55 protein-coding genes and 1 other annotated feature (1 of these 56 running past the window's edge) are annotated in these 57,671 nt (G+C 37.1%); of the genes, 6 read left to right on the top strand and 49 right to left on the bottom strand.

Going from position 1 to position 57,671, the window contains the following annotated elements; genetic code table 11:
• A protein-coding gene (locus BHU72_RS11770; RefSeq protein ID WP_083248439.1) for a M23 family metallopeptidase crosses the window boundary here: on the bottom strand, nucleotides 1–652 show its 5' portion. The gene continues 329 nt to the left of window position 1, outside the view; only the first 652 of its 981 coding nucleotides appear in the window; its start codon is at nucleotides 650–652; its stop codon lies off the left edge, out of view.
• Nucleotides 653–894: 242 nt separating this feature from the next.
• Here BHU72_RS11770 and BHU72_RS11765 point away from each other — a divergent pair, with 242 nt between their 5' ends.
• Nucleotides 895–2,424, top strand: coding sequence for an ABC1 kinase family protein (locus tag BHU72_RS11765; RefSeq protein ID WP_083248438.1), 1,530 nt, complete (start codon nucleotides 895–897; stop codon nucleotides 2,422–2,424).
• Between the two features lie 61 nt (nucleotides 2,425–2,485).
• Here the strand turns inward: BHU72_RS11765 and ileS are convergent, their stop codons facing one another.
• The 34 genes from ileS to BHU72_RS11595 all read right to left on the bottom strand — a co-directional run bounded on the left by ileS (nucleotide 2,486) and on the right by BHU72_RS11595 (nucleotide 39,858).
• Nucleotides 2,486–5,245, bottom strand: coding sequence for an isoleucine--tRNA ligase (gene ileS, locus BHU72_RS11760; RefSeq protein WP_069702825.1), 2,760 nt, complete (start codon nucleotides 5,243–5,245; stop codon nucleotides 2,486–2,488).
• Between the two features lie 76 nt (nucleotides 5,246–5,321).
• Nucleotides 5,322–5,582 (bottom strand) — a binding site (T-box leader).
• A 39-nt stretch (nucleotides 5,583–5,621) separates the two neighbouring features.
• Nucleotides 5,622–6,110: a DivIVA domain-containing protein gene (locus BHU72_RS11755; protein WP_069702824.1), complete on the bottom strand. Its 489-nt coding sequence runs from the start codon at nucleotides 6,108–6,110 to the stop codon at nucleotides 5,622–5,624.
• A 60-nt stretch (nucleotides 6,111–6,170) separates the two neighbouring features.
• Nucleotides 6,171–6,950 (bottom strand): YlmH family RNA-binding protein, encoded by a 780-nt coding sequence (locus tag BHU72_RS11750; RefSeq protein ID WP_069702823.1) that lies wholly within the window; start codon nucleotides 6,948–6,950, stop codon nucleotides 6,171–6,173.
• Nucleotides 6,951–6,962: 12 nt separating this feature from the next.
• Nucleotides 6,963–7,262 (bottom strand): YggT family protein, encoded by a 300-nt coding sequence (locus tag BHU72_RS11745; protein WP_301553532.1) that lies wholly within the window; start codon nucleotides 7,260–7,262, stop codon nucleotides 6,963–6,965.
• A 5-nt stretch (nucleotides 7,263–7,267) separates the two neighbouring features.
• The gene (locus tag BHU72_RS11740) at nucleotides 7,268–7,702 is read right to left on the bottom strand and encodes a cell division protein SepF (protein WP_069702821.1); all 435 of its coding nucleotides are present in this window, start codon (nucleotides 7,700–7,702) and stop codon (nucleotides 7,268–7,270) included.
• A complete protein-coding gene (locus tag BHU72_RS11735; RefSeq protein ID WP_069702820.1) occupies nucleotides 7,695–8,408 on the bottom strand; it encodes a YggS family pyridoxal phosphate-dependent enzyme in 714 nt (237 codons plus the stop codon). Before BHU72_RS11735 ends, BHU72_RS11740 begins: the two co-directional genes overlap by 8 nt.
• 4 nt (nucleotides 8,409–8,412) lie before the next feature.
• A complete protein-coding gene (gene pgeF, locus BHU72_RS11730; RefSeq protein ID WP_069702819.1) occupies nucleotides 8,413–9,243 on the bottom strand; it encodes a peptidoglycan editing factor PgeF in 831 nt (276 codons plus the stop codon).
• A gap of 132 nt (nucleotides 9,244–9,375) precedes the next feature.
• Entirely contained in the window at nucleotides 9,376–9,684 is a 309-nt protein-coding gene (locus BHU72_RS11725; RefSeq protein ID WP_069702818.1) for a YlmC/YmxH family sporulation protein, read from the bottom strand.
• A gap of 59 nt (nucleotides 9,685–9,743) precedes the next feature.
• Nucleotides 9,744–10,523: an RNA polymerase sporulation sigma factor SigG gene (gene sigG / locus BHU72_RS11720; protein WP_069702817.1), complete on the bottom strand. Its 780-nt coding sequence runs from the start codon at nucleotides 10,521–10,523 to the stop codon at nucleotides 9,744–9,746.
• 194 nt (nucleotides 10,524–10,717) lie between these two features.
• A complete protein-coding gene (sigE, locus tag BHU72_RS11715) occupies nucleotides 10,718–11,449 on the bottom strand; it encodes an RNA polymerase sporulation sigma factor SigE (RefSeq protein ID WP_176720474.1) in 732 nt (243 codons plus the stop codon).
• Entirely contained in the window at nucleotides 11,406–12,392 is a 987-nt protein-coding gene (gene spoIIGA, locus BHU72_RS11710; RefSeq protein ID WP_069702816.1) for a sigma-E processing peptidase SpoIIGA, read from the bottom strand. The genes sigE and spoIIGA overlap by 44 nt, the downstream gene beginning before the upstream one ends.
• 249 nt (nucleotides 12,393–12,641) lie before the next feature.
• Nucleotides 12,642–13,742, bottom strand: a complete 1,101-nt coding sequence (gene ftsZ / locus BHU72_RS11705) for a cell division protein FtsZ (RefSeq protein WP_069702815.1) — start codon at nucleotides 13,740–13,742, stop codon at nucleotides 12,642–12,644.
• A gap of 22 nt (nucleotides 13,743–13,764) precedes the next feature.
• Nucleotides 13,765–14,997, bottom strand: coding sequence for a cell division protein FtsA (gene ftsA / locus BHU72_RS11700; RefSeq protein ID WP_069702814.1), 1,233 nt, complete (start codon nucleotides 14,995–14,997; stop codon nucleotides 13,765–13,767).
• 84 nt (nucleotides 14,998–15,081) lie between these two features.
• Complete coding sequence (locus tag BHU72_RS11695) at nucleotides 15,082–15,864, bottom strand: cell division protein FtsQ/DivIB (RefSeq protein WP_069702813.1); 783 nt, start codon at nucleotides 15,862–15,864, stop codon at nucleotides 15,082–15,084.
• A gap of 98 nt (nucleotides 15,865–15,962) precedes the next feature.
• Complete coding sequence (murA, locus tag BHU72_RS11690; RefSeq protein WP_069702812.1) at nucleotides 15,963–17,225, bottom strand: UDP-N-acetylglucosamine 1-carboxyvinyltransferase; 1,263 nt, start codon at nucleotides 17,223–17,225, stop codon at nucleotides 15,963–15,965.
• A gap of 172 nt (nucleotides 17,226–17,397) precedes the next feature.
• The gene (gene murG / locus BHU72_RS11685; protein ID WP_069702811.1) at nucleotides 17,398–18,498 is read right to left on the bottom strand and encodes an undecaprenyldiphospho-muramoylpentapeptide beta-N-acetylglucosaminyltransferase; all 1,101 of its coding nucleotides are present in this window, start codon (nucleotides 18,496–18,498) and stop codon (nucleotides 17,398–17,400) included.
• Between the two features lie 9 nt (nucleotides 18,499–18,507).
• Nucleotides 18,508–19,605, bottom strand: a complete 1,098-nt coding sequence (gene spoVE, locus BHU72_RS11680; RefSeq protein WP_069702810.1) for a stage V sporulation protein E — start codon at nucleotides 19,603–19,605, stop codon at nucleotides 18,508–18,510.
• Between the two features lie 70 nt (nucleotides 19,606–19,675).
• Nucleotides 19,676–21,043: a UDP-N-acetylmuramoyl-L-alanine--D-glutamate ligase gene (gene murD, locus BHU72_RS11675; RefSeq protein WP_069702809.1), complete on the bottom strand. Its 1,368-nt coding sequence runs from the start codon at nucleotides 21,041–21,043 to the stop codon at nucleotides 19,676–19,678.
• A gap of 13 nt (nucleotides 21,044–21,056) precedes the next feature.
• Nucleotides 21,057–22,019 (bottom strand): phospho-N-acetylmuramoyl-pentapeptide-transferase, encoded by a 963-nt coding sequence (gene mraY / locus BHU72_RS11670; RefSeq protein ID WP_218076137.1) that lies wholly within the window; start codon nucleotides 22,017–22,019, stop codon nucleotides 21,057–21,059.
• Nucleotides 22,020–22,021: 2 nt separating this feature from the next.
• Nucleotides 22,022–23,473, bottom strand: a complete 1,452-nt coding sequence (locus BHU72_RS11665) for a UDP-N-acetylmuramoyl-tripeptide--D-alanyl-D-alanine ligase (protein ID WP_069702807.1) — start codon at nucleotides 23,471–23,473, stop codon at nucleotides 22,022–22,024.
• Nucleotides 23,474–23,488: 15 nt separating this feature from the next.
• A complete protein-coding gene (locus BHU72_RS11660) occupies nucleotides 23,489–24,985 on the bottom strand; it encodes a UDP-N-acetylmuramoyl-L-alanyl-D-glutamate--2,6-diaminopimelate ligase (RefSeq protein WP_069702806.1) in 1,497 nt (498 codons plus the stop codon).
• Nucleotides 24,986–25,050: 65 nt separating this feature from the next.
• Nucleotides 25,051–26,964 carry a stage V sporulation protein D gene (locus BHU72_RS11655; protein WP_069702805.1) on the bottom strand — a complete coding sequence of 638 codons (1,914 nt, stop codon included), beginning with the start codon at nucleotides 26,962–26,964 and terminating at the stop codon, nucleotides 25,051–25,053.
• Nucleotides 26,965–27,011: 47 nt separating this feature from the next.
• Entirely contained in the window at nucleotides 27,012–29,177 is a 2,166-nt protein-coding gene (locus BHU72_RS11650) for a PASTA domain-containing penicillin-binding protein (RefSeq protein ID WP_069702804.1), read from the bottom strand.
• The gene (ftsL, locus tag BHU72_RS11645; protein ID WP_069702803.1) at nucleotides 29,158–29,568 is read right to left on the bottom strand and encodes a cell division protein FtsL; all 411 of its coding nucleotides are present in this window, start codon (nucleotides 29,566–29,568) and stop codon (nucleotides 29,158–29,160) included. The genes BHU72_RS11650 and ftsL overlap by 20 nt, the downstream gene beginning before the upstream one ends.
• A 24-nt stretch (nucleotides 29,569–29,592) precedes the next feature.
• Entirely contained in the window at nucleotides 29,593–30,528 is a 936-nt protein-coding gene (gene rsmH, locus BHU72_RS11640) for a 16S rRNA (cytosine(1402)-N(4))-methyltransferase RsmH (RefSeq protein WP_069702802.1), read from the bottom strand.
• Nucleotides 30,529–30,571: 43 nt separating this feature from the next.
• On the bottom strand, nucleotides 30,572–31,003 hold the full coding sequence (gene mraZ / locus BHU72_RS11635; RefSeq protein WP_069702935.1) for a division/cell wall cluster transcriptional repressor MraZ: 432 nt from the start codon (nucleotides 31,001–31,003) through the stop codon (nucleotides 30,572–30,574).
• A 147-nt stretch (nucleotides 31,004–31,150) separates the two neighbouring features.
• Complete coding sequence (locus BHU72_RS11630) at nucleotides 31,151–32,392, bottom strand: adenosylhomocysteinase (protein ID WP_069702801.1); 1,242 nt, start codon at nucleotides 32,390–32,392, stop codon at nucleotides 31,151–31,153.
• A gap of 207 nt (nucleotides 32,393–32,599) precedes the next feature.
• Nucleotides 32,600–34,255, bottom strand: a complete 1,656-nt coding sequence (gene bshC, locus BHU72_RS11625; RefSeq protein ID WP_069702800.1) for a bacillithiol biosynthesis cysteine-adding enzyme BshC — start codon at nucleotides 34,253–34,255, stop codon at nucleotides 32,600–32,602.
• Between the two features lie 55 nt (nucleotides 34,256–34,310).
• A complete protein-coding gene (gene ahbD, locus BHU72_RS11620; protein WP_069702934.1) occupies nucleotides 34,311–35,378 on the bottom strand; it encodes a heme b synthase in 1,068 nt (355 codons plus the stop codon).
• A 97-nt stretch (nucleotides 35,379–35,475) separates the two neighbouring features.
• Complete coding sequence (gene nirJ1, locus BHU72_RS11615) at nucleotides 35,476–36,660, bottom strand: putative heme d1 biosynthesis radical SAM protein NirJ1 (RefSeq protein ID WP_069702799.1); 1,185 nt, start codon at nucleotides 36,658–36,660, stop codon at nucleotides 35,476–35,478.
• A gap of 224 nt (nucleotides 36,661–36,884) precedes the next feature.
• Nucleotides 36,885–37,262, bottom strand: a complete 378-nt coding sequence (locus BHU72_RS11610) for a DUF3397 family protein (RefSeq protein ID WP_069702798.1) — start codon at nucleotides 37,260–37,262, stop codon at nucleotides 36,885–36,887.
• A 123-nt stretch (nucleotides 37,263–37,385) separates the two neighbouring features.
• On the bottom strand, nucleotides 37,386–37,697 hold the full coding sequence (locus BHU72_RS11605; protein WP_069702797.1) for a hypothetical protein: 312 nt from the start codon (nucleotides 37,695–37,697) through the stop codon (nucleotides 37,386–37,388).
• A gap of 154 nt (nucleotides 37,698–37,851) precedes the next feature.
• Complete coding sequence (locus BHU72_RS11600) at nucleotides 37,852–38,487, bottom strand: RsfA family transcriptional regulator (RefSeq protein WP_069702796.1); 636 nt, start codon at nucleotides 38,485–38,487, stop codon at nucleotides 37,852–37,854.
• Between the two features lie 141 nt (nucleotides 38,488–38,628).
• Nucleotides 38,629–39,858: a molybdopterin molybdotransferase MoeA gene (locus BHU72_RS11595; RefSeq protein WP_069702795.1), complete on the bottom strand. Its 1,230-nt coding sequence runs from the start codon at nucleotides 39,856–39,858 to the stop codon at nucleotides 38,629–38,631.
• Between the two features lie 169 nt (nucleotides 39,859–40,027).
• Between BHU72_RS11595 and BHU72_RS11590 the strand changes: the two genes are divergently transcribed.
• Entirely contained in the window at nucleotides 40,028–40,738 is a 711-nt protein-coding gene (locus BHU72_RS11590) for a lytic transglycosylase domain-containing protein (protein WP_069702794.1), read from the top strand.
• Here BHU72_RS11590 and BHU72_RS11585 read toward each other — a convergent pair.
• On the bottom strand, nucleotides 40,732–41,169 hold the full coding sequence (locus BHU72_RS11585) for a hypothetical protein (RefSeq protein ID WP_069702793.1): 438 nt from the start codon (nucleotides 41,167–41,169) through the stop codon (nucleotides 40,732–40,734). The two genes, BHU72_RS11590 and BHU72_RS11585, sit on opposite strands and share 7 nt — an antisense overlap.
• Nucleotides 41,170–41,267: 98 nt before the next feature.
• Between BHU72_RS11585 and BHU72_RS11580 the strand changes: the two genes are divergently transcribed.
• Entirely contained in the window at nucleotides 41,268–42,632 is a 1,365-nt protein-coding gene (locus BHU72_RS11580) for an MATE family efflux transporter (protein ID WP_069702792.1), read from the top strand.
• On the opposite strand, the gene BHU72_RS11575 is transcribed toward BHU72_RS11580, so the two are convergent.
• Complete coding sequence (locus BHU72_RS11575) at nucleotides 42,621–42,980, bottom strand: arsenate reductase family protein (protein ID WP_083248436.1); 360 nt, start codon at nucleotides 42,978–42,980, stop codon at nucleotides 42,621–42,623. The two genes, BHU72_RS11580 and BHU72_RS11575, sit on opposite strands and share 12 nt — an antisense overlap.
• A gap of 54 nt (nucleotides 42,981–43,034) precedes the next feature.
• Nucleotides 43,035–43,754: a class I SAM-dependent methyltransferase gene (locus BHU72_RS11570; RefSeq protein ID WP_069702791.1), complete on the bottom strand. Its 720-nt coding sequence runs from the start codon at nucleotides 43,752–43,754 to the stop codon at nucleotides 43,035–43,037.
• Between the two features lie 155 nt (nucleotides 43,755–43,909).
• Between BHU72_RS11570 and tpx the strand changes: the two genes are divergently transcribed.
• Entirely contained in the window at nucleotides 43,910–44,410 is a 501-nt protein-coding gene (gene tpx, locus BHU72_RS11565; protein WP_069702790.1) for a thiol peroxidase, read from the top strand.
• An 84-nt stretch (nucleotides 44,411–44,494) separates the two neighbouring features.
• On the opposite strand, the gene BHU72_RS11560 is transcribed toward tpx, so the two are convergent.
• The 5 genes from BHU72_RS11560 to BHU72_RS11540 all read right to left on the bottom strand — a co-directional run bounded on the left by BHU72_RS11560 (nucleotide 44,495) and on the right by BHU72_RS11540 (nucleotide 47,918).
• The gene (locus BHU72_RS11560; RefSeq protein ID WP_069702789.1) at nucleotides 44,495–44,923 is read right to left on the bottom strand and encodes a hypothetical protein; all 429 of its coding nucleotides are present in this window, start codon (nucleotides 44,921–44,923) and stop codon (nucleotides 44,495–44,497) included.
• 8 nt (nucleotides 44,924–44,931) lie between these two features.
• Complete coding sequence (locus BHU72_RS11555; protein ID WP_083248435.1) at nucleotides 44,932–46,242, bottom strand: metallophosphoesterase; 1,311 nt, start codon at nucleotides 46,240–46,242, stop codon at nucleotides 44,932–44,934.
• Nucleotides 46,199–47,125: a ketopantoate reductase family protein gene (locus BHU72_RS11550; protein ID WP_069702787.1), complete on the bottom strand. Its 927-nt coding sequence runs from the start codon at nucleotides 47,123–47,125 to the stop codon at nucleotides 46,199–46,201. The genes BHU72_RS11555 and BHU72_RS11550 overlap by 44 nt, the downstream gene beginning before the upstream one ends.
• Nucleotides 47,126–47,401: 276 nt before the next feature.
• A complete protein-coding gene (locus tag BHU72_RS11545) occupies nucleotides 47,402–47,653 on the bottom strand; it encodes a type II toxin-antitoxin system RelE family toxin (RefSeq protein ID WP_069702786.1) in 252 nt (83 codons plus the stop codon).
• Complete coding sequence (locus tag BHU72_RS11540; protein WP_218076136.1) at nucleotides 47,637–47,918, bottom strand: hypothetical protein; 282 nt, start codon at nucleotides 47,916–47,918, stop codon at nucleotides 47,637–47,639. The genes BHU72_RS11545 and BHU72_RS11540 overlap by 17 nt, the downstream gene beginning before the upstream one ends.
• Nucleotides 47,919–48,331: 413 nt before the next feature.
• On the opposite strand from BHU72_RS11540, the gene BHU72_RS11535 reads away from it, so the two are divergent.
• Complete coding sequence (locus BHU72_RS11535; protein WP_069702784.1) at nucleotides 48,332–48,820, top strand: hypothetical protein; 489 nt, start codon at nucleotides 48,332–48,334, stop codon at nucleotides 48,818–48,820.
• On the opposite strand, the gene BHU72_RS16565 is transcribed toward BHU72_RS11535, so the two are convergent.
• Both BHU72_RS16565 and BHU72_RS11530 read right to left on the bottom strand, forming a co-directional pair.
• Nucleotides 48,810–48,938: a hypothetical protein gene (locus BHU72_RS16565; protein WP_367114482.1), complete on the bottom strand. Its 129-nt coding sequence runs from the start codon at nucleotides 48,936–48,938 to the stop codon at nucleotides 48,810–48,812. The two genes, BHU72_RS11535 and BHU72_RS16565, sit on opposite strands and share 11 nt — an antisense overlap.
• Before the next feature lie 38 nt (nucleotides 48,939–48,976).
• Nucleotides 48,977–49,477 carry a hypothetical protein gene (locus BHU72_RS11530; protein ID WP_069702783.1) on the bottom strand — a complete coding sequence of 167 codons (501 nt, stop codon included), beginning with the start codon at nucleotides 49,475–49,477 and terminating at the stop codon, nucleotides 48,977–48,979.
• A 220-nt stretch (nucleotides 49,478–49,697) separates the two neighbouring features.
• Here BHU72_RS11530 and BHU72_RS15910 point away from each other — a divergent pair, with 220 nt between their 5' ends.
• Nucleotides 49,698–49,994: a hypothetical protein gene (locus BHU72_RS15910; protein ID WP_069702782.1), complete on the top strand. Its 297-nt coding sequence runs from the start codon at nucleotides 49,698–49,700 to the stop codon at nucleotides 49,992–49,994.
• Nucleotide 49,995: 1 nt separating this feature from the next.
• On the opposite strand, the gene BHU72_RS11520 is transcribed toward BHU72_RS15910, so the two are convergent.
• The 4 genes from BHU72_RS11520 to BHU72_RS11505 all read right to left on the bottom strand — a co-directional run.
• Complete coding sequence (locus tag BHU72_RS11520) at nucleotides 49,996–50,991, bottom strand: hypothetical protein (RefSeq protein WP_069702781.1); 996 nt, start codon at nucleotides 50,989–50,991, stop codon at nucleotides 49,996–49,998.
• Nucleotides 50,992–51,139: 148 nt separating this feature from the next.
• Entirely contained in the window at nucleotides 51,140–54,322 is a 3,183-nt protein-coding gene (locus tag BHU72_RS11515) for a UvrD-helicase domain-containing protein (RefSeq protein ID WP_069702780.1), read from the bottom strand.
• Complete coding sequence (locus BHU72_RS11510; RefSeq protein ID WP_069702779.1) at nucleotides 54,315–57,308, bottom strand: PD-(D/E)XK nuclease family protein; 2,994 nt, start codon at nucleotides 57,306–57,308, stop codon at nucleotides 54,315–54,317. Before BHU72_RS11510 ends, BHU72_RS11515 begins: the two co-directional genes overlap by 8 nt.
• A gap of 163 nt (nucleotides 57,309–57,471) precedes the next feature.
• The coding region (locus tag BHU72_RS11505) for a transposase domain-containing protein (RefSeq protein WP_141709280.1) at nucleotides 57,472–57,671 on the bottom strand (200 nt) is incomplete at its 5' end.

Genomic DNA, 57,671 nt, shown 5'->3' with positions numbered 1-57,671 from the left:
TTTTTACAGGTGTCCACGATCTAGCAAAGATATCCGTCCCTTCATGGCTCCTTCTACCTCCAAAAGACCTTCCTGCTCCCCAAGTGCTTCTATAACTATAGGAATAGTTAAGAGGGATAGGAAAACTGTTCCCTGCAACACTAATCGTGTCATTGTGTTTATATATTGCAGAAAATTGTTGGATACGAACAAGCGATTTTTCTAACGGATATAATGCTTGTAAAGCCTTAATATAGTGTTCATCAGTATCACCATGTTCAGAAATCCATACAGCTAATGAATAAATCGTATCAGCTAATTGGGTCATTTCTGCTTTCCCATCTCCATCTCCATCCTTGCCAATTCCACCAAAAAAAGAATTGATAAAAGGCAAATGACTATAATCATTAATAGCCCCAATCCCAACCCATATATTTTGATGAACCTGTATTGGTATTTCACCTTTTTGGACTTTACGAATATTTTTCTCATATTGATAAATAGCCGCTAGAATATGCCACGGCACTCCTGTAACAGTTTCTACAGTGCGTAGATATTCTTCAATTTCTTGATTATTAGTTAAATCCATTCCTGAGGCTTTCAATGGAACTAACGGCACAATCATTAGTATGACCATAAAGATGATACAACATTTTTGCATAGAGTATTTCATTATATACCCACCTTTTTTGTCATTTACAAAAACAATACGTTAGAAAGTACTTCTATGTTATTTTTTCTCCATTTCGTTAAATAATAAGTAAGAATCAAAACTAATTATAGGAAATTCTAAATTTTTGCGAAACGGAGGTAATAATTATATTTAGAAAACATTATCGTCATATCCTTCGTTATCGAGAGATTGTCAATACGCTAATTAAGCATGGCTTCGGATACTTCTTAGATCAAAGTAAAATGGATAACGTAAATATAATCACGAAATCTCGTGGCGAAAGAATACGTCTCGTATGCGAGGAATTGGGACCGACATTTATTAAACTAGGTCAAATAGCAAGCACACGGCAAGATATTATACCTTTAGATATCATTAATGAATTAGAAAATTTACAAGACCATGTTTCTCCAATCTGCTATCAACAAGTAGAGCATGTGATAAATACAGAATTCTCCATGGACCTATCGAAAATATTCCATTCTTTCGAAGAATTCCCTATGGCTAGTGCCTCTATTGGACAAGTCCATCGGGCTCGACTACATTCTGGACAATGGGTTGCTGTAAAGATTCAACGCCCTAATATTACGGAAATTATTGATGTAGATTTAGAGATATTGAGTGACTTAGCTTTACTCTCTGAAAGGAGAACAGACTGGGGGAAATTTTATCATTTTACCGATTTAGTCAACGAATTCTCCAATTCCTTACGAAATGAATTAAATTATTTACAAGAAGCAAGAAATACAGAAAAAGCAAAGGAAAACCTTCAAAATAAAGGTTTTTCAATTATGATACCTAGTATTCATTGGGAATATACGTCAAAACGAGTTCTGGTTATGGACTTACTTAACGGGAGTAAGATATCGGAGACAACTAATGGCGAAGATATTGCTAAAGAAATTATTGAAGTGATTTTTCACATGATTTTATTTGATGGATTTTTTCATGCTGATCCACATCCTGGTAATTTAATCTTAATAGATAATCAAACAATCGGTTTGATTGATTTTGGTATGGTTGGGAGGATTTCTGAGAAACTTCAACAGGAGTTAATTAATGTAATGATTGGATTAATGCGTAGAAATACAAAAACAATTGTAAAAGCAATCCAAAACATCGGAGTTTTACCAGATTCTATTGATTTGAAACGTTTTTATCAAGATGTAGATGCTTTGCGAGATAAATATTATGAAATCCCTTTTAGTGAGATTTCACTTTCTGAATCAATCCGTGATTTGTTTACCATTTCCAAAAGACATGGAGTCGTTATGCCATCGGAATTTCTTTTATTAGCGAAAGCTCTTATAACCTTAGAGGGGTTGGTTGAAACAATTGCACCTAACATAAATATAGTCCAGATCGCGGAACCAATCGGTAAGAAATACTTCATGAAGAAATATTGTCCTGACAAAATCATAACCAAAGTAGTGGATCAATCATTAGAGTATGGTCAAGTCATCTTAGAAATACCTCTATTAACGAGAGATATTTTACAAAAAGCGAAAGATGGTAAGATAAACCTTCAGATTACAATTCCTAAACTAGATGTCTTTCTTCGCAAATTAGATCGAATTAGTAATCGTCTTAGCTTCTCAATCATTATGTTGTCTTTTAGTATCATCATGGTTGGGCTCATCATCGGCTCTTCAATCGGCGGAAGACGACAAACTTTATTGTGGGAATTACCAGCTATTGAAATTGGATTTGTTGTTGCAGCTATCTTGTTCCTATGGTTAATCACTGCAATATTTCGATCTGGTCGATTTTGAAATTAGAAAAAGTTCCTGTATGGGGTAGATACCTCCGCACAGGAACTTTTTAATTATTGTATTAGTAATGCCTTATTGTATCTGCACATGTTGGACAAAGAGTCGGATGTTCTTCCTTAGTTCCGATCTCTGGTGTTACAATCCAGCATCTTTCACATTCTTGTCCTTCAGCAGAAGATATCAATGCATGTAATCCCTTTAAAGCAATTGCCTTATCAGGTGCCTCTGTGCCAGTTTCATGTACAATAACTTTAGAAACGATAAGCACCTTATCTAAATCTTTAATCGACTTCAGAAGCTGATATACATCTGTTTCTGGATATAAGTCCACTTTGGCCCCGAGTGATTTACCGATAATTTTCTCTTGTCTTGCAATTTCTAATGACTTTAAGATTTCTTCCCTTACTTTTACTACTTGGTCCCACTTCTGCTCAATTGTTTCATCGATTTTTTGAGCATCATATTGCGGCCATTCTGCCATTTGTGGACTTAACTCTTTCATGTTCGGGATATACTTCCAAACCTCTTCTGCAGTATGCGATAGTATTGGAGTTACTAGACGTACAAGGGTCAGTAACACATCATAAATAACAGTTTGTGCAGCTCTTCTTGAGTGGGATTGAGGTGCATTGGTATACAGTCTATCTTTCAGAATATCTAGATAGAATGCACTCAAATCAATAGTACAGAAATTATGAATCGCATGGAACACAATATGAAAATCATAGCGATTATAAGCATTCGTAGTTTTCTCAATTAATCGTTGTAAACGAATACTTGCATATTGATCTATTTCCTCTAATTGATCGTATGGAACCCTATGGTTCTCAACGTTAAAGTCCGATAGATTTCCTAATAAGAATCGGAAAGTATTACGTACTTTGCGATACACTTCACCCATTTGCTGAAGGATGTTCTCTGATATCCTAACATCCGCTTTATATTCTGAAGATGATACCCATAATCTTAAAATGTCGGAGCCCATTTTATCTACAACATCTAATGGATCAATACCATTTCCTAAAGATTTAGACATCTTACGTCCTTCACCATCTACAACCCAACCATGACTAAGTACTGCCTTATAAGGCGCCTGTCCTTTCGTCGCAACAGCAGTAGATAATGATGAGTTAAACCATCCTCTATATTGATCCGAACCTTCTAGGTACAAATCTGTCGGCCAAGCTAGATTCTCCCTTTGACCTGCAACTGCATAGTGACTAGAACCTGAGTCAAACCATACGTCCATAATATCCTGTTCTTTACGGAAAGTAGAATGTCCACAACTGCACTGGTAACCTTCAGGCATAAAGTCTTTTGCTTCTCGTGTCCACCACGATTGTGAACCTTCTTTAGCAAATATCCCCGAAATAATAGATATTGTTTCTTCAGATATCACTTCTTTATTACAAGCTTCACAATACAAGATTGGGATTGGAACGCCCCATACACGTTGTCTAGAAATGCACCAATCACCGCGGTCAGCAATCATATTATGCATACGCTGCTCTCCCCAGCTTGGAACCCATTGAACCTTTTTGATTTCCTCTAGCATTTGTTGTCTAAATCCATCTATAGAGGCAAACCATTGTTCAGTCGCTCGATAAATAACTGGTCCATTACATCTCCAGCAATGCGGATATTGATGTTCGATATCACCTTGTGATAATAATGCACCTACAGATTCAAGCGCTTCAATGACTAACTTATTCCCTTTTGCGTAGTAAGCCCCGGCAAATTGGCCTGCCTCCGCAGTGAAATGACCTTTATTATCAATAGGAGCTAAAATTTCAATATTATATTTTAGTCCCACTTGGTAGTCTTCTACCCCGTGTCCAGGTGCCGTGTGTACGCAACCTGTTCCTTGTTCAATCGTAACATGTTCCCCAAGAATTAACGGTGAGTTTCTATCAAATAGAGGATGCTTTGCGATTATACCTTCCAGCTCAGCACCTTTCCAGATTCCATCCGTTGTGTATTCTTGAATATGATTCGTTTCAACCACAGACTTTACAAGTTCATTCGCAACAATATACTTTTTACCATTCGCGACAATTTGCGTGTATTCTAAATCTGGATGAAGAGCAATCGCCATGTTCGCTGGGATTGTCCATGGAGTTGTTGTCCAAATGACTATAAAGGTATCTGATTCACTGACAATCCCCTTTCCATCCACAATTGGAAACGTCACATAAATGGACTTACTTGTTTTATCTTTATATTCTATTTCTGCTTCTGCTAATGCTGTTTCACAATCAGAACACCAATATACAGGTTTTTTACCCTTATATATATATCCTTTGTTCGCCATATCTCCGAATACTTGAATTTGTGCAGCTTCATATTCTGGCTTTAAAGTAATGTAAGGATTATCCCAATCACCACGTACTCCTAAACGGCGAAACTGGCCTTTTTGTTTTTCTACAAAGGATAGCGCATAATCTTCGCATTTTTTTCTAAAATCTGGAATACCGATAGAATGACGATCGATTTTTTCCTTCTTAATAATCGCATGCTCAATTGGCAAACCATGAGTATCCCACCCTGGAACATATGGTGCATCATATCCTTGCATTGTTTTACATTTTACAATAATATCTTTAAGCACTTTGTTAAGGGCATGACCTAAATGAATATCCCCATTGGCATATGGTGGACCGTCATGTAAGATAAACTTCGGTTTTCCTGCTTGATGTTCTTGCACCTTTTGATACAGGTTTACCTCATCCCACCAGCTTTGTATTTCTGGTTCTTTTTTAGGCAAATTCCCACGCATTGGGAAGTCTGTTAACGGCAAATTCAATAGCTTTCCATATTCCATTTAATTACCCTCCAACTTTTTTTGTAATTCCTTTTTAGTGTGTTATCCATATTATAACGTAAAAAAACCTCATCCCAAAAGGGACGAGGTTGACTCGCGGTACCACCCTAGTACAACTTATCTCAAAACTTCAAACTCGTGCGGTGCACTTATTCTGTCTAGTAGATAAATTACGCTTATGACCTTTAACGCAGGAAACGTCTCTTTCTAATCCTGAATGTTTCAAAAGAGAAGATCTAATGGGTGATTTCAATATATATAATTTGTACTGGCTTCCACTATCCCAGCTCGCTGTGACATTATTACTATATCTACTTGTCCCATGCATTTCATTATTTTTTTTTGATATATTACACAATCTGTATGTTTTTGTCAACTAATCGTTATCTTCTTGATTTGCCCCTATTCGGTCTAAATCATCCCAATCTCCACTATCAATTAATTCTAATTGAGCTTCAATTAAAGACTTTAAACGTATACGATACACTTTCGCTTGATTCTTAAGGTCTTGGACTTCCATCATTGATTTATGAGATTTCATCACAGCTTCATTAATAATGCGATCCGCATTCTTCTCAGCTTCTCTTATAATTAGCTTTGCTTCTTTCTTTGCATTGCCTCTAACTTCTTCTGAAGTCTCATGAGCAACAACGATTGTTTTTTTAAGATTATCCTCAAGTTTCTCGAAATGACTTTGTTTCTCTTCTAAAGTTGCCAATTTGTCATTTAATTGTCTATTTTCTTTTATAAGTGCTTCAAAATCTTTAATTACATGATCGAGAAACTCATTCACTTCATCAATGTCGTAACCGCGTAAAGCGCGCGAAAAATCTTTATTGCTAATATCCAATGGTGTTAATGCCATTGCTCTACACCTCCCATTATCTATCTTAATGAAATTCGACAAATTTCTATAATATCCTGCTTACATAAATCGACCGATTTTTACAGGGATACGTCCTTTTTTGTTTGGTTCACCTATTGCTATAATTTTTATTTTATCTTTGCCCTTTACAGAAATAACGTCATCATTAGCGATTACATGATCTACTTTCTCGCAGACATTCCAATTATATTTCACATAACCTCTTTGAATAACTTCTACCGCTTTATTCCTTGACATTTGATACGCCATTTTAATAATATTGTCCAAGCGCAATGAAGCAACTGTGTTCTCTATATAATGAAATTCTTGCTCTCGTATTGGTAATTCTGAGAAACTAACTTCATGTATTAATGCAGGATATCGATTGACTTGACTTAGATTTAGTTCAATATAATCGGCTATCACAAAGTCTGTAACAACGTATGCACCTGTATTATGTACGACTAAATCACCTATCTTCTCACGTTTAATCCCTAATCCTAAGATAGCTCCTAGGTAATCACCATGCTTAACAAATGAGCTATTTGTAGATAAATCTATAAAAAAGGTACGTATCTGGAAGTCTTCAGCTTCATAGCTCCAGTATTCCGGAAGAAGTAAAGCCCGCTTTCTTTCAGCATTTGGAAAAGCCCCTTGATAGATACATTGTAAATTAGGATAACGATTACAAAGATCTGTGATAATTTTCTGTTTTGATGGATCAACAAAATCCGTTAGTTTACTTTGAACTTGATTGTATACAGTTTCTATACAATGAATCGTGCGCTTAACAAATTCATGATCGTCAGGTTTATAATGGTTAATGAATGAACCTTGCATATGCAGTAATAATTACATGAATCCAATGGTAATCAAGATCCATCGGATAATGGATAATGCACCTACTTGAATAAAATGATACGCTAAAAATGCAATAATTGGTGATACATCCAAGTATCCTCCACCTAAAGATATCGGCGGTATAAAGCCCCGAAACATAGATAAATATGGTTCTGTTAAGTTATATACGGTTTCTCCGAATTTCGTGTGATACAAACTAGGTACCCAAGACATAATGATCCTCGCGATTAAAATATACCAATAAAGCCGGAATAATAATGCTACGATATCTAAGATCGCCAATCGATTCACCCTTTCTAGTTATTAAGCTGCTGTTGCGCCTCTTCTAAAACTTGTGAAATTCTTCCTTCTACTTCGATATTTTCTGGGTAGCATAAGAATATCTGTGGCCCAAGTTTTTGTAAGTTACCTCCTAAAGCATACACAGTTCCACTTAAAAAATCAATAATCCTCCTCTGGTCAGCAATCGTCGATTTGTGTAAATTCACAACAACTGGGTAGGAAAATTTAATTTTATCCGCTATTTCTATAGATTCATCGTAATTTGTTGGTTCAGCTACGATTACTCTCATTTCCTGCTTTACTGGTAGTTTCGTTTGATTCACTTGTTGTTTTCTTGTACGGCTAATTTCCTGTCCTTCATAAGGCTCAGAGTCATAGGAAGTCTTTTTCGATGTATCTTCGTCTGCTAGTCCTAAGAATAAGAATAGCTTATTTAATAGTTCACTCACTAATATTCTCCTCTTCTAATAATATACTCCCTAATCGAATATATGTAGCTCCTTCTTCAATAGCAATATGGAAGTCATTAGACATCCCCATAGACAAATGATCTATTTGGAAATTCGATAAATTCATTAATGATAACTCATCTCGTAATAGTCGTAACGCTTTGAAATGGGGCCTTGTAAGTTCTGGATCGTCATAAAAGGGAGCCATTGTCATCAATCCAATGATCTTTATATTTTCATATGCAGTTAGTGAATTTGCAAAATCAATTACATCTTCACGTGCCACGCCATATTTCGTCTCCTCACCAGAAATATTCACTTGCAAAAAGCAAGGTATTACTTGAGCTAATTTCTTCGCCTGAACATTTACTTCTTCTGCTAGAGATATTCGATCTAGAGAGTGAATACATGCGATATGAGGCAATATATACTTCACCTTATTGCTTTGGAGATGGCCGATGAAATGCCATAAAATCTTATCCTTGATGTAAGTAAGCTTTTCAATTTTAGGCAAAGCTTGTTGTACTTTATTCTCACCAATATTCACTAAGCCGGCTTCTACACAATGCAATACGCCAGTATCATCGGTATACTTAGTAACAGCCACAATCGTAATATCTCCTGGGTCCCTTCCTACCTTACTCGCTGCTACCTTTACTCGCTCTTCAATACGAGAAAGATTGCGAATCACTGGATTGTCGTTCATAGTTTCACCTTTTTCTATTGGTTTTAAAAATTAACGATGCCATTCTACCTGTCTTTCCCTGATCCCTACGATAAGAATAAAATAGATGAGGATTACAATACGTGCAATAGCGGCTCACGATAATGTGACCAGGGAGTATTCCACACCTTTGTAATAGAATTTCATTGGCTTTCCATAAATCTAAATGAAAACGTCCATTAACATTATCTGTACATATTTGATGCAATTCATTCTCTTGAAAAGTTTTTCGAAACTCTTGTATGACCGTATCATCAACTTCATAGCATGATTTACATATTGAAGGCCCAATCGCCGCCTTGATATCTTTGATATTGGAATGAAAGCGGTTAAGAAAATTCTCTACCATTTTGCCCGCAATGTCAAGACAAGTCCCTTTCCAACCTGCATGAGCAAGTCCGACGACCCCTGTCTTACAATCCCATAAGTAGAGCGGTACACAGTCTGCATAGAAGGACATAAGAACAATATCTTGATTCGTAGTAATTAAACCATCACTATTGGGAATTGGAGGGATTTTCTTCATCCCCCGCCCTTTATCTTTCACGTTCACAACTGTTATATAATCACCGTGGATTTGTTGCGATGATATAGCATCCTCAATATGATAGCCGTACATTTCTAATATTTTTCTACGATTTTCCATTACATGTACTTCTTTATCACCTACATGATTCCCCATATTCAATGAATTAAATGGCGATACACTAATACCACCAGATTTACAAGTAAATATCAGATTTATAGTACCTGTGTCAATCGCATCGGAAAGCTCTAAAATATCAATACCTTCTTTTTTCGTTAAAGAAAAATCCATTTTTCTAGCTCCTTTTATTCGTATTTTAAATTCTACCTGTTTTATCCTCTAGAGTAAATAACACTTTCTCTATATCTTGAAAAAACGAAAAAATGCACGCTTTAACAAGCATGCATTCGTCATTTCAATTGTCTATTTCCGGTAATAGGGCCTCGACTTATCTTGGTCAATTTTTATAGTTGTTTTTTCATCAAGAGTAGACGAAAGATCGCTAATTTCTACCAATATTACATCTGTCCCAATTTTTCTTATCCTTTTCCAAGGAATCACGATATCTTGACGGTCATTAAAGAATCCAAACATTCGATTACCAGCAGGAACTATGATTGCTTTTATATAACCTTCATGAAGGTCGAGTTCAAAATCACTGATAATTCCTATTCTTCTACCGTCAACAATGTTAATGACATCTTTTGATTGAAAATCTGATAACTTAACCATTGTATCAGCTCCCCATATCCAATATTACATTATATATGGGAATACCGATTTTTATGCTTTTACACTTTTACGTGCTTTTGCACTTGCTTAATGGCAGCCTTTTCTAGTCTTGAGACTTGAGCTTGAGAGATACCTATTTCTTCAGCTACTTCCATTTGTGTTTTTCCTTCATAGAATCTCATCGATAGAATTTTCTTTTCACGACCTTCTAATCGATGTAATGCTTCATTAAGAGCGATTTCTTCCGTCCAAAAATTATCTTGCTCTCGATCATCCTTGATTTGATCAAGAACAAAGATTGGATCTCCACCATCGTGATAGATTGGTTCGAATATTGATACTGGATCTTGTATTGCATCTAAAGCAAATACAACATCTTCTTTAGGGATATTGAGTACTTCAGATATTTCATACACAGAAGGCTCTCGGGAATTCTTATACGTTAAACTATCTCTCACCTGTAATGCTTGATATGCAATATCCCTTAAAGATCGACTGACTCGTATCGGATTGTTATCCCGCAAATATCGACGAATTTCTCCAATAATCATTGGAACAGCATAGGTTGAAAACTTCACATTCTGGCTTAAATCAAAATTATCGATAGCTTTAATCAAGCCTATACACCCTACTTGAAACAAATCATCAACAAATTCACCACGGTTATTGAACCTTTGTATTACCGACAATACAAGTCTAAGGTTACCACTTATCAACGTTTCCCTCGCAGACGTTTCTCCGCTTTGCAAGCGTATAAACAATCGCTTCATTTCATCATTTTTCAATACAGGAAGTTTTGAAGTATCTACTCCACAGATTTCTACTTTGTTGCGTTTCAAGAAACTCCCTCCCTTGGTTTCCTAATAAAAGGAATTAATTTAATTATGTCCCCAAGGAAAGAAAATATGCAGTTTGAAACCTTTGTGAAGAGAGTACAACTAATCCCGTCAGATTAAGCATTTAAGCATTATTTGCGTATTTTTCGAAAGAAATAATAAGTAATTTAAAGCAATAGAGACTAAATGAAAGATAATTAAATCATTTTGTTAAATTCTTTCTTTAAACGCCCAATTATCCGTTTTTCTAGCCTAGAAATGTATGATTGTGAAATTTCCAGAAGGTCCGCCACATCTTTTTGTGTTTTCTCCTCATGCCCCGATAACCCAAAGCGCATCTCCATTATGACGCGTTCCCTATCTGAAAGTTTGTCTAACGCATTATATAGTAATTTCTTATCAACACGATCTTCTATATTCTTAAATACCGTATCATTTTCAGTTCCTAAAACATCAGATAATAACAATTCATTACCATCCCAATCAACATTCAAAGGTTCATCGAAAGATACTTCTGTACGAATTTTATTATTTTTACGCAAGTACATAAGTATTTCATTTTCTATGCAACGAGATGCATAAGTTGCTAGCTTAATTTTTTTATCTGGATCAAAAGTATTGACTGCTTTAATCAGACCTATTGCACCAATTGATACTAAATCCTCAATGTTAATTCCAGTATTCTCAAATTTTCTAGCTATATAAACTACTAGTCTTAAATTTCTCTCGATGAGCATTGCCTTAACCGATTTATCACCAGTAGATAATTTCTTTAATAAATAGGACTCTTCATCCCTTGAAAGTGGAGGCGGCAAAGTTTCACTACCACCTATGTAATAAATTTCATCTTGTTTCCATCCCAGTAAATTAAGAAGCTGGTAGTATTTAAGTCTGACGAAGTACTTGATTTTCGAGATTAGCATTTTCATATGTTGTTTCCTCCCTTTTTCGTATCTCTCCTTCTAAAAAATCAGGATGAATAATTGCAGAATAATCACCTATAACAGATAAAACCTGCGTAGTAATTCCTATATAACCTTCCTGAAAATCCACTACACCCTCCTTCGTTGTCACTTGAAAGCAATCTGGTTTGAAGGCTAATAAGTATTTATTTTCACTACCCATTCCTCGATAAGGAATAAGTGTAAAATTATCAAAACTTGAGATTTTTTGAAATATACGAGGTAAATCAGCAATATTTAAACTTCCATCAGCATACAATGTATTGACAAATGATGGAATCATGTTTTCTACCTTTTGGTACTCAACAATGGATACCGGTCTTGAACTTATTGGATCTGCTAATTGATTACCAGTATCCAATAAACCGTTAAAGGTATTAACTTTTCCCTTATAATAAATAGTACATGTGTAAATCCATGACTTGCTCTTCAATTGCTTTTTAACATTCTTCCAAAAGCTTCGAAAGCCTAAATATGCAAGTGGTAGTCCAAATACAATTGCTGACACGGTCGTTTCCAAAACCCATACGTTTTGATTTCCAATGCGAATCCACTGGCTTAAAATCTTCTGCTGTGAAAGAAGCATATATTGAACAGCAAAGATTGCACCAGCTGCAATGAAGTTTATGAGATAAAAAGAAACAATTAGCTGTAAAAATGTTTGCCAATTTCTCCAAGAGAATGCGATTCGTATCAGTAAGAAAGAAAATATAATCTTAGCAGCAAAACTAAATAAGTATGGTGATTGATACAAAACCCACGCTGAACCATAGCAAGCTCCTATAACCGCAGCAGAAACCATCCTTAACCATTGGTTCTTGATGTTACGATAATAGGCGGTCATGCACAACAAACTAAGATCAATAATGAAATTAACTAAGAACAGAATATCTAGATATACTGATTCCATAGAACCTCACAGACTTTTCTCAAATTATAATCAATCCTGTAAGTAAAAGTCTGTCATAAATTGTTTAAGAAATCGTTATATTTTTCGACTACTTCTGCTAGTTCACTTGAATATACAAAGATAATATTTCGCTATTAGGCAAGCTTCGCCGAGCCACATAAAAAGTAGAAGCTATTAAAAAAAGAGTCTCTATGAAAGAGACTCTTTTACTAGCTATAGAAATCTTATGACAGGCTATGTCGAAATATGTTAGATATTTTGCCTTTTTCTCATAAATGCAGGAATATCGATGTCAGAATTACTAGAGTCTGTGCTAAAAGGCGTAATACCTTGTAACTTCGATCCAGTAGCAGCACTCGTTCCAGCTTGAGCTTTTCTGCGTGGATAATCTTCATCCATCTGTTCAAATCCAGTAGCAATAGCTGTGACGATAATTTCATCCGTTAAATTCTCATTAATTACAGCACCGAATATAAGATTTACTTCTGGGTCTGAAGCAGATTGTACAATGTCAGCAGCTTCGTTGACTTCAAATAAGCTCAAATTCGTACCACCAGTGATGTTTAGAAGTACTCCTTTAGCTCCTTGGATAGAGGTTTCTAACAACGGACTACAGATTGCCTTTTTCGCAGCTTCCGCAGCACGATTCTCTCCAGTAGCAACTCCTACGCCCATAAGTGCTGAACCACGTTCTGCCATAATAGTCTTTACATCGGCAAAGTCTAAGTTTATCAGACCTGGAATTGCAATTAAATCGGAAATTCCTTGAACCCCTTGTCTTAGAACATTGTCAGCTTCACGGAATGCTTCAAGCATTGGCGTGTTACGATCCACTATCTCTAATAAACGATCATTAGGAATTACAATTAATGTATCTACTTTTTCTTTTAAATTAGCAATTCCAATATTCGCATGGGTTGTTCTGCGTTTACCTTCGAAAGAAAATGGCTTTGTCACAACACCCACTGTTAACGCTCCAATTTCCTTGGCAATTTCCGCAATCACTGGTGCTGCACCAGTTCCAGTTCCTCCGCCCATACCAGCAGTAACGAATACCATATCCGCACCTTTTAATAGATGCTTAATCTCTTCCTTACTCTCTTCTGCGGCCTTCTTACCAACTTCAGGGTTAGCACCTGCTCCAAGACCTCTAGTTAGTTTTTCTCCAATTTGCATTTTATTATTAGCTAGTGAAGATTGAAGAGCTTGTCCATCGGTATTGACTGCTAAGAATTCAACTCCTTGAATCCCTGCTTCAATCATACGATTAACAGCATTACTTCCTCCTCCACCAACACCAATTACTTTAATCTGAGCTAATTGATGAGTATCTACATCAAACTCCAACATAAGTGCGCCCCCTTATTTACCTTTATAAGAAATCCTTAAACCAATCCTTGATCTTTTGAACTAGATTATCCGCTTGCACTCCACTTGGAAGCTTACTGCTTGGCTTATATTTATGATTACGAATAAGTCCTTGTTCCGTAGCATACTTAATAATTCCTACTCCAGTAGTAAAGGTAGAATCTTTTACCCCAAGATAGTTTGGCATTGAAATCTGGACTGGCGCATCAAGTTCAATCTCTGCTAACTCAGCGATTCCCTTCATGTTTGCGACTCCACCAGTGAAGAAGAATCCTGCAGTAATATCATTACTATAGCCAAGCTTATTAATTTCCTTAAGAATAAGCTGCATAATTTCTTGCAATCTTGGCTCAATAATCATAGCCAGTTCTTCTTGATTCAAGTCATATTCCTTTTTCGTGCCTAAACGATTAACTTTGAAAACTTCTTCCTCATCTGCTAGACTCACCAATGCGCAGCCATGCTTCACTTTAATTAACTCTGCATTTTCCATCTCTGTTTTTAACCCATAAGCAATATCATGAGTTAAGTAATTCCCACCCACTGGAATCACAGCAGTACGCACTAAAGCTCCTTTTTCAAAGATAGCAATATTCGCACCACCTGCACCTAAATCTATTAAAATAGCACCGAGTTCTCTTTCATCTTTCTTCAAAGCAATCGTACCGGCAGCCATAGATGCAAGTACGAAATGCGCAACTTGTAAACCAGCCTTTTCCACACAACGTCGAATATTATGTAATATTGTTTTAGAGCCGGTAACAATTGTTGCATTTACTTCTAAACGAACACCTAACATTCCACGTGGATCTTGTATTCCATCTAAACCATCAACAACATACTGCTGAGGAATCACATCAATGATTGCACGCTCCGGTGGTATACTAATCACTTTAGCAGCATTAATGACTCGTTCTACATCTTCTTCTGTGATTTCCTTATCAGGGTTTCCTACAGCTACCACTCCATGAGAAGCAGTAAGTTGAATATGGTTTCCGTTAATTCCTACAAATACAGATTCGATTTGTATGCCTACCATTTGTTCTGCCTTATTGACAGCTTCTTCAATAGATAAAACGGTCTGCTCTATATCAACAATAGCACCATTTTTAATTCCTCGAGATGGCGCAGAACCCACCCCGACGATATGAATTGTGCCATTTTTCGCTTCTCCTATAACAACACGAATTGCTGATGTTCCAATATCTAAACTCACAACGGGGTTCTGTATAGTCAAACAAAGACACCTCCTAACAATAACTACTTGTTTATTTCGCTACAATTTGTCGATTTTCCTTTTTTTTATTAAAAACTATCAAAATTAATTACTATTTTCTTTATTTTTCTCTTCTACATCCTTTTTAAAGTCCTCATACGAAATATACCATATTGCATCTGACATATAAATAACTCCTTCGTCATTCTCAATATGTTCTAAGTCTTCCATAATATCCTTGTATAATAAAAGCTTGTCCTTTAGTTGATTAAGCGGAATATGTAACTCATAACCATCTTTCGTGTAAACGATTACTTCACTAGAATCTTTAACGGATATTTCTGATAGAGAAATCATAACAGGGATAGGAATATCTTTCAACTGATTTGCAATTTTGTAAATATTCGACTCATTGGTGTTCCCAATCAACGGTCTCGACCTTACAAAACTTTGCTGTGCGGTTAAAATCGTACCATCTTCTAATAATGGCAGTAGTGTATGATTCTCTTGATAGATATACCCGACGACTTCTTTCTCTACAACTTTGATTTCTAGTACTCCAGGAAATATAAATGTAGCTTCTACATCTTTCACGGGTCTTAGCTTTACAATCGTTTCCTCAATTTTTCCCGTGTTTACTTTTAGAAAGCTATCTCCTGGAATTACGCGCGTTGCTTGCAAAATCAACTCCTCTGAAACTAGTTCAGTTTCTGATATATTGATCTTGTTAATTTTTGAGAACGGAGAATACAGGAAAACTACGATTGCCAGAATAAGAAAAAATGTTAGTAAAATTAAAGATAACAGCCATTTTTTCTTAGGCTTACTGTTTATTAATAGTTCTCTAGGCGGGTTCCCATCATATTCCTCATAAGGTCTATAAGACATCTTGGTCTCCTTATATGATAGTTTCATTACTGTGTTACATTATACTAGATTTAGAATAAAAAAAACAGCGACATTTAGGCTATGTCGCTGTTTGGGTATTATTTCCTGGTTATATCTGCTCCTAATTTCCTAAACATTCCTTCAATGTTCTCATATCCTCTATCTATATGATACACTGACTCTATTTCCGTCTCTCCTTCAGCAACTAAACCTGCTAATACTAGAGATGCTCCAGCACGTAAATCAGTCGCTTTAACCGTTGAGCCTTGTAATCGTTCAACCCCACGAATAAATGCTAGATTTAAATCAACATTAATCTTAGCGCCCATTCGTAATAATTGTTCCACATGCTTAAAACGCTCTTCAAAGACTGACTCTTTAATAATGCTCGTTCCCTTGGCAATCGTTAGCATCGACATCAACTGTGGCTGCATATCCGTTGGGAAACCTGGATATGGTGCCGTGACAATTCTATCTATTTTATCTAGTTCCTTAGGCCCAATCACACGAATAGAGTGGTCCTTAATAATAACCTCTGCACCTACTTGCTTTAATTTGCTAATTACTGAACTTAGATATACAGGGTTAGCGTTTTCAATTATAACATCCCCGTTTGTCATCGCAGCACCCACCATAATAGTACCTGCAACAATCCGATCAGAGATTACTTCATAATGAATATGTCCTTGATTGCTATTCAACTTGCTCTTACCATAAATTGTTATGCGGTCTGTTCCGGCTCCTTCGATTCTTCCGCCGATGGAGTTTATAAAGTTCGCCAAGTCAATTATTTCTGGTTCTCTAGCAGGGTTGATAATTTCTGTAACACCCTCTGCCATTGATGCTGCCATCATAATATTCTCTGTGGCTCCAACGCTTGGGAAATCTAAATATATATCAGCACCTCGGAGCCTTTTCGCTTCACAATGAATAAATCCATTCACTTCGATGATACTCGCACCTAAAGCTTTCAATCCATTCAAATGTAAGTCAATTCGGCGACTCCCTATGGCACATCCACCAGGCCGCGATACAGTAACACTGCCGTACTTTGCCAAAAGTGGACCCATAAGAAAAATTGAGGAACGCATTTTTCTCATCAATTCGTCAGGTACATTTGTAGTACTGACTTTTGCATTCAAAATATTGACTCTATCATTTTCTTGAACCACTTCCATACCCAGTGATTTCAAGATATTGATCATCGCTTGTATATCCAGTAGATTTGGTACTCCTGATATTGTACAAGGTTCATCAACTAAAACTGAAGCTGCTAGTATCGGTAGCGCCGCATTTTTAGAACCATGTACGCGCAAACTACCTTGTAGCGAGTTCCCACCACGGATGACCAATCTTTCCAAAAAACTCACCTCCACATTACCGCACTCCCATGACCCCTACTAAAACTTTTCTATATTTACGAGTAGAATTTAACTGTATCCCTCAGAAATCGCACCCTGATTCCCTCGTGTATATCATATATTATGTCTAGGCTAATAAAAGGTGTATAAAAAAATAAACATAGAGTAAACTCTATGCTTTTCGAACAAGTTTTAGTATTTCATATGTCATACGGTCTGCAGCTTCTGGCAATCCGAGTTTCTTTGCTGATACTTTTAATTGGGCGATTCTCTGATCATTGCCAACCAGTTCATACACTTTTTGCTTTAAACGCTGGGCCGTTAACCCTTTCTCTTCAATGACAATAGCTGCGCCAGCATTTTCTAAAGCTTTCGCATTGTGATACTGATGGTTATTCGTAACATGTGGTGATGGGATTAAGATAGAAGGAACACCTAAAGATGTGATTTCTGCTAGGAATGTTGCCCCTGCCCGCGCAATTACTAAATCTGCACTGGCTAACACTTCTGGCATATTATAGACGAAAGGAAGTCTTATTACATTCTTTGAGATATCTACAGCTTTTTGCGTTTTATTTATTTTGTCGAAATGCACACTACCCGTAACAAATAGCACTTGAAAAGGCAAATCTATATCTGTGGTAAGCCAACCCTCAACAGCTTCATTGATTGCCCTCGCCCCACGACTTCCACCTACTACAATGACAAGCGGCAGTATACTACTTAGCCCTAATGACTCTACGCCTTTTTGGGGATCTGCATGAATCACTTCCGTTGCTCTTGGATTCCCTGTAAGTACTACCTTCTTAGCTTTTGGAAATTGCTCTAAACTTTCTGGGAAGCTTACTGCAACTACATCTATAAAACGTGATAGAAATTTATTTGTTAACCCTGGTATTGCGTTTTGTTCGTGAATCATCGTTGGTAAACCCATGCGACTAGCTGTATAGACGATAGGGCCAGACACATAACCACCAGTTCCAACTACTACGTCAGGTTTAAATGTCTGAATGATTTGTTTTGCTTTCCTACATGCAGCTAAGAATTGATACACAGTCTTAAAATTAGTAAGTGATAAAGAGCGTTTAAAACCCGATACCTCTACATGCATCATTGGCATCCCTGCTTTTGGAACGATATCTGCCTCTAATCCTTTAGAAGTACCTACATATAAAAACTCTGTTTGAGGAACTTGTTTTTTAATATGATTTGCTAAAGATAATGCAGGGTAGATATGACCACCTGTTCCCCCACCAGTTAATAACACGCGCATTCGCTTCACCTACCTAGAATATTTCGATATATTCAGCAGCACCCCAATACTACATAGCATTAGCACTAATGAAGAGCCTCCATAGCTAATAAAAGGCAAAGTAATCCCTGTAACGGGAAATGATCCTGTAACAACACCGATATTGATAATGACTTGAACTGCCACCATTCCAGTAATACCTGTCGCTAAAAAGGTCCCAAATAAGTCTGGTGCAGTGATTGCTACTCTCATTCCACGCCATATCAATAATATGAATAAGCATATCACTAATGACCCACCAATAAAACCCAATTCTTCTGCTAATATAGAAAAAATAAAGTCCGTTTGAGGTTCTGGCAAATAAAAGAATTTCTGCCTAGAACGTCCTAATCCTAACCCCATTAGCCCCCCAGGTCCAATAGCATATAGGGATTGTATAATGTGATAGCCAGTATTCAATGGATCGCCCCAAGGATCCAAAAACGACGTTAAACGCTTAATTCGATAAGGAGCAATAAACACTAACGCAACAAATGCAGGAACGGCTAAAGATGCGATACCAAATAAGTGCTTTAATTTAGCTCCAGCTGTAAAGATTATAATCATTCCAGTTAGAAACAATACACTCCCTGTTCCTAAATCTGGCTGAAGCATAATAATTCCAAACGTCATTACACAGATACCAAGTGGTGGAAGAAACCCACGTTTAAAGTCAGTAATCTTATCTTGATTTCTAGATAGCCAATAGGACAAAAATATAATTGTTCCTAATTTAGCAAATTCCGCAGGCTGTAAAGACATAAATCCAAGATCAATCCAACTTCTTGCACCATTGCGCACAGATCCAATGCCCGGTATTAACACAATCAGAAGGAAGAAATAGCATCCTATTAGAATTTTTGGAGCTAGGCTTTGCCACTTCCAATAATCATATTTCATGATACCTAACATCGCTATGACTCCAATAATTGCCCATAACAATTGTCGCTTCGCAAAATAAAAACTATCTCCAGAATTCGCCAAAGACAAGACAGCGCTAGAACTATAGACAACAATTACTCCTATACCTAATAATGCCACGGTTACCATGACAATAAGATAATCAGGAGTGGGTTTTTCATTTCCCATAGATAATGCCTCCCAGTAATAATATCCTTGTCTATATTTCATTCGGAGATAGCTGAAAATATGCTAATTTTTAATTTTCGTAAATATATTTTTTAAACATAGCCCCCCGAACTTCAAAGGAAGTGAACATATCCCAGCTTGCACAAGCTGGCGACAAAAGTACGATGTCATTCGGATTTGCTATGGCTTTTGCCTGTTCAACAGCCTCCTTTAAATCATTGACATGAAATACGTGATTGATACCTGCTTGAGTAGCAGTTTTGGATAACTTTTGCGCTGTTTGTCCAAATACAATTAATGATTGCACACAGTTCCTAAAAGTTGATTCAATTTCATCGAAGTCGTTCCCACGATCCAAACCGCCGGCAATCAGTATCACCTTTTGCTCGAACGCTTCTAGAGCACGAGTCGTCGCTTGTTGATTGGTAGCTTTGGAGTCATTATAGAACTTGACTCCTTCAAAATTCCCTACAAATTCTAATCGATGCTCTACACCTCTAAATGTCATTAAGGTATTACGTATAATCGCTGGTGATACACCCTTTACGATAGCAATCGCACTGGCAAATAACGCATTTTCCACATTATGCTGTCCAGGAATATTGATTTCTTGTATATCACAAATAGGAACCTTGCGCTCGTCTGAACGATACACAAGTTCATGATTGTCAATTGTAATCCCGTATTGCTTTGACTGCTTACGGCTACACCACAATACTTCCGCTTTTGTGTGTTTTGCAATTTCAGTAAAAATTGCTTGATCCGCGTTAAGAATGGCAAAATCATTTTTTGTTTGGTTTCGTAAAATATTACTTTTTGCCTTTATGTATTCTTCCATAGTCTTGTGATAATCTAAGTGTGTTTCATAAATGTTGATAATTGCAGCAATCTGCGGATGGAAATGTTCAATTCCTTGTAGTTGAAAACTACTCAGCTCAAGTACAATAGGAGCCGTGATTACAGGACTCTCCGCCTTAAGAACCATATCTGATAACGGAATACCAATGTTCCCGCCCACTAATGGATGTAATTCTGCATTTTTCAGGATTTCTCCCGTTAATGATGTAGTAGTGGTTTTACCGTTACTGCCTGTAATTCCAATAAACTCTCCTGATACCATTTGATATGCCAATTCAATTTCCGTAATAATCGGTACATGATGCCGAATCGCCTTTTGAATAGGCTCAATATGATACGGTATACCTGGGTTTTTTACAATCATATCTATGTTCGATTGAAATAATGCATCCGGATGATGACCGACTATTATCTCAATTCCAAGATCTTTTAATTCTTGTACTTCTTTTTCTACTTGTTCGAAAGGTTTGCTGTCATTCACCACTACTTTTGCACCAACTCTATGTAGTAGTTTTGCCGCAGCCATACCACTTTTCCCGAGTCCTAATACAACCACTTGTTTCCCTTTATATGTATTCATAGCACTACACCTCTTACAACTTAGTTTGTATCATTAGCCCTAGTAACGCAGTTACTAACGTGAAGCCCCAAAAAGTAATAACCACTCTCCACTCAGACCAGCCACCTAACTCATAATGATGATGGATCGGACTCATACGAAATAGACGAATTCTCTTCCATTTGAAAAATATAACTTGCAATATAACAGACATTGCTTCAATTACAAATATTAAGCCTATAATGCCTAATAAGATTTCTGTTTTTGTTAAGATTGCAATTCCTGCTAGGGCACCGCCGAGCGCTAGTGAGCCAGTATCCCCCATAAAAACTTTTGCAGGATGTGCATTAAATAATAAAAATCCTAAGCAAGCACCAACAACAGAAGCGGAGAATATTGCCACTTCAAATTGACTTAAATAGATTGCCATCAATGCAAAGGTAGTAAATACAATACTACCTATACCAGATAATAATCCGTCTAAACCATCCGTAATATTCACAGCATTCGTCGTGCCAATCATGATAAAAATAACAAACGGAAAATACATCCAGCCTAACTCAAAGCCAAATGAAGTTCCAGGAATATAAATTGCCGTGTCATGATTCATCTGAATTAAAAACCAATAAAAAATAGTAGCTAGTATGATTTGAGCTACTAACTTTTGTTTTGCTGTTAAACCAAGATTTCTCTTCATAACAACTTTAATATAATCATCGATAAATCCTATAAGTCCGTATCCAATAGTAACTAACGCTAATAAGAAAAGAGTAATTGATTTATTTGCAAATTGCAAAGACGTAAGGGATAGAGCAATAACAATCATTACTCCTCCCATCGTCGGTGTGCCTGCTTTTAGTAAGTGCTTTTGAGGTCCTTCCTCTCTTATACTCTGACCAAATTTTAAACGTTTTAAGATAGGGATTACAATAGGGCCTAATATAGCTGTAATTATTGTTGAAACCAAGACTGCGACCACTACAATATGATAATCCAAAATCAGCCCTCCCCATTCTCCGATAATACTTCTTTCGTAAATGCTATAAACCTCTCCAATTTCATTCCTCTAGATCCTTTTAATAAAAGTATGCATCCATTCGATAATTCAGTTTTAACTCTTTCAATTAGTGAATCTTCTGTCCCGTTTGGATAATATTCTGCACCATTAATAACTGAACTAAAGTACTTTGCATCATTCCCATAACACAATACAACATCGATAGGTAATGAGTTTGTGTATTCCCCAATATCTTTATGGAATTGCTTTGCATACTCTCCAAGCTCCAGCATATCACCTAACAATACTACTTTTTTCAACGGTTCAGATAATTGAGCAATATAAGTTAAAGCTGCTTTTGTTGAAGTTGGGCTTGAATTATATGCATCATTGATAATATAGGAATTCTGATAACGAGAAATATCCATACGCATCGGCGTACGATTTGCTTCCATCAGGCCTTTTTGAATCTTGTCAATTGAGACACCCATCAACAACCCAGTTACAAATGCCACTAAAGAATTATATATATTATGTTGTCCTGGCTCTCGAGTCGTAATGGTAGCAAATTTTTCATTATTATTCTGAATTACATCAAATATAGTTTCAGCACCAATAAGATGGCTTTGAGAATTTACAATCTTTGCGCAGTATTGAGCATTCTCATTATTCACTGCATAACGTATAAATTGAATCGGATGTTCAGCAGGGAACTCAGCGATTAATTCTTCAATAATTGCATCATCACCATTGACGAGAGCAATCCCAGCTTGCATATTTTCTAGTAGCTCAAATTTAGCTTTACCGATATTTTTTCTACTTCCGAGATTCTCAATATGACTTTCTCCAATGTTCGTTACAATCCCAATGTCTGGCGATGCAATTTTGGACAGTAAAGCTATCTCGCCGAAACCACTCATACCCATTTCAACCACTGCTATTTCATCTTGACTTGTAAGGGACAACAACGTTAGTGGTACACCTATATGATTATTTAGATTACCTTTTGTTTGAAATACCTGATATTTTTGTCTTAGAACACTTGCTACTAAGTCCTTGGTTGTTGTCTTTCCGTTGCTTCCAGTAATTCCAATGACTTGAATATCTAGTGATTTTCTATATTGGTGTGCAAAATTCTGTAGAGCTTGTAAGGTATCGTTTACTAATATATATATACCTGAAATTTGCGGAACAACAATGCTTTGATCCCAAAATGTTACAATACAACCACGATTATATGCAACTTGACGGTAATCATGACCGTTAAATTTTTCTCCAATCAATGGAACGAACAACTGATTCTTTTCTGCCGTTCGAGTATCTGTACTAACACCATTAATCGTTAATTCTAATAATTTGTCGTCATTCATCATGAACGATTGTTGATTGACCGTTTGTATTTGCTCTTGGTCGATGTTCAATAAATTAATGAGCCCTTGTAGGGTTAGCAGCATGTGTCTCGCTTCCTCCTACCCATTTGAATTTCTTTTCACCAGGATGGCTTGTTTAGCGACCAACCGGTCATCATAGTCTGATTTAATTTTACCAATAATCTGATAGGTTTCATGGCCCTTACCAGCAATTAATATTATATCACCTGATTCTGCCATGTTGACCGCATATTCAATCGCTTCTGTTCTGTCTTCTATACGGATATATGAATCTCTGGCAGCATCAGCAAACGCTACCATCACATCATCTAAGATCAATGTAGGGTTTTCCGTCCTTGGATTATCCGAAGTGACAATCGTAAAGTCAGAATACTCACGTGCTACTGCACCCATTAGTGGACGCTTGGAGCGGTCGCGATCTCCACCACATCCAAAAACAGTAATCACACGTTTTTGTGCAAACTCTTGGATGGTTTTCAAAACGTTTTCCAAACTATCAGATGTATGGGCGTAATCAACAAGAACTGTAAAATCCTGCCCAACATCCACTTTTTCAAATCTACCGTCTACGCTCGTAACACTCTCTATGCTAGTAATTATATTCGATAAAGGAATCCCTTCTAATAAACACACAGAGATTGCTGTCAGTGCATTATATACGCTAAATTTTCCTGTCATCTTCATTTGTACTTCCATTGATGCTTCTACTGTGTGAAGAACAAACGATACACCTTCGGGTTGAATATTTAAATTAGTAGCACTCACATCGGCAGGCTTTTCAATTCCGTAAGATAATACTTGTGCTACTGTTGCCAACTTGAATTCTTCATAACAATCATCATCCGCGTTTAAGACAGCATATTTCTGACCTTTATCAAATGAATATGTGTTGCCTAATCTGCTGAATAATTTCGCTTTTGCGCGCTTATATTCATCCATATCTTTATGAAAGTCCAGATGGTCTTGCGTGAGATTCGTGAATCCAGCGATATCAAAATCGCATCCTGCCACCCGCCCTAATTCTAAAGCATGCGAAGATACTTCAATAATTGCTGTATCAACCCCTGCTACTACCATTCTATGAAAACTTTCCTGTAAAGTAATAGGTTCTGGAGTCGTATTTTCTACTGAATAACGCTCGTCACCAATACGCATCTCTATGGTTCCAATCACACCAGTTTTAAGACTATAATCTTTCATTATTTTTTCTATCAGATAGGTTGTCGTTGTCTTTCCATTCGTGCCTGTAATTCCTATCAGTTTTAACTTCCTTGTTGGTTGACCATAAAACCTATCCGCGATAAGTGGCAAGATTTGCGATGTGTTAGGTACTACAATTTGTAAAACTGGAATATCTAGCTGTCGCTCACAAAGAATTGCTATGGCGCCTTTTTGGACTGCTTGTGCAGCAAAATCATGCCCATCTACAGTATGACCTGGTACACAGGCAAATAAACTACCAGATTCGACTTTCCTAGAGTCTGAAGTAATTTGCGTAATCGTAACATGATCGATATTATCTGTATTAAAAAACTTCTTATGTAATACTGGTTGAAACAAATCAGATATCTTCATGTTTCTACCTCCCAAATTTACTAACCTCTATTTTAAACTTCTATTCGATTGGTGTCTATCGGAATCTAATTTCCTAAATACACACGAATCATTGTATCCCCTGGTAACCTTTGATCACCCTTAGGTAATTGGTTGATTACTTTGTTTCCCTCACCGATAATCTCTAATTGAAAATGCTGCAAATTCTTTCTTACATCCTTTATATCTTGGCCAATTAAGTTTGGAACATCATAATATCTTGTGTCATCATAACGATATTCTAACTCCAGTTGATCTTTTCTTTTTTCTACTTTTAAATACTGCAAAGTATCTTCCATAATGCCTTTTACGATTGGCGCAGTAACTAGACCTCCGAATTGTATCCCTTGCGGATTATCGACAGCTACATAGACTACCACTTCTGGCTTATCAGCAGGGGCGAATCCAATAAAAGATACTATGTGATTATTCTTTAAATACCTTCCATCTGGGCCTACTTTCTGTGCAGTTCCTGTTTTTCCTCCCACACGATAACCATCAATGTAAGCATTTTTACCAGTTCCGTTCGCTACTACGCTTTCTAATGTCAGTCGCACTAGTTCTGATGTTTCCGCACTAATGACCCGTTCACCTTTTTCCAACTCATTTTTAATGACATACATGTTCGTGACAGGATCTTTCCAACCTTTGACGATATGTGGTTGTACCTTTTGCCCACCATTTATGATAGCAGATACTGCTGCAACTTGTTGAATCGGAGTAACCGATACCCCCTGCCCAAAAGCAGTAGTTGCTAATTCTAGTGGCCCTACTTGCGAAGGTTTAAATAATAGACCAGAAGCTTCTCCTGGTAAATCTATATTTGTTTTTTGGCCAAAACCTAATTTCCGAATATAGGAGAATAGTAACTCTTCTCCTAATCTCTGTCCCAATGTTACGAAACCAGGGTTGCAAGAGTTCTCAACTACTTGTAAAAAACTTTGTTGCCCATGCCCGCCTGCTTTCCAACAACGGATTCTATGATTTGCCACAAGAATAAATCCAGGATCAAAAAAACTCTCCTTTAAATTCACCTTACCTTCCTCAAGTGCGGCAGCGATAGTCACAATCTTAAAGGTTGATCCGGGCTCAAAAGTTTTCCAGATTGCTAGATTACGATTATATACTTCTTGCGGATAATTTTTGTAATCACTAGGAAAATACGTAGGGCGGTTTGCCATCCCGAGTACTGCCCCAGTATTCGGATTCATTACTAAGGCAACAATGCCTTCGGGATTATATTTCTCTATTGCCTTATCTAACTCTCTTTCTACAAACTTCTGAATATTCAAATCAAGTGTTAATACGAGGTCAAGCCCATGGATTGGTTCCTTATAGAAATCTCTTTCATTCGGTATTTCTCGACCCTTTGCATCTGAGAAAAATGAAATACTTCCCCTTTGGCCTTTCAACTTATCGTCATACACTAATTCAATGCCGGTCAGTCCTTGATTGTCAATTCCAGTAAAACCCAGTACATGCGCAGCTAAACTGCCGTAGGGATAGTAGCGCCTATTCTCTTCTGTTAGAGCAATCCCCGGTAATCTTAACCGTAAAATTTGATTTGCGACATCCTCACTAATTTTTCTTCCACCTGGGGCTAGGTATACCATCAATGTTCTTTTACTAATCAACTGAAATATCTTTTCTTGTGACATATTAAGGATAGGCGCCAATTTTTCTGCAGTCATTTCTTTATCTTTTATTTGTGCTGGTATTGCAATTACAGTAGGAGCACTAATATTGTACACGAGTTCTTTCTCTGATTGATCAAGGATTTTCCCTCGTTTCCCTTCCACAGGAATATCCCTTCTCCATAGATCTTCGGCTTTATCTGTTAGCCAATGAGTCTTATACAACTGTAAATACCCCAAACGGAAAATTAATCCAACAAAAATAAATATGACCATTAGTAAAACTATATACGTCCGTTTTCTAATGATCATATGTGTAACTCTCATGATAAGCAGTCCCCCTCTTAAGACAAAACTCTCGCTCTTAAGAAAAATTATTCATTGGAGGACGGGTTTAGAACGTTGACAGATTTCGGCTGTAAATTAATTCGGATGACGTCACCTTTTGAGTATGCACTTTCTACCGGTTTACTTTGCTCTACTACATAACCTTCACCAATCAATTCATATTTCATATCTAGTATTTGTAAAAGCTCTATAGCTTCTCTTTTTGACATACCATCAAATTTAGGAATTAATAGCGCCATAGGTGATACTTCGCCCTTTTCACCGCCAGTGACAAAAATAATTTCAGTCTCTTTTGGCACAATTTCGTTTTTTCGTAGATTTTGTTTTACTACATAATTTCCGTTACCTATTAGCTTTACTATTAGTCCCTTTTCTTCTGCGTCGATAATCGACTCGGTAACAAATTTCCCAACATAGGCATCAATTGTTACATGGTCTTCAGTCATTACTAGACGATGTTCTTCTTTAGCTTTGATTCCTAAATAATGCAAAGAATCTTGCATTATTTCTTTAAAGATTGGTGCAGACACCGTACTACCATAGCTATCAGAGGAGTTCGGTTCGTCAACAGCTATATAAATGATAAGTTTCGGTTGATCTGCTGGTGCAAATCCAATGAACGATACGATATGGCGATCATCGCGATATACACCATCGGATCCTACCTTTTGTGCTGTTCCAGTCTTACCTGCCACACGATAACCATCAATTCTAGCCTTTGTCCCTGATCCATGATTTACCACTGACTCCATAGCCTCGCGCATAGTCTGTGCTGTCTGTTCTGAGATTACTGTATTGACTACGATTGGTTCATGTTTCTTTATAACTACCTTATGATTACCTTCCATCCGACTAATTTCTTTAATAATTGTTGGTTTTAATAGTTTCCCACCATTTGCAATAGCAGAAACTGCTTGTATTTGTTGTAGAGGTGTAACTGCAATCCCTTGTCCAAAAGAAGTAGTTGCGACTTCAATCGGATACAATCGACGATTGGCAAAGATATTCCCTTTCATTTCATTTGGTAATTCAATCCCTGATTGTTTACCAAATCCGAATTTCTCAATATAATGAAATAATTTCTCTTGTCCTAATTTCTCTAGCCCTAATTTGACAAAACCAACGTTACTAGAACGTTCTAGTGCTGTTAAAAAATCAATTTCACCAAATCCAATTCTGTTCCAAGTTCGAATTGTTCCACCAGGAACAGTTATACTACCATTGTCTACGAATTTGTCATCTAAACTCACTACTTTTTCTTCTAGGGCAGCTGCCATCGTTATCAATTTAAATGTAGAGCCAGGTTCAAACTGGCTTAATGCTAAATTCTGATAAATATTTTTGCTATCTTCCATCGTGATATGATTTAAGTTAAAATGTGGACGATTTGCAATAGCTAGGATTTCTCCAGTGTTTGGATCTGCTACAATTGCCGTAATATTTTTAGGCTTATATATATCCATTGCCTGATCAATGGCACGTTCTACATAATGTTGGATATTCTGATCAATCGTTAATACAATGTTATTCCCGTCTTGTGCTGGCTCGTAACTCTTTACTCCTGCTGGGATTTCTCGTCGGCGACCATCTGTTATGTACGAAATCTTTCCTTCAATACCCTTTAAATCATTATTAAATACTTGCTCAACACCAGTAACCCCTATTTCTTCTGCGTTAATAAACCCTACCACATGGGAAGCAAATGCTGAGTTTGGATAGAATCGAATTGTCTCTTCCATCGAAGAAATACCCGGGAGCTCTAACGCTTTGACTTGGTTAAGAACATCTTCCGATACTTTACGTCCACCTGGTCCTAATTCTACTTGATACCCTTTTCTAGTAATTAATTCATAGATTCTCTGTTCCGACATATTAATCACGGTTGATAATTTTCTAGCAGTATTCACAGGATCTATAATATCGTTAGGATGTGCAATAATTGTATAAGCCTTTGCGTTATACGCCAACCTACCACCATTTCTATCTAAAACCATCCCACGTTTTGGGGATAAGGTGCTATTCTTGTTCCATATTACAGCTGCTTCTTCTATCAATTGATCTGCTTGTACCACCTGTATATAGCTCACTCTAAAAATGACGGATAAAATAAGTACAGCCATTGCTAGTCCGATAGCAATGGCACGCCTGTTCACTCTTTTTTTTACTTTTTCATTAATTTGCGATTCCAACATAGTTAGATTCCACCTCAGCAACACGCACACGATGAATGATTTTCACTTTATCTGGAGGTGCTGTCATCATGCCGATATCATTTATTGCTATTTCATATACCCGTTCTGGGGATGATAATTCTGCAATTTTCATTTCCAATTGGGAATTCAATTCTTGATAAGAAACAATCTGTTTTTGTAATTCTTGCTTTTGGTAAGTTAATTCTGTTGCAATCACGTACTTGGAAACTAACACACCTGAGGCTGCAATAGATAAAGCAAGGAATACTAAAACTACTAGTTTATCAAATGTATGTAGGCCAACTTTACTTTGTAATCCTACCTTAGAAGAAATCCTAGTGTCAACAAACATATTCTGGTTGTATTTCATATCTTGTATCGAATACGCCATATTCTTAATGAACCTCCCATATTATCATAACTTTTCTATGACTCTAAGCTTTGCGGATCTTGCTCTAGGATTCCCTTCCACTTCCGTGTCAGATGGCTCTATTGCTTTACGATTTACTAGCTTGAAAGCAGATATTCTGCCACATGCACATTGAGGAAATCCTGGTGGACAAATGCACCCACCTACATATTTTTGAAATGTCTTTTTTACGATACGGTCTTCTAGAGAATGAAACGTAATGACTGCCATTCTTCCTCCAGCAGCTAATAATTGTATACCTTTATCTAAAACCTCTTGAAGTGCACCTAATTCGTCGTTGACGGCTATGCGGATTGCTTGAAAGCTTCGTTTCGCTGGATGAGGACCTGTTCTGCGCGCAGGAGCCGGAATCGATTCCTTGATAATTTCTACTAGCTCCCCTGTTGTTTCAATCGGTTTATTACTTCTATGTTTGATGATATCCTTAGCGATTTTTCTAGAGAACTTCTCTTCACCGTAAGCAATCAAGATGTGTGCGATATCTTTTTCAGACCATTGATTCACAATTTCATATGCTGTTAATGTTTGTTTGCGATCCATACGCATATCTAATGGTGCGTCATGGTTGTAACTAAAACCTCTTTCGCCTTCATCTAATTGTGGTGATGATACTCCCAAATCAAATAGTATTCCATCTACCTTTTCAAATCCTTGTTGTTGGATTACTTCATCTATGTACCGAAAATTCGTTTTTACAATACGAACAACCGATTGATAGTCAGCAAGCGCTGTTTTTGCATTCTCTATTGCTACATCATCTTGATCTAGGCAAATTAATACTCCAGTCGTCTGTAGCATATTTGCAATTTTTTTGCTATGGCCTGCGCCACCCAAAGTGCCGTCCACATAGACCTTGCCTGGTGTGACATTTAAAGCTTCTACTGCCTCATTAGCAAGTACCGTGACATGTTGGAAACTCATTGAACCGCTCCATTCATCCTACCATTTTCATACAAAAAAGATTTTATAATTCGAAATCCACTATTGTTTCTGCTATTTCTTCAAAAGATGCATCAGCAGCAGTAGAGTACTCTTCCCATCGTTCTTTACTCCAAATTTCCACCCTTGAGGAAACGCCGATAATTACACAATCTCGGTCAATCCCTGCAAATTCGCGAAGATTATTAGGAATGAGAACACGACCCTGTTTATCTACTTCCACATCAATGGCACCAGACAAGAGAAAGCGGGTAAAAGCACGAACATCCTTTTTCGTAAATGGTAGGGCTTTTAGTTTTAATTCTAGTTGTTCCCATTCTTTCCTTGGGTATACAAACAAGCAGTTTTCTAATCCGCGAGTGATAATAAACGTATCCCCGAGACCGTCACGCAATTTTGCAGGCATAATAATTCTTCCTTTTCCATCCATTGCATGTTGGTATTCTCCCATGAACACGTTCTTCCACTCCCCTTTCCCGAATTCATTCACCACTTTCCACCACTTTAAACCACTTTTATATACTTTTCTCTACAAAATAAAAAAATCCTGCATATATTATGCAAGATTTTTAATATTATTGAAAAATAGTTCTATTTTCCCGTTCTATTTCCAACTATCTAGGTACTTCGCTTGCTCATCTGTTAAAGAATCAATCGAAATCCCTAGAGCTTCTAGCTTATATTTCGCTACTTGTTCATCGATGATGTACGGAACATTCAATACTTGCTTGCCAATACTCTTATAATTCTCATTAACATACTTCAAGCTCATCGCTTGAAGAGCAAATGTCATATCCATAATCTCCGCCGGATGACCATTTCCAGCAGCTAAGTTCACAAGTCTTCCTTCTGCTAATAAATAAAGCTTTCTACCATCTTCTAATTGATATTCTTCAATATCTTTACGAACACGACGTTTACTAACAGACATAGCATCTAATTCGGGTTTATTAATTTCAATATCAAAATGACCAGCATTACACATGATTGCACCATTCTTCATGTTTTTGTAATGCACTCCACGAATTACATTAATATTGCCAGTTACTGTTACGAAATAGTCACCATGTTTCGCTGCTTCTTCCATATTCATCACTGCGAATCCGTCCATGATTGCTTCTGTTGCCTTAATCGCATCGATTTCAGTTACAATTACCTTAGCTCCTAATCCCTTAGCTCGTAACGCAACACCTTTACCGCACCAACCATATCCAATAACTACAACAGTTTTACCAGCGACAACAAGGTTCGTTGTATGGTTAACACCATCCCAGACGGATTGGCCTGTTCCATAGCGGTTATCGAATAAATATTTGCAAAATGCATCATTTACTGCAACCATTGGGAATTCTAATTCACCCTTGTTCTCCATTGCCTTTAAACGGACAATTCCTGTCGTTGTTTCTTCCGCCCCACCACGAACGTTTGCTAGTAAATCTCTACGCTCTGTGTGAAGAATTGAAACTAAGTCGCCACCGTCGTCAATAATTAAATCCGGTCCGAAATCCAAAGTTTTAAGCATCATATTATGATATAATTCTGGTTCTGGATTGTACATAGAGAATACATGTAAACCATCTTCCACTAGCGCTGCCGCAACATCATCTTGCGTAGAAAGCGGGTTACTACCAGTAATCGCTACTTCAGCACCGCCAGCTTGTACAACTTTCGCTAAGTATGCAGTTTTTGCTTCTAAATGAAGAGAAATTGCTACCTTCAACCCTTGGAATGGCTTTTCTTTTTCAAACTGCTCGCGGATGCGATTTAACACAGGCATATTTTGTTTAACCCAATCTATTTTTAAATGCCCTTCTGACGCTAATGCAATATCTTTAATAATACTCATCTTATACCCTCCTGATTTAATTAAGTTAAAACTACCCCAATTCATAGACAGTGTATATTATACAAAAAACTTGTCTATCCGTATATAGAAATTTAACTCAGCGGCGTTACTAATACTCCTATAAGCAGGAGTTAAGTGCCGACAAGCTTCGAAATAAGTGCAACTAGAGTTCAGATGGAGTAATACTCCATCTGAACTAAGTTTTCTTTATAGTGTGACCAGATAGTGCTCACCGTTACATGGGTGTGGCAGATTTAATAACTGATGAATCCATTGTTCACCGTAAGCATTAATCATTGTATAAACATTGATTGCTCTTTCTTGTAAAGAACCTTTCGGTAACACCACGTTCCAGATTAAATCCAGATCGTCTTTCATATGGTGATGCTTCTGCTCTGCTAATTGTAATAGTTGTTGTTTCATGGTATCCATTAGACGTAAAACTCGCTGCTCATGTGTACCATAAATTTGTTCAAGTTGAGCGTTAGAAAATAGTTGATCAGGCATCTTGTTTAAGTACTTTTTGTTTAAATCATACCATTCATTTTTGAACGCTTCGATATGTAGTTCCAATGAAAAGTCTTTATTAATATAGCTTTGTAACAACTCGTCCTTTCTATGCATGGAAGTATCCAGTAGGATTTCTTGTTCAGTTATACCGTGTTGAACAATCTTACTTCTCAGTTGCTCAGCAATATATGTGTATGAATTTCGTGCTAGAATAATCGGCATACGAAGTTCAAACAACGCAAATGTGCTTTTCATCTGGCCCCAATACATGATTTCTGCATTCCCACCGATATAAGCAATAGGTTGAAAAAGGAGTTCCTGCATGATTGGTCGTAATAACACGTTTGTACTAAACCGCTCTGGTTCATTTGCGACCCATTCAAACATATCTTTTACATCGTAAGTAGCTTCAATCCCTTTTATCGAATATCTATCCTGAGAATAACGAATAGCACGACGCTTATTACAATAGTTGATAAATAATCCGGTTGCTTGGTCTTCCTGCTTCACTTGTGGTTCATATCCAAGACTCGTGAAAACACGTTTCGACTTTAGGAATGCACTTTGAAGTTCTGAACTTCGCTGAATCATACTCTGGAGTATTGGAACTTCAAGCTTTCTTACAGACAGATCATGAGAATCAAAAATTAAAACTCCGTACTTTCCAAACATGCGCTGAATCAGCTTTGCAAACGCTACTACGACACTTTGCTCACTATATGCTTGCGTTAGCACCGAAATAACTTCTTTTTTATAAATACTATCAGGCAGCGTTACTTTTACTTGTGCGATTAATCCATCAATCTGATCATTCGATAATTGTACCTGTGACACAGACACTTTAGGTTTCTCAGTATTCCACGGTATAGTAATACGAGAAATCGCTTTTTGAGTGATAAAATACGTATGATCAATTTCATCGATATCGTGATCTTCCCCTGCAATCCAGAAAATCGGAACGATAGGCTGTTCTAGCCGTACACTATATGTATCGCATGCTTTTAATACCGAGATAATTTTATTAATAGTAAGTAATGGACCGGTAAATAATCCTGCTTGCTGTCCAGTTACCACAGTAAAGGCGCCTTGAGATATTAATTGTAAATTCTCATTTTGCTTCATTTCAATGCTTTCAGATAACCGTTGAATATAACTTCGTATCGTCTCGCTTAATGCACCACGGTCAACAAGAAGTGGGTGCTTACTTTGCATTTCTCGAATATTAGCAGTTCGCTCAAGTACACTTCTTTCATCTACACAACTATAATCATACAGCGAAAAAAATTGCTTCGAGAATTTTTTGTATTCTTTTATAAAAGGGGGTACTTGCGTATGAGTTAGTAGAATTTCCATTGAATTCCCTCACTTAAAAAAAACGGGACTAATGAAGTCCCGTTTAAGTTATCAATTATACAGTTGCATGTTTTCTAGGAACGTAATTGCAAAACGGTTCTTCATCCAGGTAATCGCCAGTTTCTGAGAAAGCTCGTGCACGACAACCCTCACAAACGTTCTTATATTCACAGATTCCGCATTTACCTTTTAAATTGTTATTATCACGAAGTTGCAAGAATACATCTGACTCTTCCCAGATTTGTTTCATTGTTTGCTCCGTCGCATTACCTGCTTGTACTGGAAGGTAGCCACAAGGTTGTACTCTTCCTTTATGTGACAAGAAGCATACACCAGTTCCCGCTAGGCATCCCTTAGTCATTGCAGACATACCGTGGGTCTTAGGAGTGATCTGAACACCTTCTTGCTTAGCCTTTTGTCTCATAATACGGAAATAGTGAGGCGCGCAAGTAGCTTTAATCTCAATAGGAACTTCCTTCGACTTGTCGTAGAACCACTCGAGAACGCGCTCATACTCGTCCGCCGGTAACATAGAACTTTCAGAGATTTCTACTCCACAACCGACTGGAACTAACATAAATGTATGAAGTGCTACAGCACCCTCGCGAATAGTTAGATCCATAATGTCTTCCATTTCCGCTACGTTATGCTTTGTAATGGTAGTATTGAACTGAATCTCTACACCAATTTCGCGTAAATTTCTAGCACCGCGTAACGCCTCATCGAATGAGCCCGGGATACCGCGGAACTCATCGTGTGTTTTTGCAGTAGCACCATCAAAGCTGATAGATACACGTTGAATCCCTACATCTTTAATCTTCTGTGCGATTTCTTTAGTAATCATAGTGCCATTAGAAGCCATTACGATACGTAAGCCTTTATTCGTACCATATTGTGCGATTTCAAAGAAATCCGGTCTATATAATGGCTCTCCACCTGTTAATACAACAATCGGGTTAGAGAATTCTACTAATTCGTCAATGATTCTAAAGCATTCTTTCGTCGATAGCTCATCAACGCTACGCTCTGGTTGCGCCGTCGCACGACAGTGAATACACTTCAAATTACAGCCTTCTGTTAATTCCCAGAAGATTAAGCGTAATTTGTGGCCCATATTCTTCATGTAATCCGTAACATCACCTTGGGTCATACCATGCATATGCTTACGAATTTCATGGATTGATGTATCTGAATGAGGATGAGACATATTGTAGTACCTCCTATGCTTTTTCCGTTAATCCGATTTCTTCATCTGTTAAATAGCAAGCTGGATCACTTTCCCAGAAATCGTTATGAATTGCGTGTGCACGAGAACGGAAGTTTCCATTACACATACTTAACCACTTACACTGAGAACAGCGACCTTTTAACAATGGCTGACGGTCTTTTAGTCCATTTAAAATTGGATGCTCTGCCTTAGACCAAATTTCACTAAATTTCTTCTCGCGGATGTTACCGAAAGTAATGTTTTGAGTAAACTGGTCAGGGTGGACGTTACCAAGATTGTCAACGTTACCAAATGCGATACCTGAACGATTACCGCCATTCGTCTTAATTAAGTTATAAATCTCATCTGCTTTATCTGGATATAATTCCTTCGCACGCAGGTATAGATAGATTGCGTCAGCATGGTTGTCCACCGTGAGAATTTCTTTCGTAATTCCACGCTTATGGAAGTCAACTGTACGCTCCATAATAATATCTAATGCATGACGACTCTCTTCATGCGTTAAGTCGTCGTTTACCATTTCATTTCCACGACCAGAGTATACTAAATGATAGAAACAAGCACGAGGAATGTTTTCTTCTTCTAGGAAATCAAAGATCTCATGAAGTTGGCGATAATTATGTTGATTAATTGTGAAGCGTAGTCCTACCTTTTGATCTACTTCAATACAGTTCTTTACAGCTTGTAGTGATTTTTCAAAAGCACCTGGCAGGCCACGGAATTCATCATGTACAGCACCGATTCCGTCGAAACTAATTCCAACATAACCAACACCGATTTGTTTCATTCTCTTCGCTACATCTTTATCAATTAACAAACCATTAGTAGAATACGTAACACGAATGCCTTTGCTAGCTGCATACTCAGCCAATTCAAATGTATCTGGTCTTACTAGTGGCTCTCCACCAGAGAATAATAACACTGGTACTTTAAAATTCGCTAAATCATCAATAAAGACTTTCGCTTCATCAGTAGATAATTCGCCTTCGTACTTTATATTCTCAGAAGCCGCATAGCAGTGTACACATTTTAAGTTACAAGTCTTCGTTGAAGTCCATACAACTACCGGTCCATGACCTGCTACTGCACCATTCGTTTGACCGTGTGAACCTTTCGCATAACGTAAGCTATCACCAAAGTTCTCACTACCACATAATAAACGTGAAATTCCTATCATTATTTACCCTCCTGAATTCTGCGAAATACATGCATATTTTTTATTTTAACACATAGTAAATTACTCTTTTTGTGTTGTTTGTGGCATTTTTGTGACTGTTTTTTAACGAGATTTCAAATATCTTACTTTTATCATACTTTCCTAATTATAAACAGTTTCGTATGTAATGCAAGTATACCGCAATAAAAGACACCATAATCGGTGTCTTTTTACATCCGCAACCATTAAATAAATGATTTCGTAACTCCTATGATAAATAGAGCAACATAGCAAATACACAATACTAAAAACCAAAGTCGAAGAGAACCTTTTAGGGATTTGTGGATATCTATTTGATTTTTTAACTTCCATTGTAAATAAATAAGTACCGCTAAAAAGGTAATCCAGATTATAAGTGTAATAAACACTCCAGATTGCAAATAACCAACCACTTGAAACATCACACTAACAGATACAAATAAAGAAAACGTAGTAACATGAATCGCTATATCAAATGCCTTCTTATTATCTTGATAGAACCATTTACTTATATTATATCCGAGGAAAAAAGCTAAAAATGGTAGTGTAAGTATAAACGCAAAGATTTTGGCTAGAAACTCCATCTACATCCCTCAATCTCATAAAAATTCACATGCATCATACATATAGTTTGACAAAAGGGTATCAATCTCCTGCATTTGATGCTTAAATTTTTATTAATTTTAGGACTTGATGGACTCATTCTTTTACTCTACGTAATTTTGTATGATTAAATAATTGGACTGATTCCCCAAAAGAATAGAATCGTTATAATGAGTCGGTATCCTTTGATCCACAATATAAATTTTATATTTCATCTCATATTCTTTCAATACTTCTTCGGCTTGCTTTGTGTCTTCTATAGAATCACAAATGACGAACTTATCACCATAATCCTTTATATTTTGTCCCTTGAGATCTGTCATAATGGAATCAATTACTACTTGCAAAGAATCTTTTGCTAGCGACATATCAATAGAATGTCCGTCAGGTGTAAGGTCAAAAAGAATAGCATACATAGTTTCATTACTCCTTTATAAGATTAATTTTACTTCTAGTTTTGTTTTTACTTATATAGTTCCTATTGTTTACTATCTATAGATTAGTATCTCCTAAAAATAGCTGTTCAACACATAGCAACTATGTGTTGAACAGCTATTTTATATAGACTCACTAAACCCGTTCTAGATTTCCATTTAAATCCATTTTAAACTTTGGCTTTTCTTCCACATAATCTTCCAGAACTGCTAGCTTTCTAGCTCGATCCATAATTTGAACTAGAGCTTTATAGTCTTCCGTAACGGAGTCATATTGATTTCTTTCCTTGCGTAGTGAAGAAAGCTCCTTATGTAAGGATTTGTTTTCTTCTTCTAACTCTGTCAATCTTTTCTCTAAGTACACATTGCGCTTTTTTAGTTCTTGGTGTTCATACTTCACATTCTTCAAATACTTTATTACATCTTCAAACTGTAAAGTTCCACCATGGGTGAAATTCACAGGGTTCGATTGATAGTTTTCCTTTTCTATTTTTATCGATTGGTGATACTCTATGTTTCTATCTTCTTTTCTTCTATTGTTTTTCTTCATTGCTTGTCTTTGAGCTTTGGCAATCTCTATACCTGCTTCATACTTCTTCCTGACTACACTATTCCAGCGGAAACCACAAGCAGCGCCGGTACGTGACAGTTTATCTCCGACTTCTTCAAAAGCCTTTAATTGTGTGCTACCTTCGCGAATGTGTCGTAATATAACTTCTGCTAATAGTAAATCATCTTCTTCTGTCCATGCATCCTGTCTATTAACTGTCAATTTTTATCCCTCCGTATTTCAACGTTGTTCATTAATTATATGAAATAATACAATTAGTAGAATATCAGTAACCTACTATATAGCATGACCAAAACTGAGTATTTTTAAACAGAAAAAAACACTACTCGAAAAAGTAGTGTTTTAATCATATAGAAGTACGTCAATCATGCTTCCCTTCTCTATTCCCTCAACAGATTCTGGTATTATGAAATACCCATCTGCCTTAACCAAACTACTAAATACTCCTGCTTTACCGCGCTCAGGTTCAGCAATTAGATGCTGGTCTTCTCCCATTGTAAGACGCACACGAATGATATCCGTTCTTCCCGTTTGTGAATCAATATTTTGATTTATGATTGCTTGAACAGCTGGTAGGAAAGTCTTACTTTCCGTTCCCTGCATGTGATGTAAAATTGGTAGAATAATATGTTGCATAATCACCAGTGCTGATACCGGATGACCGGGCAAACCAATGATTAGCTTCCCATTGGATTTCGCAATAATGGTTGGTTTACCTGGTTTTATGGCAATCCCGTGCACAAGAATTTCTGCATTCGGCAGTGTCTCAATGATCTTACTCGTGACATCCTTCGTCCCAACAGAACTCCCACCAGATAATATAACTACATCATATTGTTCATATAACTTATGGACAGTAGTATACAAAGTATCATAATCGTCCTTAATAATTCCTGCGTAATACCCTTGAAAATTATACTGTTTTAATAAAGCCGTTACGGCATAACCATTCGTATCCCGCACTTGGCCAAAAGCGAGATGTTGCACCTCAGGCCCTACAATTTCATCACCAGTAGATATAACAGCAATCTTTAATGGCTTAATAATATTCACAGAAACAATACCCATAGCAGCTAATAGTCCAATGTCTTGCGGACGAATCCTGATTCCCTTTTTAAAAATAGTCTGTCCGTCCTTTAAATCTTCTCCTACCTTTATTACATTTTCGCCTGGCGAAACGCTTTTATAGATACTCACCATATCATCTAGTAATTCTGTATATTCTTGCATCACTACAGCATTACTACCAGCTGGTAACATTCCACCTGTAGGAATTTTCTGCGTTTGTCCCATATGTAAGGGATTGTCTGCTTCTCGCCCCATTAGAATTTCCCCAGTAACCTTTAGAAAGCTAGGCATCGATTCTGAACTACCGAACGTATCTTCAGCATAGACAGCAAATCCATCCACCGTAGATCGATCAAATCCAGGTATATTTTCACTTACTATAATATCTTCTCCCAATATAAATCCAAGAGAATCTTCTAAAGCAACCGTAACATTTTCTTGTTTCCGCGTAAATTTAGCAAAACATTCTTCCATAACTACGCTTACAGTTTTTACGTAAAACATGACCTTCCTCCTACTCTCGTTAATCCTAAATCAAGAATGTTTGTCCTTATTTGGACATATACTCAACTATAAAGTTTTTAGCTTAATCATAACTTAGTTCATCTATTTTGTCTAAAAATGGACAAATCCGTTGATACTAGTTATTAGAATTCAAAAAGGTGGGAATCTAGTGTATAAAATAGAACATCAATTATTAAAGTATAGTATTACAATTACATTATTTCTTTCAATATTTATGACTATTGTAATCTTAGGTTTTTACCAGGCAACTCTCGTGAAAGAACCTGCAATGGAAGAAAACGTAATGGCGTTAAGCCCATTAAGTACTAGTATATATGTTAAGTCAGCAAGCCTAACAATGACGACTACAGTCGTTCAAGCAGAAACTACGCATCCATTTTTCGAGCAACAAGTCGAGCAATCAATGGAAGAAGTAGCAGAACAAGCTATTGAACAAACTACAGAACAAAACCCTACTTTAATAGTAGTAGATTTAGAACAGAACTATGATCATCTAATCAATGCCGCTGCGTTAAAATATGACGTAGATAGTGACTTAATTCGCGCTATTATTAAACACGAATCGAATTTTGATTCTAAAGCTGTATCAAAGGCTGGTGCCCAAGGACTTATGCAATTAATGCCAAAAACAGCCCAAGGGTTAGGAGTTACAGATTCCTTCGATCCACGACAAAACATTGAAGGTGGAACCAAATACTTAAGCTATATGCTTAAACGCTATAACGGTGATTTAGTACTAGCCTTAGCCGCCTATAACGCTGGGCCAGGCAATGTAGATAAACATGGTGGTGTACCGCCTTTTAAAGAGACGAATCATTATATCAATAAAGTTATGACTACATACGCACAGCTTCAATAGTTATTGGTATTCTCAGCATCTGTTTGTTTAACGAGCTTCCTCTTGGTTTTCTTACCGAGCTTAATTGTCTTAATAAATTTCACAGCTTTCAAAGATTTAAAGGCTTTCATACCCTTAAGCCCTTTCATAGCCTTAATCAGCTTAGCCAATTTTGCAAGTTTCACCAAACCAAGAAAACCAGTGAGCGAATCAATAGAAATGGAAACGGCAATCGCTAATAAAGAAATCCATTCTTTCTTACAATAATATAGTTTGTGATTAGAACGAATCAAACCGATAATAAACTCAATAATAAATCCGTACAGAATCCATTTCGCTAATGTGTGTAACCCTTCAATTGTCTCCGGACCAAATGGGAATACGAACGCAAATGTTGATAATAATAAAATGATTGACCCTATAAATAAAAAAAGATAATATAGAAATTGCAATTTTTTACCTGCTTTCGACTGTTTATGTGTTTATTATATTATCTTAGTTCTTTGGTTAGCAACCCTATTTGGGTTGCTAATTTTTTGGAGGCGACTTTATGTATCATGCTGAAACCTGGAGACAGAAAATCGTTTTGTATATTTCCGTCATGTGGCCCATTATGGTTACTCAATTAAGTCTATTAGCGATGAATTTTATTGATACCATTATGTCAGGACGCGTTAGTACCCAAGACCTAGCAGGAGTAGCGATTGGATCTAGCTTATGGATGCCTGTCTTTACTTTTACAATCGGGATCTTGTTAGCAGTCACACCGATTGTAGCGCAATTAACTGGCAGTGGAGAAGTGAATAAAATTTCTCCTGCTGTAAATCAAGCTATCTATTTATCCATGGTCTTAGGTATTGTTGTAATACTTATTGGAGTAGTTGCCCTTGATCCAATATTGATATTTATGGATTTAGAAACAGAAGTGCAACGAATAGCATTTCATTATTTAATTGGGCTATCTATTGGAATAATCCCCTTGTTTGTATCGAATGTATTACGGAATTTCTTTGATGGACAAGGTTTCACTCGCATTACTATGTTAATTACCGTTTTAGCAGTGCCATTTAATATTCTATTTAATTATGCGTTAATCTTTGGCCATTTCGGTATGCCCGCTTTAGGTGGTATTGGTGCAGGATATGCTACTGGCGTAACTTACTGGGTGATTTTACTATTTAGTATTTTGGTTGCTGTCGGATTGCCCAAAGTACGACATTACCGAATTTTTGCAACATGGGACAAGCCTTCCTGGAAGGCATGGAAAGAACAGCTTGCAATTGGGTTTCCGATTGGGCTATCGATATTTTTTGAAGCTACGATTTTTTCTGTTGTTACGTTACTCATCGGGATGATGTATTCTACAGCAACAATTGCTGCCAATCAAATAGCCCTTAGTTTTGTTTCATTAATATTTATGATTCCTTTAAGCATTTCCATGGCCTTAACAATCGTAGTTGGATATTCCATTGGAGGAAAAAAATTACATAGCGCTAAACAGTATAGCCTAATTGGAGTGATCGGAGCATTAGGAATTGCTATATTTAACGCTGCAATCTTGATATTATTTCGAGAGCCTATCGCTTCATTGTATACAAACGATCCCGAGGTTATTGTGTTAGCCGGACAATTCTTCATGATTGCGGTTATCTTTCAGTTATCTGATGCAGCACAAGCTAGCTTACAGGGTACTTTAAGAGGATATAAGGATGTTACGATTCCTTTTTACATCGCATTTGTAGCCTACTGGATTATTGGCATCCCCACAGCATACTTATTAGCAGCTTATACTCCTTTAGGACCGTTCGGCTTTTGGGTTGGTATTACCATAGGTCTAAGCTTTGCAGCTGCTGGTTTCCTTACCCGTCTACGCTTTATCCAAAGAAAAATAGAAAAAGGGTTATTACCGGAGTAATAGCCCTTCCCACTCTTCTTCCTTAAATCCAACTAACACCTTTTCACCATTTGTAATAATCGGTCTTTTTACAAGCATACCGTCTTGTCCAATTAATTCATAGATTTCATCCAAACTCATGGTAGGAATCTTATCCTTTAAACCAAGCTCTTTATATTTAATACCACTTGTATTCATAAACTTTTTAATATCAAGTCCACTGTTCTTATGTAATTCCCTTACTTCTTCAGCATTCGGATTTTCGTTAATAATGTGTCTTGTCTTACAAGGGATTTGGTGCGCATCAAGCCAAGCCTTGGCCTTCCTTACAGTAGTTCACCTTGGGTACTCGTATAATAACCATTCCATTCAATTGCCTCCTAAATCTCAGATACTATAAATTTTTGTACTTAATTCGTTTATTTATTCCACCTTAGCAGTTACGATTAAAGGTAACGATTCTAAGGAATCAAAACGATCTTTTTTAAAACTACCATAAAACTCAATATCAGTATACCCTAGATTATCTAATAGCTCATAAATATCGCAGTATTGAATCGGGTGTAAATATACTTGATTCTCAAGCTCTTGTCCATCCACCTTAAGAATACTTTTGAAGTTAATCTTATGAGTGTGCTCTAAATATTCATAGTAACGTTCAAACGTTAACGGAACTTTGTCATTCTTAATTAAAGGGAGGCTTTCAATATTTTTTATTAAAACACGATCATAGTTCACGATTTGCAGTAAGATTTTCCCTTGAGGCTTCAGACACTTTTTACATATAGCAAAAAACTTTCCAATCTCTTCATTGTTATCTAAATGCACCAGTGAATTACCGATACAGAAAATCACATCGAATTTCTTATTCAATTGCTCAATGTCTAACATATTGAGCACATGCACATCAATCGCTGGATCCTTCTGCTTTAACCCTTCAATCATTCCTTCATCTAAATCAATCGCTGTAATATTATATCCGGCTTCCTTTAAACCTAAAGAATACCCCCCTGTACCACAAGCCACGTCAAGAATATCTTTCGGAGCCTCTCCTGCCAGTTCCTGAATCAAGGAGATTTGTGCACTACCTGTAGGGAATATTTCATCATAATACTTCGAAATTTCGGTATAGAAATTTGACATATATAACCCTCCAATCTTGTTTCTAACAAAGTGTATCCTATGTTGTTTAAGATATCAAAAATTTAAATTCTTATGAGTGAATTAGTTGAAATTATAGCACAATACATATATGATTGAATTGTAGTTTTACATATTTTACTAGGAGGATGCAATGTATGGCGAATGTAACTTTTCAAGGAAATCCATTAACTCTAGTAGGAACTCAAGTAAAAGTAGGAGAGAAAGCCCCAGATTTCACAGTTTTAGCGAATGACTTATCTCCTGTGACTTTAGCAGATTCTAAAGGTCAAGTTCGCTTAATTAGCGTAGTGCCTTCAATCGACACAGGCGTTTGTGATATGCAGACTCGAAAGTTTAATGAAGCAGCAAGTAAATTAGACGGTACGAAGGTGTACACAGTCAGTGTAGACTTACCTTTTGCCCAAGCACGTTGGTGTGGCGCTGCTGGTATTGAAAATGTACAAACAGTCTCCGATCATCGCGACTTGTCATTTGGTAATGCCTATGGAGTCACCATTGAAGAGCTTCGTCTATTAGCGCGCGCTGTGTTTGTTGTAGATTCTAGCGATACTATTACATACATAGAAATTGTACCAGAAGTAACAGATCATCCGAACTATGATGCAGCAATTGAAGCAGTCAAAGCAGCAAAATAAATTCTTATATAAATTAGATTTGCGTATATTGTATTATAAAAATTGCCCCTAGTCATATTATTAGGGGCAATTTTTATTATGATGTTATTCGTTTGTAACGTCTTTCAAACTCATATAACCAATTCTTCGAATACTTCGATAAACAACGAGTGCCGTGTAGAATGCCCCTAAAACCGGAATCACATTGGAGAATAACTTAAACTTCTGCTGTGATATAAAAACTCGTATCAATTCACTAGTTGCTGCGCTTTTCGCCGCATTTATATGATCACCAAACATATCATACTTTACCTTATAGACATCTAAGCCACTCTGCTTAATGATTCTAACGTCAATAATGTAAGAGAAAGCAGCCTGAATGAGAAAGCTCGAAGCTAACGTTGCTGGTATCATTTTACTTCCTATAATATCTAGGGCTAAAGACAGCGCAAAAGATTTTAATGCCCCCCACACAGCTATTTTTCTAACCTGTTTGTTGTATTCTTTGATATTCACTTGATTAAATGTACTCATATCTTCACCTAAGTTTCTTCTCTCACTAGACGTATTTGCACTACCTCAGTCGGAACCCCTGCTCTTAGTGGGAACCAGTCTCCAGACCCGCGATGAACATAAAGGCTATTCCCTTGCTCCTTGCGATAAATACCATCCACATATCGGAACAAATAATTTCCTGCATTGAATAGTTCATATTCTTCGCCAATTCGAATTGCAATCTGCCCGCCATGGGTATGTCCCGCTAACGTAATTGGAATGTCCGCTTCTGATGCTGGATCAAATGCATGGGGATGATGTGCAAGTAATATTTTCAAACCGTTTTCTGGTGTGTTAACATGTTCATCCGCCTTACGAATGTTCCGATAATCATCGGCCTCTTGGCGTGAATAATCGATTCCTAATAGCTTAATTGGAGTGCCACCAGTATCAATGACAATCGATTCGTCCAAAAGCAAATCCATTCCTGCATTTCTAACAGTAGTAATCCACTCATTTGCATTGTGTATTTTATCATGGTTACCAATACATAAATGGACACCATGATCTGCTTTCAATTGCCCTATGGTATCCACTAAATCAGGCATATATTCAAAGTTGTTATCTAGAATGTCACCAGTAACAACCGTCATATTACTTTTTAACTGATTCGCTGTATTTACAATGTTCTCAATCCGCTCTCTTCCCGTTACAATCCCAACGTGAGTATCAGAAAGATGAGTGATTGTATAACCTTCAAGATCATGAGGTAGATTTCTCACTGGTAAGTCGATGTATCGGACATTTAAACGGTCCTTTGCAAATACAGTTGCGATTGCAGTGCTACCAACAAGCAATGGCGGTGCTGCAACTAAGCCCAATTTAAGTACTTGTCTTCTGCTAAGGATATTGTCTTGCGCTGTTGATTCCAATACTTCCGTTGCTTGCATTTGCTCTGAATGGGTAACCTGCTTGCGATTCTTACGGTCGTAATATCTTAAGAATCCCCAAGTCGGAATCCCAATAATAGCTAATCCTAGCATCCAAAATAGAATTGCGCCCATCCATAGATATAGCACAGAAGTCCATATCCAAGGACCGTACTCCAACGGGTTTCCTAGCCCAACCAATTGACTCACAATAGGCACGAACACAATGAACATCCATATAACTAGGGCTATTCGACTATACCGTCTCGCCTTAGGATAACTATGTAATTCCTTACGCAACCACCAATCGCTGAGTAAATACCAGCCTAAATTGAATCCTAATACAATTGTAACTACAACAAAAAACATTGTATCACTCATTTCTTTAAATTCTTTGGTATGTATCCTCTGTCTTGCGAATCCAGTCATAGAACTTTTGATTCACTGGTGTTGGAACACCATATTTTTTGCCTAAATGAATAATAGTACCTGAGAATAATTCCACTTCACTGTAGCGCTTTGCTTCCACATCTTGACGCATAGATGGTTTACCTGTAGGGTCTAATGTACTTAGAACGTCTAACCAGTACTTGAGGTCCTGTTCTGTTAAATGAACGCCCTCTTTCTCAGATACAGCAATCACTTCTTTCATCGCTGCAATCATCATATCCCGCGCTTCACCTTCCGCTTGAACACCAGCGAATTTCGTCTCATATACAGCTATGGTTTGATTCACACCGACATTAAGCATTAGTTTGCCCCATAGGCGACGGTACATATCCGTTTCCACCTCGTGTGGGAGTCCCGTTCTCGCGAAGAAATCCGCTACACGTTTAACCTTTTCGGAGATCTGCCCTGGTTCCCGATCACCAATGCACAACAAACCCATATTTTCACAAGTGAGCTTATTCTCAACCTTTACAGCAACCATTCCCTGGGCTACGCAATAGACCATTTTGTCCATTCCATAACTTTGACCGATAATCGATTCACTGGTAATGCCATTTAACAAAGAGATTATGTTGGTATACTCTCCTACATGATGTCTGACTGCCTCAATCGCTTCTTCTAGATTATTATATTTTACAGCAAATATCACAAGATCTGCTGGCTCACAGTGAGTTTCTGGCAGTATATATTGGAAGTTACACTGACGACCGTTGATGAATACGCCGTTCTTTTCATATTTATCAATGCGCCCTTGATCAGCAATAACTTTAAGCTTTCCCTCGGGCATGTTCCTCGATAAGTGATCGCCAAACAACACGCCTAAGGCACCTAGACCTATAAGGGATACTGTTTTTATTTCCATAAGGACACTCCTTTACAACCTCAATTATCAAAAATCGCTTCTTGCTCTATATTAACCATACTGGCACCATATCATTGTTTGAATCGATTGGCATGATATCGTTAGCAAGGCATATCACATTTCCTTGCCCTATGTGTTTTCCCTGCATTGTAGTAGCTCATAATTATACCCGAATTTCAAGACAATTATCAAACCTATATAGAAAAAGAAAACGCCAAATTACAAAGTCTATATTCGTAATTTGGCACTGTTTAAATCCATTTCATTTAAGTGTTACTATAATCGCTTATATACTTCTCCGCGAGGGGAAATCTTTATAATATAGATTTCCTTTTTATCATCATCTTTGTTAAATATAATCCTCTGGATACCTACTCTTAACCTATAATCATCCTTACAATTCTTTAATAGTTTTACATCGCCATCAGGTAGTTGATTTATGGCCTTAATAATTCTAATCTGCATGAGTTTGTCTAACTTCTTCAGATATTTAATACAATCCTTTTGATATTTAACGGTGTATTTCATCTTCAGATATTCCAAGTTCTTTTAGTAATTGCTTTTGTGATACGTAGTCACCAGATGCCTTTTTCTTGTCAATTTCATTTTTTTCATCTTCAGTTATATACTCCGGCTCCGATTCATTTATTTTATCCCACTTTGCCAGTGAACTCTTATATTTCAGAAACTCAGCCATATCAACAATCGTTTTTACATCCTCTGGCTTTAATTCATCTTTAAGAATATTCTCGATTTTCTTAGCTAGAGTCATATCGATCAATTCTCCTTTCATTAATAAACTAAACTTATTTTACCATATAAATACAATCTGCGCATCTACATTCTGCTCCAGATACCACACAACAATTCTAGCAGCCATCTTGGCTGTCAGTGCCCCTATCTACCTATTCCCTCACAAAATGTATTTGCATCATTCATGTAATGAATCTTGCCAAAGACGCGGCGTTTATTATAACCGGTTTTGCAAATCTTAAGCAACTTCTATTCAAAGAAACTGCCAATCGTCAGTTTTTGATTTCAATCTTATAAGAAATCATTTTTTCAATCCAAAAAAATCATTGCGATGCTTGCCGACATACAGGTGTCTCTTCCTATTAGTTCGGCTTTATATAATTAGATTGAGTATTCATAAATACTGAACAATGAAAACTGGATAGCTTGCAAAAAAAATTAGGGGGTTTTTTAATGAATGATTTTAAACTAGAAGATTATTCAAGATATTTTAAAACTGAAACCATAGAAATTGTAAGATGGGATCAACTGGATATTCAAAATGGATTCTTATTATTCTCTCAAGAACCTATTAAAACTGCTTCACATAGCTTAATTCGTCATATTAAAACATTGTCTAAAGATGAAATCGATAAACTGGATGTTGACCTTACAGATTGGAGAACTAGACAAACCCCATTTCGTATTATCATAGGCTTTATTGAATATTATATCGAAATAGATAATGAGCCCAATCGTATCTTAATTGATGATGTGGGTGTTATGTTGTATGAGCTGGACCAAAATCAAGGACGTTTGGGTTTGTCCCACTATTGTGATCCTTACTGGCTTTTGTACAAACATTTCTTCATAGATTTGTTCAATGTTCTCGAAATGTGGACTTATATAAACTCAGAACAATATATAATAGATCAAGAAAAATTCAAGAAGCTTATTTACTAACTTCCTCTCCATCTTTTACTATTCTAACATTATCAAATATATTAGAGAATAAGTACGCTCTTTCCGTATGAATTGGTATAACATTTTGAGGCTTGCATATTGTTGAAATCTTTACCATAGTCTCCATGCTAGCGTGGCCACTAGTATGGAGATCTACTATTTCCATTGCCTAATATCATCCTCAAATCGCGGAAAATTAATATAGTAACATTTTTCAAAGCGGTCATATATGATGGTGTAACCAATAGATGTCAATTCTTTGAAATCTCTTTGCATCGTTCTTGTACTCACACCTGGGAATGCCTTTTGGTACCAGTTTAGACAGTCACTATAACTTAGTGTATTGTAGTGTAATCTATTCATTATTCTTCCTAATCGTCGCAGTTTATCTAAATGACGATTATATGCTTGATTTTCAGTATATTTGGGATCATAAAACTGCTCACTATCATCATAGGTAGATTTGTGATGGACATAACACTGATCTTTCTTAGAGAATATAGTCTGTAAAAGGCCCGCATTATTTAAGTCCTTAATATCTCTATAGGCAGTCTTATTTTTAATAGAGATATAGAGCCTAATATCTCGTATGCTCACACTCTTTGTAAATCGAAATACGTGATAAATAATAAGTTGACGGGCTGTTTTTGATAACACTCTATTTATCCTCCTTCCATTTACATATCTCTAGCTTATTTACCTATATTAAACGAAAATATAATAGTAAAAAGACAACTGTTTGTCGCTTGATAAAATGCACTTTTGCATTCTTTCTACTTACAGAATTGCGACAAACAGTTGTCTCTTTGGTAACTTCCATTCTATATAATTGTAAATAAATAGGAGGTGCATCATGTACAAAAATCCTTAGAAAATCATGATTGACTTATCATTACACATTAACGATTACGGTCTATTAATAATTGATGAACTAATAGAGCCCTATTGGCCGGTTGCACTTAAACTCGCTGTTATTCATGCAGCATATAGCATAGAATCTGTTAAAGATATTATGATTAATATGGTTATTAACCTTAATGTTCATAACAGTCGTCTCAGTACATTTGAGAGAGATTTGCTGTATATCGGTTTTAATTGCTTGTTAACTCATCAAAGTCACGAAAAATTCATGCTGGTTTTGGAAGAGCTAAAGCAGATTCATAAAATGAAATAATTTACAATTTAATTTTTACACTAGTATCTACTATTTCCTTTATCGATTCGTAGTCATAATCAAGAAATTTGTACTCTATTTTGGTAATATCTTTCTTTTGATTAAGAATCTCTTCTATTCTGTTTCTATTCACATTAATTTCTTTATGATATCCCGGTGCTAGAAAATACGCTTTAATGCTTACAATGCCACTTTTCACAGTATTATGTAGTTCTTTATATCCTCTCTTATAGCTCTGTATTCTGTCGTTATATACTTTATCATAGAAAACATCTTTGCAATAATTTGCATAGAAAAACAATTGTGAAATTATACCTACATGATTATTACTGTCAATCTTTAGTTCAAATATGCATAGATCATCTTTTTCACTAATGCCCCATAAATCAATAAACCCTGTAGGGAATATCCTGTTAAGTTCTTTTATATCCCCTACCAACTTTCCTTTAAATAGTCCGTTTGGCAGTTGGTTATTAATAATTTTTAATTTACTCTCTTTTTCTTCAGCCAATAGTTGATTCAGTTTCTCTTTGCCAACTGCAGTTATAAAAGCTTTTTCAACAAAATGTTCATCTCTATGTTCATTAGATTTACTAGTTTCACTTTCATTTATTGGAGTATTATTAATATATTGTCTATTTGCTTTTAATTCTAAAAACATCCTTTTAAATTGTTCTACATCTGCTATGCATTTAACATCTATTTTAAACCATTCACTCATCAGTTCACTAAACTTCCATAACCTATACAAAAATCTCATGTAATGTGTTTGTTTACAACATAGTTTGTAGAAAGATTTATCCCAGCAATTATATTCTTGGTAACTTAGAATAATGTTGCAATTCATTTTTGCCTTTAAACACAAAGCCCATGCTTCGAAAGCAGCACTATCATTCTGCATATTTTCCATTGGCTTTTCAATATGCATTCTAATATGTTTATCATCTTCTTGTGTAAATTCTATGTTACTAGGTAACTCTAATCCCATTAATGTCATAATTTCAACACTCCCATCTTTCGACCTTTTTGTGGTAATACTTTATTGATGATTCATAAATATATAATAATTATTAAGTAGTCTGGATATAGCGACAATTGCTCCGTTTTTAATCTAGTAATGTTAGCAGCAATTATTGCTAATAAATTCATATAAATAAAAGCCTTTTCTGAATCTGCTCTTTCCCTGATAACTGGCTCCATGCCTGCTTATAAATGTCTAGCTGCTGTTGGTAGTAGTCAGTTAACAGTTGATAGTCTTCCTTATTCACAAGACGGTCTGTCTTGTAGTCGACAATGTTCCAAATCCCATTATACTTATATACTAAATCAATGACGCCTTTTATTGTGATAGGATACCCCGCAGTGTCTGACTTCTGTATCTGTTCATACATTGGATGCCCTGGTGTAACTTTGATTGCAAATGGTACTTCCGTATGGATTTCCTCCGCCGATTGAAGTTCCTGCCACACATCAGTTTCCTTAAACGTCTGGACATAGTTCCAGATCTCGGCTTCACGCTCTGCTGGGAGATTGTATTTTCTTACTATGTTTTTAATGTAGTGGGTACAATCTATCCCTTTAACAACTTTCTCCAAAACTTGATGGATGATGATTCCCCAATCCTTACCGCCACCGGCTTCTCTTAGTACAATTGCCGGATCAAATATTTCTTTATTTTCTGTAGGAGTCCATGAGTCGTAAGTCTTCATTTTGCCAATTTCTAACCAGTGATTAATCGCATTTACGTTTCGCTCGTATTCTTCATAGATTAGTACTACTTGCCCTTGTTGGCATTCCATTTCTATGTCGTCTGGAACTGTAATTGCATTGTCTTCCGATACTTGCAACAATGATGCCCACGGGTTTTTGTTATCCTTGGCACAAGAGCTTATAATAAGAGCCTTTTCAGCCCGTGTGGCTGCTACATATACAATCCGAATCTCTTCTTGCGTAAGGTATCGAAGCTCCTCTTGTTTTACTTGCTCCCAATCTGGCGGTATAGCAAGTTCCTTATTTTTAAATTGTTCCCTTATAAAAAAGGCAATGTACCCTTCAGATTCATCTCCTTGTCGTCGTATATGCCGATTAAGGCCCATTTCTGGACTGACCATTTTGGCCGGATGCGCTAGAAAGACAATCGGTGCCTCTAACCCCTTGGCCTTGTGGACATTCATAATTCGGACTGCATTTTCTTCCCCTTCTATGTTGGCGACTACGGTTTTTTCGCAAATCAGTTTATCTAATAACTCGTATCCTTGCTTATAGGTTGTATTCGCTCCCTCATGTGCTCTTAGGGCCTCAAGAATTTGCATAAGTCCCTTATATGCACGCTTCCCTAATTGGTTATTTACGAGCAACGGATAAAACCCGACATCTTCGATGATTTTCTCCATAGCAGAAGAAGGTAACATTCGATTTACCCATTTCTGATAACTACATAACTTTGTTAAAGCAAATTTAACTTTTTCTTCGGGTTTTTCATCTAGTAACTCTGGATGCTCAGCATATAGCGAGAATGCCCCACCAGCCCGTTTCCACTGATACAATTCATTGTCACTGATGCCAAAGAAGATTCCCCGTAACGCTGCCAAAATCCCCACTTCATCAAGAGGATTAGCGAAAACGCGCAACAGTATAGACAAATCCTTAAACTCCTTCATTTCACCTATCGTAATATCTCCACTAATACTGACAGGGATTCGATACTCTTCTATCCTTTGTGCATAGGTGGTAATGCCTTCATTGTAACGTGTGAGTACCAAGAAATCTTTAGCTTGATAGCCCTGCTTTATATAATTTGCTATACACCATGCAATATTAACTGCATCTTCGTGTAGTATATCTTCTTTTTTAGTACACGCTGACGATACATTAATCTGATAGATGCCCGAGAGCAGTTGTCCTACATCCTCGTGGTACGAATGCAATGGCCTATACGCTGCCTGATAAGCACTCTCCTGCTCGGGAAGCAGCCTTTCAAATACTTCGTTCAACTTGGTCGTTACGGTGTCAATGGTCCGAAAATTCATGGTAAGCTGCAAAACATCGCCGCCGTGACTTTTAATGAGATCTTTGACTCGATTGTATGTATCAATATCGGCGCGACGAAAACGGTAAATTGCTTGCTTCGGATCTCCGACTACAAAAAGCGATCCAGGCTTTGGCTTGCACTTTGTCCATATCTTTTCGTTTATATTTTCGCTCGTCAAATAAAACATAAACTCCGCTTGAATTGGATCTGTATCTTGGAATTCATCGACTAATAGCCTTTTATATTTATTTTGAAAATATTCTCTTACCTCGGCATTTTCTCTCAATACCTTTGTCGTGTACATCAACAAGTCTTGAAAATTTAGCAGAGATCGTTCCTTCTTGATCCGATTGTATTCTTTCAATGCTTCAAAAAGAAAGGATATCAGTTTCGGATGACAATACTCCTTCCAACATTGCAAGAGCGGACGAACTGTCCCTTCCATAAGGCTAGAAATTGTTTCATAGTAATAGTTCACGTCTTCCTTACTTGCAGGATTCCAGCGAACATAGGTCGGCTTTAATTCTTTATCGAAAATTGTAAAAATGTCTACTATCTCTGCATCGTTGCCCTGTTTCATATGACGGAACTTTATGACAGCTGAGATAATTGATTTTTGTAATGAATCATAACCTTTATCTGGCTCAGTATCAGGAATAAAGCGCTTTGCCTCCTGAACTACCTGCATCAATGCCTTAAATGCACCCTCTAGCGCAGGCTTAGGAACTACCTTCGTTACCCACCGAATCTCAGGATAATCCTTAATTGTTTGTAGGCATTCGAACAAACCTGTATCTGAGATGCCGATTTCACGAATTTCCTGTAAAAGTTCCAGTTTCTCTATCTGCACATGATGGATAAATGTAAGCCACGCCTCATTAAGGACTTCCTGATCATCCTCTTCCTCTAACTCTTTAAAATTCAAATCTAACCCTGCTTCAATGGGCCTTTCCCTGAGTATTCGTGCACAGAAGGAGTGGACCGTCCCTATGAAACATCTTTCCATGTTCTGTAGTGCATTTCCTAGCAGTAGTCGTTCCTGTCCATTGGTCGCTTTTGCCCAAGCTTTTTCCAATGTCTCTTGGAAACGGATTTTTAAATCATCGGCAGCTTTTCGAGTGTATGTAATGGCCACGATTTCATCGATCGTACTTGTCCCCGATTGAATCAAATACACCATTCGTTGCACGAGACTTGTAGTCTTTCCTGACCCTGCACCCGCTTCCACTAAAAAATTCGTATTTACTTCCTTTTCAATACGTTCCCGCGCTGCCTTATCTACGATAGTCTTACCCATGGTCCCTCACCCCCTTGAATCTTTGTAAACCCGTTGCAGTAAGGTCCGAGTGCTTACCCTTGATTGTATCAGGATGGTAGAACTCCCTTCTACACACTGTAATATACAAGCAGTACTTACAGTCGTTATCATCGTCTGACATAACGAAGTGTCCCGATTGAATCAACTTTAATAACCTTTCTAGAATATCCATACCATTCGTGCGCACTGCATCATTTTGTTCTCTGACATATCGCTTCCCTAATCCTTTTACGCTCGGGAAATAATAGGAGCTTTCAACCACTGATCCAGGGTCGAGATTCAAATGGTGTTCAATGGCCAGAGCGTATATGAAATGCTGGAGCTGCCTGCCACCACGGAAAAACTTTTGGTCACTGTAATTATATGTACTTCCCGTCTTATAATCGATAATGTGATATCTTCCATCACTACGTCGATCTACACGGTCTACAACTCCCGCCACCTTAATTTGCTTACCCGATGGAAGAGTTATGACTGCCGGCTCGTCGCCCTTTCTACCGAAAGAGTACTCAAAATGCTCTGGCTCATAATTCTCACAGTATTCTTCCTCTTCCCGCAAGAAAATCTTACAGCAATGGTGGATATCTTCTACTTCCATACGAAATACTCGATCGCTCGGTGGTGGAATTTCCTCCCTATATTCTTCTATGATTGCATTTGCAATGTTTACCATCATCTCTTCGTGTTGAATACATGAAGGCTTTTCCTTGTTTTGCTTTAACTCTTTATAAAAGGTCTCAAAAATACTATGTAGTAACTGTCCCCTTGAAGCAGGGTCTAACCACTTAGTCGCATCGTAAACAATCTCCTCTTTCGGTGTAACCTTCAATATTTCTTGCAGGAAGTAACCATAGGGACATTTCGCCAATGTTTCTAATGTTCCCGCTGATAAGTAACGGGCTACACCAACTTCAGCCGCCTCCTCTGGGTCTATCTCAACTACACCATCGAACGGGGTCAAATGGAACTCATTTCGTTGTTGTTGTTGTGCCACTAGACCTTCCTGGATGTTATTCCATACTCTCTGAAGAAACTCATTTACATTACTAGGTTGGGCTTGTAGTAATTGTTCGAACCAGAAGTCCTTCTTTTCTATAAAATGGGCAGGCTTAATGGTATCCAGTTGTTTCTTAACCTGTTCAAATGTGAGATTATCATCATTCTCTTTCATACGATAGGCCTGAAGAAATAAGTGACAAGGGTATAAAGGTCGGTTTCCACCCATGTCAAAATTACAGTAACTAAGCGTTACTGACCCGCTCGATTCTGCTAATAATTGCAACATCGAATATAACCTAACGTTCCCCTGTTCCTGTAGTGGCCGTAACCCATGTCCCAAACGTGCCCGTTCCTCATCTAATAGGAGCGGGTCTTGGCTCGAGTGTCCCGGGAACTTCCGATTATCTAAACCTACAACAAATACATTGTTACGAACATTGTATATTCCTTGCTGATAGGACATCACATGAAGATGCCCAGGTTTAGGGGATGATTGTTGCACTTGAATCGTCAATAAACAATCATGAATACAATCAAAGGCTTCATACATAGATACCGTTTCATCTGTATACGGTAGAATCAGTTTTATGGTATCGAGGACTTTCGTCTTTGCCACTTCATCTAGCGCCGAACCTGTTCTGCCGAAGTTTTTCAGCAAGTAGGAAATCCCCGTCAAAAGCTTTTTGAAATTAATTTGATTGCTTTCCGATGGAAGTTTATGAAAGACAGCTTCAAACCATTGGTGTAACCACAGTAGATGCTCAAGTTTTTTCTCATAGTGGTCAATAAAACCTTGCTCATCCGCCTCTTGCACCTGTTCTTCAACTCGACTCAACTCACGATCGAGCTGTGTAAGGTATCGGCTATGTCCATATCCAATCCTGGCCGTCACTAACAACCGTGCCATCCTTGCCTTTGAAGGTGCACTGTCTCCGAAAGCCAACACCCCATCATTTAGCATCTCTATAAAGGCCGCCACACTATAGTTCGACTTAATCCAACGGATACAACCTTGTATCAGCTTACCTGGTCGACTGTATAGAATCGGTATTCCATCTCCAAACGTAACAGGTAGGTCTGCCTTTTCAGCAAGCTGATAAATGTGGTTACAATATGGATCTTGATTGGTGTAGAAAAGGACACACTCATCCCATTTCCAATGCTTTTCCTTCATCAACTGAAAGGTGTTTTTCACTTCTAACTCCGTTGTTTGGGCCGTGAACAATGTAGGGTCTGGACAACTTTGACTGTTCTTTAAATCGTAAAGGTAACTAAGTGAGGTGGGTACGCCATCGGAAGAGTTTTGGTACTTACTTTGTATAGGATTCGGAATTCCATACACAGGTGCTAGGGGTAGAACATATGAATTGTCTCCCATAATTCTTTCTATCAATTGTTCTTCTAGATACGATAACATTAGGTTTGGTTGGATTATATAAATAGCTCCATGAGGTTTAGCGTAAGTCAGTGCTTCTATTAAAATATCAGCTGTATCTACAACATTTCGTTCAATCAAGAGTTGTTCATACTGTAATAGAATACTATAGAAATCATAGGCTTTCTTCGAGGATATGAAGCAGTCGCTATTAAAATTATCTCTCGTATAGGCAGCCATACGCAAACTTTGTAGCATCTGATGGACGGAGTGGGTAAAGGCTGGAGTAATCTCGATATCGGTAAAATATTGTAAAGAATTTGTTCGTTTCATCTCTTTAAGCATAGTAAAAAGGAGCTGGATCGCAATCGGTTGCTCTAATATCTCTTTTGCCGTTGGAGAATATGTCTCTACTAAATCCGTAGCAAGATCGAATACCGTCCTTACTTTTATATGACATGCGTCATACCCTGCATCCACATATCCAGCAATAATTTGTGTTCCTATGCCATACGTTTCGACAAGTAAAATCTTCTCTTTAATAGGGTGATTATCACAGATTTGATGTAAATACTCTACATACCCTTTCATCAATGCCCTCCTTTGTATTTTTACTATATATTATCATAAAATCCATAATTATCATATCTGTAGCACATAAAACGGTAATCAAATACATACCCGTTATCAAATACGTGTTTATTTGTAACCGCTCAATAACAGGGTGCCAAAAAAGAACTAATACCATGTGGCACTAGTTCTTGCATTCAGCTAGTATACGCGGAGACCAAGGCATTAAATCTTCTAAATCTTCTGGCCTATTCCGGTAATCAGTATCCGGCATGTATAAGAGAAGATAGTTTAGGTAGCTGTATATGTTCAGTCCATTTGCTTTTGCTGTCTCGATGATGCTGTATATAGCGGCACTAGCGGAGGCCCCTTTAGGAGTAGCTG

Origin of the sequence: Desulfuribacillus stibiiarsenatis (genome assembly GCF_001742305.1) — a bacterium.
In the GTDB taxonomy this organism is placed as follows: Bacteria; Bacillota; Bacilli; order Desulfuribacillales; family Desulfuribacillaceae; genus Desulfuribacillus_A; species Desulfuribacillus_A stibiiarsenatis.
Note: the sequence above shows the minus strand (reverse complement) of the source record. Positions and strands in the feature narration are given on the sequence as shown.

What these genes read in the sequence shown, in the direction of transcription:
- BHU72_RS11765 (WP_083248438.1), top strand. Translation starts at nt 895, where the DNA reads ATGGATAACGTAAATATAATCACGAAATCTCGTGGCGAAAGAATACGT.
- ileS (WP_069702825.1), bottom strand. Translation starts at nt 5,245, where the DNA reads ATGGAATATGGAAAGCTATTGAATTTGCCGTTAACAGACTTCCCAATG.
- BHU72_RS11750 (WP_069702823.1), bottom strand. Translation starts at nt 6,950, where the DNA reads ATGCAAGGTTCATTCATTAACCATTATAAACCTGACGATCATGAATTT.
- BHU72_RS16565 (WP_367114482.1), bottom strand. Translation starts at nt 48,938, where the DNA reads ATGGTAAAGATTTCAACAATATGCAAGCCTCAAAATGTTATACCAATT.
- BHU72_RS11580 (WP_069702792.1), top strand. Translation starts at nt 41,268, where the DNA reads ATGTATCATGCTGAAACCTGGAGACAGAAAATCGTTTTGTATATTTCC.
- BHU72_RS11755 (WP_069702824.1), bottom strand. Translation starts at nt 6,110, where the DNA reads ATGGCATTAACACCATTGGATATTAGCAATAAAGATTTTTCGCGCGCT.
- ftsZ (WP_069702815.1), bottom strand. Translation starts at nt 13,742, where the DNA reads ATGTTGGAGTTTGATGTAGATACTCATCAATTAGCTCAGATTAAAGTA.
- BHU72_RS11630 (WP_069702801.1), bottom strand. Translation starts at nt 32,392, where the DNA reads ATGAGTATTATTAAAGATATTGCATTAGCGTCAGAAGGGCATTTAAAA.
- BHU72_RS11515 (WP_069702780.1), bottom strand. Translation starts at nt 54,322, where the DNA reads ATGGGTAAGACTATCGTAGATAAGGCAGCGCGGGAACGTATTGAAAAG.
- BHU72_RS11560 (WP_069702789.1), bottom strand. Translation starts at nt 44,923, where the DNA reads ATGAGTACATTTAATCAAGTGAATATCAAAGAATACAACAAACAGGTT.
- sigE (WP_176720474.1), bottom strand. Translation starts at nt 11,449, where the DNA reads ATGAAAATGCTAATCTCGAAAATCAAGTACTTCGTCAGACTTAAATAC.
- BHU72_RS11695 (WP_069702813.1), bottom strand. Translation starts at nt 15,864, where the DNA reads ATGTCTTATAGACCTTATGAGGAATATGATGGGAACCCGCCTAGAGAA.
- rsmH (WP_069702802.1), bottom strand. Translation starts at nt 30,528, where the DNA reads ATGAGTTTCCAACATGTCACGGTACTTGCTAATGAGGCAGTAGAAGCT.
- BHU72_RS15910 (WP_069702782.1), top strand. Translation starts at nt 49,698, where the DNA reads ATGATTGACTTATCATTACACATTAACGATTACGGTCTATTAATAATT.
- BHU72_RS11595 (WP_069702795.1), bottom strand. Translation starts at nt 39,858, where the DNA reads ATGTTTTACGTAAAAACTGTAAGCGTAGTTATGGAAGAATGTTTTGCT.
- BHU72_RS11535 (WP_069702784.1), top strand. Translation starts at nt 48,332, where the DNA reads ATGAATGATTTTAAACTAGAAGATTATTCAAGATATTTTAAAACTGAA.
- BHU72_RS11665 (WP_069702807.1), bottom strand. Translation starts at nt 23,473, where the DNA reads ATGCTGCTAACCCTACAAGGGCTCATTAATTTATTGAACATCGACCAA.
- tpx (WP_069702790.1), top strand. Translation starts at nt 43,910, where the DNA reads ATGGCGAATGTAACTTTTCAAGGAAATCCATTAACTCTAGTAGGAACT.
- BHU72_RS11555 (WP_083248435.1), bottom strand. Translation starts at nt 46,242, where the DNA reads ATGACTGGATTCGCAAGACAGAGGATACATACCAAAGAATTTAAAGAA.
- BHU72_RS11550 (WP_069702787.1), bottom strand. Translation starts at nt 47,125, where the DNA reads ATGGAAATAAAAACAGTATCCCTTATAGGTCTAGGTGCCTTAGGCGTG.
- BHU72_RS11605 (WP_069702797.1), bottom strand. Translation starts at nt 37,697, where the DNA reads ATGTATGCTATTCTTTTTGACCTTACACCTGACGGACATTCTATTGAT.
- ahbD (WP_069702934.1), bottom strand. Translation starts at nt 35,378, where the DNA reads ATGAAGAATATGGGCCACAAATTACGCTTAATCTTCTGGGAATTAACA.
- BHU72_RS11570 (WP_069702791.1), bottom strand. Translation starts at nt 43,754, where the DNA reads ATGTCAAATTTCTATACCGAAATTTCGAAGTATTATGATGAAATATTC.
- ftsL (WP_069702803.1), bottom strand. Translation starts at nt 29,568, where the DNA reads ATGGCGTATTCGATACAAGATATGAAATACAACCAGAATATGTTTGTT.
- murG (WP_069702811.1), bottom strand. Translation starts at nt 18,498, where the DNA reads ATGCGCGTGTTATTAACTGGTGGGGGAACAGGTGGTCATATCTACCCT.
- BHU72_RS11610 (WP_069702798.1), bottom strand. Translation starts at nt 37,262, where the DNA reads ATGGAGTTTCTAGCCAAAATCTTTGCGTTTATACTTACACTACCATTT.
- BHU72_RS11520 (WP_069702781.1), bottom strand. Translation starts at nt 50,991, where the DNA reads ATGACATTAATGGGATTAGAGTTACCTAGTAACATAGAATTTACACAA.
- pgeF (WP_069702819.1), bottom strand. Translation starts at nt 9,243, where the DNA reads ATGGATTTTTCTTTAACGAAAAAAGAAGGTATTGATATTTTAGAGCTT.
- BHU72_RS11540 (WP_218076136.1), bottom strand. Translation starts at nt 47,918, where the DNA reads ATGAAAGGAGAATTGATCGATATGACTCTAGCTAAGAAAATCGAGAAT.
- BHU72_RS11655 (WP_069702805.1), bottom strand. Translation starts at nt 26,964, where the DNA reads ATGAGAGTTACACATATGATCATTAGAAAACGGACGTATATAGTTTTA.
- nirJ1 (WP_069702799.1), bottom strand. Translation starts at nt 36,660, where the DNA reads ATGATAGGAATTTCACGTTTATTATGTGGTAGTGAGAACTTTGGTGAT.
- BHU72_RS11545 (WP_069702786.1), bottom strand. Translation starts at nt 47,653, where the DNA reads ATGAAATACACCGTTAAATATCAAAAGGATTGTATTAAATATCTGAAG.
- BHU72_RS11510 (WP_069702779.1), bottom strand. Translation starts at nt 57,308, where the DNA reads ATGAAAGGGTATGTAGAGTATTTACATCAAATCTGTGATAATCACCCT.
- BHU72_RS11650 (WP_069702804.1), bottom strand. Translation starts at nt 29,177, where the DNA reads ATGTTGGAATCGCAAATTAATGAAAAAGTAAAAAAAAGAGTGAACAGG.
- BHU72_RS11735 (WP_069702820.1), bottom strand. Translation starts at nt 8,408, where the DNA reads ATGAACGACAATCCAGTGATTCGCAATCTTTCTCGTATTGAAGAGCGA.
- spoVE (WP_069702810.1), bottom strand. Translation starts at nt 19,605, where the DNA reads ATGGGAAATGAAAAACCCACTCCTGATTATCTTATTGTCATGGTAACC.
- murD (WP_069702809.1), bottom strand. Translation starts at nt 21,043, where the DNA reads ATGAATACATATAAAGGGAAACAAGTGGTTGTATTAGGACTCGGGAAA.
- spoIIGA (WP_069702816.1), bottom strand. Translation starts at nt 12,392, where the DNA reads ATGGAATCAGTATATCTAGATATTCTGTTCTTAGTTAATTTCATTATT.
- BHU72_RS11725 (WP_069702818.1), bottom strand. Translation starts at nt 9,684, where the DNA reads ATGGTTAAGTTATCAGATTTTCAATCAAAAGATGTCATTAACATTGTT.
- bshC (WP_069702800.1), bottom strand. Translation starts at nt 34,255, where the DNA reads ATGGAAATTCTACTAACTCATACGCAAGTACCCCCTTTTATAAAAGAA.
- BHU72_RS11660 (WP_069702806.1), bottom strand. Translation starts at nt 24,985, where the DNA reads ATGAAGATATCTGATTTGTTTCAACCAGTATTACATAAGAAGTTTTTT.